This window comes from Aestuariibaculum suncheonense (assembly GCF_014596935.1).
Classification (GTDB): Bacteria; Bacteroidota; Bacteroidia; order Flavobacteriales; family Flavobacteriaceae; genus Aestuariibaculum; species Aestuariibaculum suncheonense.
This window is the reverse complement of sequence record NZ_JACVXC010000004.1, coordinates 1-57,671: the sequence shown is the minus strand read 5'-3', so window position 1 is coordinate 57,671 and position 57,671 is coordinate 1. Positions and strand designations below refer to the sequence as shown.

General features: G+C 34.9%; 46 protein-coding genes. 30 read left to right on the top strand and 16 right to left on the bottom strand.

Features of this window, described 5'->3' with window-relative positions; genetic code table 11:
- Positions 1 to 102 precede the first annotated feature (102 nt).
- The 17 genes from ICJ84_RS11320 (at position 103) to der (ending at position 25,830) form a co-directional block, all read left to right on the top strand.
- Positions 103 to 660, top strand: a complete 558-nt coding sequence (locus tag ICJ84_RS11320; protein WP_188216525.1) for an RNA polymerase sigma-70 factor — start codon at positions 103 to 105, stop codon at positions 658 to 660.
- A gap of 101 nt (positions 661 to 761) precedes the next feature.
- On the top strand, positions 762 to 1,892 hold the full coding sequence (locus ICJ84_RS11315) for a FecR family protein (protein WP_188216524.1): 1,131 nt from the start codon (positions 762 to 764) through the stop codon (positions 1,890 to 1,892).
- Between the two features lie 157 nt (positions 1,893 to 2,049).
- Complete coding sequence (locus tag ICJ84_RS11310) at positions 2,050 to 5,328, top strand: SusC/RagA family TonB-linked outer membrane protein (protein ID WP_188216523.1); 3,279 nt, start codon at positions 2,050 to 2,052, stop codon at positions 5,326 to 5,328.
- Between the two features lie 18 nt (positions 5,329 to 5,346).
- A complete protein-coding gene (locus tag ICJ84_RS11305) occupies positions 5,347 to 6,786 on the top strand; it encodes a RagB/SusD family nutrient uptake outer membrane protein (protein ID WP_188216522.1) in 1,440 nt (479 codons plus the stop codon).
- Positions 6,787 to 6,803: 17 nt separating this feature from the next.
- A complete protein-coding gene (locus ICJ84_RS11300; protein WP_188216521.1) occupies positions 6,804 to 7,592 on the top strand; it encodes a DUF4843 domain-containing protein in 789 nt (262 codons plus the stop codon).
- Between the two features lie 16 nt (positions 7,593 to 7,608).
- The gene (locus ICJ84_RS11295) at positions 7,609 to 9,111 is read left to right on the top strand and encodes a PKD-like family lipoprotein (protein WP_188216520.1); all 1,503 of its coding nucleotides are present in this window, start codon (positions 7,609 to 7,611) and stop codon (positions 9,109 to 9,111) included.
- A gap of 618 nt (positions 9,112 to 9,729) precedes the next feature.
- Entirely contained in the window at positions 9,730 to 12,528 is a 2,799-nt protein-coding gene (locus tag ICJ84_RS11290; RefSeq protein ID WP_188216519.1) for a M16 family metallopeptidase, read from the top strand.
- Between the two features lie 26 nt (positions 12,529 to 12,554).
- Positions 12,555 to 13,001, top strand: a complete 447-nt coding sequence (locus tag ICJ84_RS11285; RefSeq protein ID WP_188216518.1) for a protein-disulfide reductase DsbD domain-containing protein — start codon at positions 12,555 to 12,557, stop codon at positions 12,999 to 13,001.
- Between the two features lie 19 nt (positions 13,002 to 13,020).
- Positions 13,021 to 15,042, top strand: coding sequence for a protein-disulfide reductase DsbD family protein (locus ICJ84_RS11280; RefSeq protein ID WP_188216517.1), 2,022 nt, complete (start codon positions 13,021 to 13,023; stop codon positions 15,040 to 15,042).
- 19 nt (positions 15,043 to 15,061) lie between these two features.
- Complete coding sequence (locus tag ICJ84_RS11275) at positions 15,062 to 16,060, top strand: redoxin family protein (protein ID WP_188216516.1); 999 nt, start codon at positions 15,062 to 15,064, stop codon at positions 16,058 to 16,060.
- Between the two features lie 45 nt (positions 16,061 to 16,105).
- Positions 16,106 to 17,611, top strand: coding sequence for an aminotransferase class V-fold PLP-dependent enzyme (locus tag ICJ84_RS11270; RefSeq protein ID WP_188216515.1), 1,506 nt, complete (start codon positions 16,106 to 16,108; stop codon positions 17,609 to 17,611).
- Positions 17,612 to 17,637: 26 nt separating this feature from the next.
- Positions 17,638 to 18,588, top strand: a complete 951-nt coding sequence (trxB, locus tag ICJ84_RS11265; RefSeq protein WP_188216514.1) for a thioredoxin-disulfide reductase — start codon at positions 17,638 to 17,640, stop codon at positions 18,586 to 18,588.
- A 151-nt stretch (positions 18,589 to 18,739) separates the two neighbouring features.
- The gene (locus ICJ84_RS11260; protein ID WP_188216513.1) at positions 18,740 to 21,298 is read left to right on the top strand and encodes a M1 family metallopeptidase; all 2,559 of its coding nucleotides are present in this window, start codon (positions 18,740 to 18,742) and stop codon (positions 21,296 to 21,298) included.
- 19 nt (positions 21,299 to 21,317) lie between these two features.
- On the top strand, positions 21,318 to 22,544 hold the full coding sequence (locus ICJ84_RS11255; RefSeq protein WP_188216512.1) for an Nramp family divalent metal transporter: 1,227 nt from the start codon (positions 21,318 to 21,320) through the stop codon (positions 22,542 to 22,544).
- Between the two features lie 114 nt (positions 22,545 to 22,658).
- Positions 22,659 to 23,387 (top strand): FKBP-type peptidyl-prolyl cis-trans isomerase, encoded by a 729-nt coding sequence (locus tag ICJ84_RS11250; protein WP_188216511.1) that lies wholly within the window; start codon positions 22,659 to 22,661, stop codon positions 23,385 to 23,387.
- Positions 23,388 to 23,519: 132 nt separating this feature from the next.
- A complete protein-coding gene (gene era, locus ICJ84_RS11245) occupies positions 23,520 to 24,404 on the top strand; it encodes a GTPase Era (RefSeq protein ID WP_188216510.1) in 885 nt (294 codons plus the stop codon).
- Positions 24,405 to 24,525: 121 nt separating this feature from the next.
- Positions 24,526 to 25,830, top strand: a complete 1,305-nt coding sequence (gene der, locus ICJ84_RS11240) for a ribosome biogenesis GTPase Der (protein WP_188216509.1) — start codon at positions 24,526 to 24,528, stop codon at positions 25,828 to 25,830.
- A 62-nt stretch (positions 25,831 to 25,892) separates the two neighbouring features.
- Here the strand turns inward: der and ICJ84_RS11235 are convergent, their stop codons facing one another.
- From ICJ84_RS11235 to ICJ84_RS11215, 5 genes are all read right to left on the bottom strand, one after another.
- On the bottom strand, positions 25,893 to 26,705 hold the full coding sequence (locus ICJ84_RS11235; RefSeq protein ID WP_188216508.1) for a TPM domain-containing protein: 813 nt from the start codon (positions 26,703 to 26,705) through the stop codon (positions 25,893 to 25,895).
- 5 nt (positions 26,706 to 26,710) lie between these two features.
- Positions 26,711 to 27,148, bottom strand: a complete 438-nt coding sequence (locus ICJ84_RS11230; protein WP_188216507.1) for a TPM domain-containing protein — start codon at positions 27,146 to 27,148, stop codon at positions 26,711 to 26,713.
- Positions 27,149 to 27,153: 5 nt separating this feature from the next.
- The gene (locus tag ICJ84_RS11225; RefSeq protein WP_188216506.1) at positions 27,154 to 27,750 is read right to left on the bottom strand and encodes a LemA family protein; all 597 of its coding nucleotides are present in this window, start codon (positions 27,748 to 27,750) and stop codon (positions 27,154 to 27,156) included.
- Positions 27,751 to 27,880: 130 nt separating this feature from the next.
- A complete protein-coding gene (locus tag ICJ84_RS11220; protein ID WP_188216505.1) occupies positions 27,881 to 28,210 on the bottom strand; it encodes a MerR family transcriptional regulator in 330 nt (109 codons plus the stop codon).
- A complete protein-coding gene (locus tag ICJ84_RS11215) occupies positions 28,210 to 29,181 on the bottom strand; it encodes a M23 family metallopeptidase (RefSeq protein WP_188216504.1) in 972 nt (323 codons plus the stop codon). The genes ICJ84_RS11220 and ICJ84_RS11215 overlap by 1 nt, the downstream gene beginning before the upstream one ends.
- A gap of 219 nt (positions 29,182 to 29,400) precedes the next feature.
- On the opposite strand from ICJ84_RS11215, the gene alaS reads away from it, so the two are divergent.
- The 4 genes from alaS to ICJ84_RS11195 all read left to right on the top strand — a co-directional run bounded on the left by alaS (position 29,401) and on the right by ICJ84_RS11195 (position 35,001).
- Positions 29,401 to 32,013: an alanine--tRNA ligase gene (alaS, locus tag ICJ84_RS11210; protein ID WP_188216503.1), complete on the top strand. Its 2,613-nt coding sequence runs from the start codon at positions 29,401 to 29,403 to the stop codon at positions 32,011 to 32,013.
- A gap of 40 nt (positions 32,014 to 32,053) precedes the next feature.
- On the top strand, positions 32,054 to 33,001 hold the full coding sequence (locus ICJ84_RS11205; RefSeq protein ID WP_188216502.1) for a GSCFA domain-containing protein: 948 nt from the start codon (positions 32,054 to 32,056) through the stop codon (positions 32,999 to 33,001).
- Between the two features lie 597 nt (positions 33,002 to 33,598).
- Positions 33,599 to 34,213: a DUF4230 domain-containing protein gene (locus ICJ84_RS11200; protein ID WP_188216501.1), complete on the top strand. Its 615-nt coding sequence runs from the start codon at positions 33,599 to 33,601 to the stop codon at positions 34,211 to 34,213.
- A gap of 35 nt (positions 34,214 to 34,248) precedes the next feature.
- Positions 34,249 to 35,001: an enoyl-CoA hydratase/isomerase family protein gene (locus tag ICJ84_RS11195; protein ID WP_188216500.1), complete on the top strand. Its 753-nt coding sequence runs from the start codon at positions 34,249 to 34,251 to the stop codon at positions 34,999 to 35,001.
- Here the strand turns inward: ICJ84_RS11195 and ICJ84_RS11190 are convergent, their stop codons facing one another.
- The 3 genes from ICJ84_RS11190 to ICJ84_RS11180 all read right to left on the bottom strand — a co-directional run bounded on the left by ICJ84_RS11190 (position 35,002) and on the right by ICJ84_RS11180 (position 37,760).
- Positions 35,002 to 36,762, bottom strand: a complete 1,761-nt coding sequence (locus tag ICJ84_RS11190; protein ID WP_188216499.1) for an aromatic amino acid hydroxylase — start codon at positions 36,760 to 36,762, stop codon at positions 35,002 to 35,004.
- A 112-nt stretch (positions 36,763 to 36,874) separates the two neighbouring features.
- The gene (locus ICJ84_RS11185; protein ID WP_188216498.1) at positions 36,875 to 37,444 is read right to left on the bottom strand and encodes a DUF4136 domain-containing protein; all 570 of its coding nucleotides are present in this window, start codon (positions 37,442 to 37,444) and stop codon (positions 36,875 to 36,877) included.
- A gap of 151 nt (positions 37,445 to 37,595) precedes the next feature.
- Positions 37,596 to 37,760 carry a DUF5522 domain-containing protein gene (locus ICJ84_RS11180; RefSeq protein ID WP_188216497.1) on the bottom strand — a complete coding sequence of 55 codons (165 nt, stop codon included), beginning with the start codon at positions 37,758 to 37,760 and terminating at the stop codon, positions 37,596 to 37,598.
- A 67-nt stretch (positions 37,761 to 37,827) separates the two neighbouring features.
- Between ICJ84_RS11180 and ICJ84_RS11175 the strand changes: the two genes are divergently transcribed.
- Genes ICJ84_RS11175 through hemL form a run of 4 tightly spaced genes read left to right on the top strand, consistent with a single transcriptional unit; the run spans position 37,828 to position 41,186 of the window.
- Positions 37,828 to 38,184 carry a hypothetical protein gene (locus ICJ84_RS11175; protein ID WP_188216496.1) on the top strand — a complete coding sequence of 119 codons (357 nt, stop codon included), beginning with the start codon at positions 37,828 to 37,830 and terminating at the stop codon, positions 38,182 to 38,184.
- On the top strand, positions 38,156 to 39,070 hold the full coding sequence (locus ICJ84_RS11170) for a 1-aminocyclopropane-1-carboxylate deaminase/D-cysteine desulfhydrase (RefSeq protein WP_188216495.1): 915 nt from the start codon (positions 38,156 to 38,158) through the stop codon (positions 39,068 to 39,070). The genes ICJ84_RS11175 and ICJ84_RS11170 overlap by 29 nt, the downstream gene beginning before the upstream one ends.
- Positions 39,071 to 39,072: 2 nt before the next feature.
- Positions 39,073 to 39,885, top strand: coding sequence for a glucosaminidase domain-containing protein (locus ICJ84_RS11165; RefSeq protein WP_188216494.1), 813 nt, complete (start codon positions 39,073 to 39,075; stop codon positions 39,883 to 39,885).
- A 14-nt stretch (positions 39,886 to 39,899) separates the two neighbouring features.
- Entirely contained in the window at positions 39,900 to 41,186 is a 1,287-nt protein-coding gene (gene hemL, locus ICJ84_RS11160; protein ID WP_188216493.1) for a glutamate-1-semialdehyde 2,1-aminomutase, read from the top strand.
- Between the two features lie 73 nt (positions 41,187 to 41,259).
- Here the strand turns inward: hemL and ICJ84_RS11155 are convergent, their stop codons facing one another.
- From ICJ84_RS11155 to lysS, 3 genes are all read right to left on the bottom strand, one after another.
- Positions 41,260 to 41,739 (bottom strand): DUF4890 domain-containing protein, encoded by a 480-nt coding sequence (locus tag ICJ84_RS11155; RefSeq protein WP_188216492.1) that lies wholly within the window; start codon positions 41,737 to 41,739, stop codon positions 41,260 to 41,262.
- 744 nt (positions 41,740 to 42,483) lie between these two features.
- On the bottom strand, positions 42,484 to 44,544 hold the full coding sequence (locus ICJ84_RS11150; protein ID WP_188216491.1) for an ATP-binding protein: 2,061 nt from the start codon (positions 44,542 to 44,544) through the stop codon (positions 42,484 to 42,486).
- Positions 44,545 to 44,598: 54 nt separating this feature from the next.
- Positions 44,599 to 46,296 (bottom strand): lysine--tRNA ligase, encoded by a 1,698-nt coding sequence (gene lysS, locus ICJ84_RS11145; protein WP_188216490.1) that lies wholly within the window; start codon positions 46,294 to 46,296, stop codon positions 44,599 to 44,601.
- Positions 46,297 to 46,528: 232 nt separating this feature from the next.
- On the opposite strand from lysS, the gene ICJ84_RS11140 reads away from it, so the two are divergent.
- Both ICJ84_RS11140 and lipB read left to right on the top strand, forming a co-directional pair.
- The gene (locus ICJ84_RS11140) at positions 46,529 to 46,687 is read left to right on the top strand and encodes a YqaE/Pmp3 family membrane protein (RefSeq protein WP_188216489.1); all 159 of its coding nucleotides are present in this window, start codon (positions 46,529 to 46,531) and stop codon (positions 46,685 to 46,687) included.
- A 55-nt stretch (positions 46,688 to 46,742) separates the two neighbouring features.
- Positions 46,743 to 47,441 (top strand): lipoyl(octanoyl) transferase LipB, encoded by a 699-nt coding sequence (gene lipB / locus ICJ84_RS11135; protein ID WP_188216488.1) that lies wholly within the window; start codon positions 46,743 to 46,745, stop codon positions 47,439 to 47,441.
- Here lipB and ICJ84_RS11130 read toward each other — a convergent pair.
- Positions 47,438 to 48,406, bottom strand: a complete 969-nt coding sequence (locus ICJ84_RS11130) for a bile acid:sodium symporter family protein (protein ID WP_188216487.1) — start codon at positions 48,404 to 48,406, stop codon at positions 47,438 to 47,440. The two genes, lipB and ICJ84_RS11130, sit on opposite strands and share 4 nt — an antisense overlap.
- 188 nt (positions 48,407 to 48,594) lie before the next feature.
- Here ICJ84_RS11130 and ICJ84_RS11125 point away from each other — a divergent pair, with 188 nt between their 5' ends.
- Complete coding sequence (locus ICJ84_RS11125; RefSeq protein WP_188216486.1) at positions 48,595 to 49,362, top strand: OmpA family protein; 768 nt, start codon at positions 48,595 to 48,597, stop codon at positions 49,360 to 49,362.
- 28 nt (positions 49,363 to 49,390) lie between these two features.
- A complete protein-coding gene (locus tag ICJ84_RS11120) occupies positions 49,391 to 49,801 on the top strand; it encodes a hypothetical protein (RefSeq protein WP_188216485.1) in 411 nt (136 codons plus the stop codon).
- Positions 49,802 to 49,865: 64 nt separating this feature from the next.
- Here the strand turns inward: ICJ84_RS11120 and ppk2 are convergent, their stop codons facing one another.
- The 4 genes from ppk2 to ICJ84_RS11100 all read right to left on the bottom strand — a co-directional run bounded on the left by ppk2 (position 49,866) and on the right by ICJ84_RS11100 (position 54,969).
- The gene (gene ppk2, locus ICJ84_RS11115) at positions 49,866 to 50,666 is read right to left on the bottom strand and encodes a polyphosphate kinase 2 (protein ID WP_188216484.1); all 801 of its coding nucleotides are present in this window, start codon (positions 50,664 to 50,666) and stop codon (positions 49,866 to 49,868) included.
- Positions 50,667 to 50,727: 61 nt separating this feature from the next.
- Entirely contained in the window at positions 50,728 to 51,777 is a 1,050-nt protein-coding gene (locus ICJ84_RS11110) for a nucleoid-associated protein (RefSeq protein ID WP_188216483.1), read from the bottom strand.
- Between the two features lie 85 nt (positions 51,778 to 51,862).
- Positions 51,863 to 54,298 (bottom strand): ribonuclease HII, encoded by a 2,436-nt coding sequence (locus ICJ84_RS11105; protein WP_188216482.1) that lies wholly within the window; start codon positions 54,296 to 54,298, stop codon positions 51,863 to 51,865.
- A gap of 71 nt (positions 54,299 to 54,369) precedes the next feature.
- Positions 54,370 to 54,969 (bottom strand): ribonuclease HII, encoded by a 600-nt coding sequence (locus ICJ84_RS11100; protein WP_188216481.1) that lies wholly within the window; start codon positions 54,967 to 54,969, stop codon positions 54,370 to 54,372.
- A gap of 375 nt (positions 54,970 to 55,344) precedes the next feature.
- On the opposite strand from ICJ84_RS11100, the gene ICJ84_RS11095 reads away from it, so the two are divergent.
- Entirely contained in the window at positions 55,345 to 57,363 is a 2,019-nt protein-coding gene (locus ICJ84_RS11095) for a putative porin (RefSeq protein ID WP_241748746.1), read from the top strand.
- The last annotated feature ends 308 nt before the right edge of the window (positions 57,364 to 57,671 follow it).

The following is a 57,671-nucleotide window of genomic DNA, read 5'->3' as shown; positions in this document are numbered from 1 at the left end:
AACTCATTATTTGAGTTGCTTTTTTTTTATACTCTTGAAGATTAGAATTTTGTTAAGATTTCATTAGATTTGTTAAAAACAAGTAACACCCAAATTTTTTGAATGAACCTTGTATTAAAGGAAATTAGCAAAAAAAACGAAAAGGTTTTTAAAACGTTCTTTGATAGCCATTATAATGGGCTTGTTGCCTATGCTAATGGTTTTCTTTTTGATACAGAGTCTAGCGAAGATTTGGTGCAGGAGGTATTTATATATATCTGGGAAAATGCGTCGAAACTAAATATTGTAACATCTTTAAAAAGCTACTTATATGCTATGGTTAGAAATAGGTGTTATAATTATTTGAAATCTATAAAGGTTACCGATAAATACAAGGTTTTAGAATTCAATATTAATTTAATAACAGACCATGTTTTAGATGCTGCTCCAGAAGAAGAAAAAATGATAGTCTATCATCAAATTTTAAAGATTATAGACACGCTTCCTGAAAAAATGCAACAAGTAGTACGCTTAAAATTTATTGAAAATTATTCTTACCAAGAAATAGCCGATGAGTTAAATGTATCTCTAAACACAGTGAAAACTCAGCTAAAGCGGGCAAAATCAAAAATAACTGAAATGATTTCTTTAGTTCTTGTATTGCTTGAAATTAAACAATAAGTAAAGTTTTTAACGTTTAGTTAAAAAAAATGTAAAATTTTGTCACCCATTGTAAAGTTTGTGTTGTCATAGTGTTAAAAGACAGCCTTTAAACTGTACAAATGGAATTTAAACTCATAATTAAGAAAATTAATTCTACGCTAACGGAAGATGAGAGTCTTCTGTTTGATGCTTGGTATAACGAATCTAAAGAACATCAAGATTATTTTAAAAGGGTAAAAACTAATTATTATAAATCAATAGATGAAATAGATCTTAATACAGAACAAGCCTGGATGACGCTTGAAAACAAACTAAAAAGATCTCAAAAAACATCTTCTTTTTGGAAATACGCCATAGCAGCTGCGGTTGTCTTATTGCTAAGTATTCCTTTGGTTTTTAATTTTTTGAATCCTTCTAACACCTCTTCAGAAACTATAACAGCAGCGATTGTACCTGGAGTAGATAAGGCGACCTTAACTTTAGATGACGGCTCGCAAGTTGTTCTGGAAAATGGAACCAATTATAAGAAAGAAAATATAATAAGTAATGGCGAGAAGATTGTTTATAAATCTCAAAGTAAAAAAAGTAATGCTGTTGTTTATAATACCTTAACTATTCCTAGAGGAGGCGAGTTTTTTATGGAACTTGCAGATGGTACAAAAGTTAAGTTAAATTCCGATACGCAAATAAAATATCCTGTAAACTTTATAAAAGGTAAAACCCGTCAGGTCGAGCTGGTGTATGGGGAAGCTTATTTTGAAGTATCACCAAGTAGTATGCACAATGGTAGCTCTTTTGTGGTGTTAAATGCTAATCAAAAAATAGAGGTTTTAGGAACAAAGTTTAATGTGAAAGCTTATCGGGATGAATTCGAAGTTTATACCACTTTGGATGAAGGTAAGGTGAAAGTACAAAATACAGAAAACAATTTAATATTAAAACCAGGAGAACAAGTGGTTTTGAATACTTCTACTAAGGAAATGGAGCTAAGAACAGTTGATGTGGTTGCTGAAATAGCCTGGATACACGGTAATTTTATGTTTAATAAAAAACCGTTACAAGATATTGTAAAAGTATTATCCCGTTGGTATGATGTAGATTTTGTGTTGGAGGGAGAAGCAATAAAACATCAAAAGTTTAATGGTCAGTTAAGTCGTGATCAAAATTTAGAAGTCATTTTAGAACTAATAAAGACTACCGAACAATTGAAATCTTATAAAATAGAAGGAAATACAATCACTTTAGAATAAAAAAAGAGGGAAAGGAATATAAACATTGGACCGTGAATATTTTTCCCTCCTGAATCTGAATAATTAATTAAAAATTTAACTAACTAATTCATGCAAATTTATGAAAATTAATTTAATTAACCTCCGTGCCTTGTTAGGTAAGCGGTGTTTAAAAATTATGATGCGAACTCTAATTTTTACTTGGTGTTTTTCGGTATTTAGTCTGGTGCCTTCTAGTACTTTATCTCAAAACACAAAAATTGTTGTCGACGAAGATAAAACCGTTACTATTGACGAAGTTTTTAATATGATTAGTCACCAAACAGACTATAATTTTATTTACTCAGATGGTGTGTTCGATAACATGGGTAAAGTGAACCTTAAAAAGGGAAAGGTTAAGGTAGCCGATTTATTAGATGAGTGTGTCATTTCAAATCGTTTAAGCTTTTCTTTATCTGAGAAAAACATCATAATTATCAATAAACCAAAACCTTCTGTAGTTCAACAAACGATAAAAGGTGTCGTGAAAGACGAAAACGGTATGCCCTTGCCAGGAGTTACGGTTCTTATAAAAGGAACAAAAAAAGGAACGTCTACTGATTTTGATGGGAATTACACTATTTATGCCGATGAAGCGTCTACTTTAGTATACAGCTTTTTAGGTTATAAATCTGTAGAAATTCCTGTTGAAGGAAAAACAAAAATAGATGTAACACTTGAAACCGAAGTAAGTGCTTTAGAAGAAGTGGTCGTGACAGGTATTGTTGAGAGAAAGAAGGAGAGTTTTACAGGAGCAGTAACTACAGTTAGAGGAGAAGAATTAAAAGCTATTGGAAATTTAAACATTATAGAAAGTTTAAAAACCTTAGATCCTTCATTTATAATTGTTGAGAATAACAATTTGGGGTCAAATCCTAACCGAATTCCAGATATCGAGGTACGAGGTAAAACCAGTGTTTCTACAGATAACTTAAGAGATGAGTTTGGTAATAATCCCAATCAGCCCTTATTCATTCTTGATGGTTTTGAGACAACACTTAGAACCATTATCGATTTAGATATGAATCGTGTGGCCTCTATAACCATTTTAAAAGATGCATCTTCAACAGCACTTTATGGAGCAAAGGCGGCTAATGGTGTAATCGTTGTAGAGACTGTTAAGCCTAAATCTGGTAAGCTACGTATATCATACAATGCCGATTTACGCATTGAGATGCCTGATTTAGAGGATTATAATTTAATGAATGCCGAGCAAAAGTTAGAATACGAAAGACTGGCTGGATTTTATACAGAATCAACAGGCTTAGATTATGGAGATCAAAAACTGTTAGACAGAAGATATAATACCATATTAGCAGAAGTACAAAAAGGGGTTAATACTTATTGGTTAAATGAGCCTTTGCGAGTAGGAACCACTTTAGGGCATTCTCTTTATGCCGATGGTGGTGATGATGTTTTTACTTATGGCGTAGGGGTAAATTATAGAGACTTGAAAGGCGTTATGGAAGGGTCTAACCGCCAAACTTGGGGAGCCAATATCGATTTAACCTACAGAAAAAATAAATTAAATATAACCAATAGATTAAGAATAAATGGGTATGATGCCAATGAGTCACCATATGGTTCGTTCGCTAATTTCGCCAAAGCAAACCCATATTTTAGGAAAACCGATGAAAATGGAGAAATAACGAAGTTTTTAGATATAGAAGATCTTTTTGGATCAAGTAATAGTAATCCATTATACAATGGCACTTTAAATGTGATTAATAATAGCGACAATTTGCAGTTAACCAATAACCTGCAGGCTATTTATACTTTTAACAGCAAATTTAGATTACAATCAGGCGTACAGGTTAGCAAAGGTATTACCACAACAGAAGTGTTTTTGCCGCCAGAGCACACCAATTTTACAGGAGCTAGTTATAAGAGACGCGGAAGCTATACAAATACAAGAACAGATAACTTTAATTATAGATTAAACGCTATGGCCACTTATGCACAGGTTTTTAATGACAAGCATAGAGTGACCACCAACGTTCGTGGTGAAGTAGAAGAAACCAGTGATGAGCGTTTATCTATTAGAGCTGTAGGATTTCCATTAGGAACCAATGGCAATCCAGCCTATGCGTTTAGTTATCAGCCAGATTCTAAACCATCAACAGCACAGCGAAAATACAGAAGGGTTAATGTATTAGCCAGTATGAATTATGCTTTTGATAACACGTATTTTGTTGATGCAACTTATCGTCTGGATGGTTCTACGTCTTTCGGGTCCAATGAAAAATATTCACCATTTTGGTCTGTTGGAGCTGGTATGAATTTGCATAACACATTTCATATTAATCCAGAGGTAATTTCACTTTTAAAATTAAGAGGAAATATAGGTTCTGTTGGTAATCAGGGATTTGGTAATTTATCATCAGTAACTGTTTATGGTTTTGAGCAGTATGTTAATGTATTTGGGCAAGGAGTAACAGTTAATACTTTGGCGAATCCAGATATACAATGGCAAAATACGTTGACAACCAGTGTTGGTGTAGATATGACCATGTTTGGGAATAGAGTAAATGCCACATTCAACGCCTATTCTAAAAAAACAGACCCTTTAATTGTTGTAATAGATTTACCATCATCTACCGGAGTGTTTGCTTACCCTATTAACGCGGGCTACATGGACACTAAAGGGGTCGAGGCCATTTTTAGAGTGTCTCCAATTTATAAGCCTAAAGAGAATTTTATCTGGACACTTGGTTTAACTGGAAGTGCTCTGAAAAGTGAATTTGGTGGCTTTGATAATGTATTGGAATCGCTAAATGATAAAGCGCGCCAGAGTGCTAGTTTAGTGCGTTACAAAGATGGTTACAGTCCAGACGATATGTGGGCGGTTGAATCATTAGGTATAGATGCTGGTTCAGGAAAGGAAGTGTTTTTAACAGCAGATGGTGTACCTACTTACGTGTATAACAACGACGATGTAAAAGTAATGGGGAATTCCAGACCAACAGTCGAAGGTGTTGTAAGCAGTAATCTACGTTTTAAAAACTTGTCTATAGGAATGAACTTCCGCTACCGTGTTGGAGGAGATGCTTTAAATACAGCATTGTTTAATAAGGTTGAAAATCTGCGTAAGTATGATTACAGTAATCAAGATGTTAGGGCTTTAACCGATCGCTGGGTAAAACCAGGAGATGTTACTATGTTTAAGAGTATAACCAATTTTGATTCTACTCCTATTTCCTCTCGTTTTATACAAAGAGAAAATGTGCTCATTGGGGAATCTATTAACATGAGTTATGATTTTTCAAATACAGCTTTTGTAAAAAGTTTGGGTTTAACCCAGCTGAGAATAAATGCTTATATGAATGACACGTTCCGTTTATCTTCAGTAAAGGTAGAACGTGGTATAGACTATCCGTTTGCACAAAATGTATCATTTAGCTTAAACGCTAGGTTCTAACTTTAAATAAAGAATAAAATGAAAACTTATATAAAATATATTTTAAGCCTCTTAGTAAGTCTGTGGTGTTTGTCTTGCGATGACTTTTTAGATGTTCAGCCTGAAGATAAATTTCTGGAGGAGCAGTTGTTTAGTAAAGAAGAAGGGTTTTATACAGCTTTAAATGGAGTGTATGCCAAAATAGTTTCTGAAAATGGATACGGTGGCGATTTAACAATGAGTACCTTAGAGTTAATGGCTCAGCAATATAATACGCCTAATGATATACATAAATGGTATCCTTATACAAAATATAGTTATACAGACTCAGGTGTTCAGGCTAAATTTAATAATATCTGGACTAACATGTATACGAGTATTTTAAACATCAATAATTTGCTACAAAGTTTAGAGTTGTACCCAGAATTATTAAATTCAGAAAAACAAAATATAATAGCGGGTGAAGCTTACGCATTAAGGGCCATGTTGCATTTCGATTTACTGCGTTTGTTTGGACCTGTTTATATTACCAATGCTCAGGATGATGCCATTCCTTACTATACCGAATCTAAGGCACAGATAGCAGAAATGTTAACAGCCGAACAGGTTATGGTTAAAATTTTGGATGATTTGGATAATGCAGAAATCTTATTGCAGGACGATCCGGTACGCGTTAGTGGACCTATGACAACAGTAGGAGATGATTTTAATAAGAATTTTTTTAGATACAGAAATTTCCGTTTGAATTATTTTGCTGTAAAAGCCTTGCAAGCTCGAGTAAATTTATATGCAGGTTATAACGAGGAAGCACTGGCTGCAGCCAAAGCGGTTATAGATGAAGCGACACCGTTTTTTCCATGGATTGTAGACGATCAAATAACCTCGGGAGGAGCGAATCTGGATCGTATTTTTTCGACTGAAATTCTTTTCGCTTTAGAAAACACAGAATTGTACAATAGACAAAGCGATTATTTTGATGCGAGCCTTAAGTACGATAAAATACTAGCGCCTTTAAGTAATAGAATAAGAGATGTTTATGAAAACAATAGTAAAGATTATCGTTTTGAGTATTCATGGTTCGTTTCTACTGAAGCAGCAAAAGATTATGAGACCTTCTTCAAATTTGCAGATATAGAAGATAAGGAAAAAAAATCAAGATTTATGCAGCCGCTAATTCGCATTAGTGAAATGTACTATATCGCTGCCGAAACAGAAACAGATGAAGCAGTTGCATTAGAATATTTAAATACGGTAAGAAGAGAACGCGGTTTAGGGGACGATTTATCTTTAGGGGTCGATTTGCAAAATGAAATTTTTAAGGAGTATAGAAAAGAATTTTATGGAGAAGGACAGCTTTTCTATTATTACAAAAGAAAGAATGTTTCGTTCATTCTCAGTGGGGCGTCAGGATCTAACATAGAGATGACTTCAGCACAGTACGTCGTGCCATTACCTTTATCAGAAACCGATTATCGTTAACTAATAAACTTCAGATTATGAAAAAAATCATTAAAATAATAATGATGTCATTTACAGTGGCATTAACGTTTCTTTCATGTGGAAATGATGAAATCATGACCTATGAAGGGAATGATGTTATATACTATAAATGGGCTGTAGAAGGTGTTAATCCTCAGTTTTTCAGACCATATTATACCGATAGTACCAATATAACCTTTGCCTACGAATTACCCGAGGTAGAAGAATTGGTTTTTGATATTCCTATAAAAGTACAGGGGACAACTAGAGCTTTTGATAGAGAGGTTAATGTTGTTGTCATGGAAAGTTCTACAGCACAAAGAGATGTTCACTTTAGTATTCCAGCACAAATTGCAATTCTAGCTGATAGTATTAATGGGAATTTACCTGTTACGTTATATAGAACAGAGGATATGAAAATGCAATCTTTTTCTATAAAATTGGCACTACAGGAAAATGAAAATTTTAAAAACGATTTAATGGTAACAACTACTCACGACAATGGGGAGCGCTTGGTTAGTTATACAGAATTTGAAATAGTAGTGTCAGATATTTTACTACATCCTAAATTTTGGCCAACAAATTATTTAGGTGCATTTTCTACCAAAAAGCTGTATTTATGGGCTGAGGTTTTACAAGTTCCAGTGCCAGATTGGAATAGTGTAGACCCCTCTTACGATTCAACATTTTCAGCGTCATTATCGGTTTTTAAGCAGTATTTAACAATACAGGAGCTGCGAGGCACTCCTGTTCTAGAAGACGATGGATCGCTTATGGAATTAGGGCCTTATGCAGCTTATTATTAATTAAAACAAATTAAAAATGTCAAAATATATTAATTTAAAAAGTACTATTGTTTTAGTCTTCGTATTTGTGTTTTCTGCTTGTATGGACGATGAAGGAAACTATGATTATATAGATGTGAATAGCGTAACGATTGAAGGGTTGCCAAGTAATTACGAGGCGCTTCAATTAGGTTATTTTAATATTGTGCCTGAGTTAAGTTTTTCTGAAGATGAAAATGAACAAGGACAATATAGCTATAAATGGGAAGCTGTTAAAAGTAAAAACGTTCTTAATGGCGATCAGGTTTATGAGTTGTCTAATGAAAGAGATTTATTAGAACGAGTAACTCTTGCTCCGGGGGAGTATGACTTGTACTACACTGTAAAAGATTTAAAAACCGGTTTAGAGGTGTTTAAAAGTTTTAAGTTAAATGTGGTCACTGGTTTTTCTGAAGGTTGGTTGTTACTTAGTGATACCAGTACCGGTCCTAGGTTGGATATGGTTTCTAAAGTGGCCGGGGAGTTTAATCCTATTTACAATGTGTTAGATGGGTCTGGTTTAGAGTTAAGTGGTACCCCTAAGTTTGTTTATACATATCCTTATTTGCCTAATTTTTATGGAATTTATGTGTCAACATCAGGTAATGGTACCGTAAAGTTAGATCCAGATACTTTTGAATGGAAGTCGACTTATAATATTGCTCATGAATTTGTGATTTCTCAACCAGAAAATTTAGAAGCAGACGCAGTAATGGGGTCTACAGGGAACTGGGGATATGCTAATGTAAATGGAGATTTATACCATTTTTATAGACCACAACGAAAATATTTTGGAGTAAAGGTAAATCATATTAACAACGACTATTTTAAAGCATCACCAATCATGTGTATGGAGCTAGCTTATGGTTATGGAATGTTTTATGACGATACGAATAAACGTTTTGTGAGAAATGAACAAAGTTCAGGTAAAACTACAGTAATGCCTAATCCGGCATCAGCAAATATGAAATTCGATTATACTACGGGTAAGGATTTGGTGTTTATGGTGAATAATAATTTCGGAAACACATGGTATGGTAGTGTATTCGCAATTTTAAATGATCCTTCAGATAACAAATACTATATGGCACACTTTGTAAGCTGGAGTGGACAGCAAAAGTATTATGAGGAAATTGTTGCTCCCGATTTTGACCAAGCAACAAGTTATGCCGTAAGTCCTAATTACGGGTATTTGTTTTATGCTGTAGGAGGCAAGGTTTATCAGTATGATTTGTATTCAAAACAAACCAAACCAATGGTAGACCTTGGTTCAGAACAAATAAGTTTATTAAAGTTTGAGCCGTTTTTCAATTGGTTTTCTGCTGATAATACCGCATTGTCAAAGAAATTAGTGGTTTGCAGTTACGATCCAGCAGGAGAAGAGGGCTCTAATGGGGCTATGCGATTATATTATGTTCCGGAAATTAATGGGCAAATTGAATTGGAACAAACTTATACTGGTTTTGGTAAAATTAAAAGTATAGCTTATCGAGAAAGATAAGTTTTGTTAGTCACTCTTTTAAGAAAGGGTAACTCATTTTAGAGTTGCCCTTTTTTATTGTAATTCTCAAAAATTAGAATATCATTAAATCCGCACTACATTTGAAAAGTCTTCAACAAATTCCATTAAAAATTCAAAAAAAATAAAATTTAACATATTCTTAATAAGGGTAACGTTAGAATAATGCGTCATACAAGTGTTAGTCGTTAAGATTAAAAAGTTGATTAGAGGATGACACTGGACGAATCTGGAAAGTAGATTTTTAAAATTAACAAAACATTAACAACACCCTTGTGAATTTCTGCGTCTTTATTAATGTAGATGTTAACTAAGATGGCATTTATTTTTCATATTTAATTTTGTTTGAGTTAGTCGTTTAAACAAATTGTAGGAAGATAGAGGGGGCTGTTTAATACGGCCCTCTTTTATTAAAACTTTCTTAAAGCTAATCTTAGATTCTATTCAAAGCTTTAGTTTTGGCTGGTTTAAAATTGTAAGGGAAATGTTGGTAGTGAGTTTCTGAATTTATAATAAATATTTAAAAATCAGGAAAACTATAATGGATATTTAACTTTTATTAAACAAATAATAATTAACCAATTGTAAACGCAAAATTAAATGAAAGCAGTTTTATCGTATGTTCTAATAGTTGCATCTGTTTTTTGTGTTGGCGCACAAGACTTAAGTCAGCCAATACCTGTAGATCAAAGTATAAAAAAAGGAGTTCTACCGAATGGTATGACTTATTACATAAAAAGTACCGATGTTGTTAAAGACGCAGCAAGTTACTATATCATTCAAAATGTAGGGTCGGTTTTAGAGAATGAAGATCAACGTGGCTTAGCTCACTTTTTAGAGCATATGGCTTTTAACGGAACCGAACACTTTCCAGGAAAAGGAATTTTAAATACATTACAAAAACACGGAGCAGTTTTCGGAAAAGATATTAATGCCTATACATCTTTTGATGAAACGGTTTATAACTTAAGCGACATTCCTACCAAAGATGGTTTAGTTGATACCTGTTTAACGGTATTACAGGATTGGTCTAATTATCTTGCGCTTACCGAGGACGAAATCGATGCTGAGCGTGGGGTTATTAAGGAAGAATGGCGTACACGTCAAAATGGGCAAATGCGTTTATACGAAGTATCTATGCCAATTACCTACAACCATTCTAAATATGCAGATAGAATGCCTATAGGTTTAATGTCTGTAGTTGAAGGGTTCAAATATAAAGCTTTACGAGATTTCTATCACGATTGGTACAGAACCGACTTACAAGCTATTGCTGTAATTGGAGATGTTAATGTTGATGAAATAGAGCAAAAAATTATCGATAAGTTTTCAAAGATTCCAGCGGTAGATCATCCAAAGGAGCGTTATGTGGTTAACATTCCTGATAATGAGGATATGTTATTCAGCTTTGGTACAGATCCTGAAGTGTCTTCAGCGTCTATTTCATTTGGAATTCGTCATAAAAAATCTTTAGCAGATGAAACTGTTGGCGATTTAAAAAAGGCGCTTTTAGAAAGTATGGCTATATCTTCAATATCAGCGAGAATCAGAGAGAAGTCGCAACAACCAGATGCTGCGTTTTTATCAGCAAGTGTTGGTTATGGTGGGCTTTCACGAACTTCTAAAGCTTTAAGTGTTGGGATTTATCCAAAACCAAATCAGCAACAAGACGCTTTTACAGAGGTTTTAACTGAAGTAATACGAGCAGTGAAATTTGGTTATACGCAATCTGAAATTGACCGAGCGATTACGATTTTCGATAACTCGTATCAAAATCAAATAGCAAAGCAAGACGATAGAAGCCACAAAAGTATCGAGAACATCATTCAAAGCAATTACCTGTCTAATTCAACTATGGCAGATGTAGAGAAAGAGTATGAAATTGCTAAACAATTGTTCAGTAAAATTACACCTGAAGATGTTCATAACACTATAAAAAGATTATATACTAAAAACAACCGTTTTTTAAATGTAATTGGTGTTGAAGGACAGGATAATTTAACAGAAGCCCAGGCTAGAGAAATTATTGCTAATGTTGAAAACAGTAATACAATTGAACCATATACTGAAGCTTTAGACGGAAAAACTTTAGTGTCAGGTTTAAATATTGTACCTGGTACTATTACAAGCATTTCGAAAGAAGATAAAGTTGGAAGTACGACGTATGTGTTGAGTAATGGTGTAAAAGTGCATTACAAGTTTGTTGATAAGCAAAAAGACCGCGTTGCTTTAAATGCGATAAGTTATGGAGGGAAATCACTTTTAAACGACGAGGATTTGGCGTCAGCTGGATTTGTGACTAGTTTATTGGGAATGTCTGGTTTAGGAGATTTCAAGGCAACCGATTTAAGAAAAGTGCTTGCAGGAAAAACAGCAAATGTATCTGTATCACTTGGAGATATTAGCGAAAATGTCTCAGGGAACTCCAATACTAAAGATGTGGAAACCATGTTGCAGTTGGTACATGTATATTTCGTGAAACCTCGTTTCGATGAAGATGCTTATAAAGTGCTTCAAAACAACTTGGATAACTATTTATTAAGAAGAGGTAAAGACATTGGGGAGAAAATGAAGGACAGTCTTACCTATGCTATTTATGGGAAGAATAATCCCAAAAAGCCTATTTTTGACCAGGAGTTTATTAACCAAGTATCTTTTGATAAAATCAAAGCTGTTTATGCTGATAGATTTTCAGATGCTTCCGATTTTGAGTTCTTTATTGTAGGAGATGTAAAAGAAGAGCAGTTAAAGCCGCTTTTAGAAAAATACATTGCTAGTTTACCAACGCACCATTTAAATGAGAGCTATAAAGATAATTCAGTAGAGTGGGTTGCTAATACAATAGACAAAGACATTTATATTGCTATGGAAGATCCTAAAGCCAGTGTAAATGTAGTGTATAAAAGAGAGATGCCTTATGTGAAGAAAAACGTAGTTTATACGAGTGTTTTAGGTGATATGTTACAATTACGTGTAACAGAAACTGTAAGAGAATCTGAAGGTGGTGCGTATAGCCCTAGAGCAGGTGCTAGTTTTTCAAGAGAACCTAAACCTGCTGCATATGTGAACTTTAGCTTCGATTGTAATCCTGACATGGCAGATCGTTTAGTAGAAATTGTAAAAAATGAGTTGCAAAAAATTGCAAATGGCACAATTAATGAAGAGGACTTAAACAAAACAAGAACAAACTACCTGAAAGAAAATGAGCAGTCAAAAGATAACAACGGTTACGATATGGCTATGCTTACTAGATATTTCAGATACAATGAAAATATCAACGATCCTAAGAATTTTGTAGACATTGTTAAAAACATGAAAGCAAAAGACATTCAAAAAATAGCTAAGGAAATTCTTAAAGGTGGTCACTCATATGAAATCATATTTAAACCAGAACAATAAAAACTAAATCTAAACAATTAATACACATGAAAAAAGTATTTTTATTTTTTGCGCTTATAGCAGTATTTGTTGGGCAAGCACAAATATTAGAACCAGTAAAATGGAGCACTTCAGTAAATAAGATATCAGCTACAGAATACGAATTGGTAGCCACTGCAACTATCGATGCAGGATGGCACTTGTATTCACAAAATGTTCCCGAAGACGGACCTATTCCAACAAGTTTCGCTTTTGAAGGAAACGCAAACTATCTTAAAAAAGGAAATACAGTAGAAGGCGAAGGACACACGATTCAAGATCCTATTTTCGAAATGAAAATCACTTATTTTGAGAAGAAAGCCGATTTTAAACAACGTATTAAACTAAAAGGTAAAACCCCGTTTCAAGTAAAAGGAACTGTTGAATTCATGGTGTGTGATGATAGCAGATGTTTACCTCCTACGGAAGTAGACCTAGTATTCAACGTAAAATAATTTTTTTTGAAAATCTAAGATGAAGAAATTTCTTTTTGCATTCGCAGCTTTAGTGTTATCTACAGCTGCGTTTGCGCAAATATTAGAGCCAGTAAAATGGTCAACAAGTGTTGAAAAAGTTTCAGATACAGAATTCGATTTAGTATCAAAAGCAACTATTGAAAAAGGATGGCATTTATATTCGCAAGATGTTCCTGCCAATGGGCCAATTCCAACATCTTTCATTTATGATGATAGTGAAGGAACCTTTACCATTGTTGGTAACACAACAGAAGAAGAAGGACATACGATACAGGATCCAGTTTTCGAAATGGAAATTAAATATTTCGAAAAATCAGCAACCTTTAAACAACGTATTCAAGTAAAAGAGGGAGCAAGTACTGTAAACGGTTTTGTTGAGTTTATGGTTTGTGATGATAGCAGATGTTTACCTCCAACAGAAGTAGAGTTAACGTTTGACCTTTCTAAAGTTTCGGCTAATGGAACAACTACTGTGACCTCAGAAGACACAAATGTTTCAGAAGCAGCTGAAGCATCGCATCAAGTGGCAGCAGCTAGTACTAATAAGGCAGCAGGTGGTTCGGATAAATCAGAATCTAAAAAAGGATTACTTTCTATTTTTATACTTGCCTTTTTATCAGGTTTTGCAGCATTATTAACACCTTGCGTGTTCCCTATGATTCCTATGACGGTAAGTTTCTTTACTAAGCAAAGTAAAAATAAAGCGGTAGGAATTAAAAACGCTATTATTTACGGAGTTTGTATCATTGTTATTTACGTGTTACTTGGTACTGCTGTAACAGGTATTTTTGGAGCCGATGCGTTAAATGCATTAGCTGCTAACCCTTGGTTTAACATAATCTTCTTCGTGCTTTTAGTTGTCTTTGCAGTGTCGTTCTTAGGAGCTTTCGAAATTATGTTACCAAACTCTTGGGCAAACAAAGTAGATTCTCAGGCAGACCGTGGTGGTTTGGTAGGAATATTCTTTATGGCTTTAGCATTAGCGATTGTATCATTCTCTTGTACCGGGCCTATTGTAGGAACCTTATTAGTAGAGGCAGCGTCTAAAGGAGGTATTGCACCAATCGTAGGAATGTTAGGATTCTCTTTAGCAATTGCTTTACCATTTGCGTTATTTGCAGCTTTCCCGGGATGGTTAAATTCATTACCAAAATCTGGTGGTTGGTTAAATACAGTAAAAGTAGTTTTAGGATTCTTAGAATTAGCTTTAGCATTTAAATTCTTATCGAACGCCGATTACATTATGCAATGGCACATTTTAGAGCGTGAAGTGTTTATTGCCATCTGGATTGCCGTATTTGGAGCTTTGGCATTTTACCTTTTCGGAAAAATTCAATTACCTCACGATTCACCATTAACACATATTTCAGTTGGTCGTTTAAGTTTAGGACTTATCACATTAACCTTCACGATTTACATGATTCCTGGACTTTGGGGAGCACCATTAAACTTAATCAGCGCATTTCCACCACCACCAAATTACAGTGAATCGCCTTACGGCGTTGGATATACGAATACTGGAGGAGGAGTTGCCACAGCAGATAGTCACGAGGCTTTACCAGAAGGAGCACACTTAATGGCTCCGCATAACATTATGGCATTCCACGATTACGAAACAGGTTTGGCCTATGCTAAAAAAGTAGGTAAGCCAGTTATGATTGATTTTACCGGATACACTTGTGTGAACTGTAGAAAAATGGAAAATAACGTTTGGGTAAAACCTGAAATTTTAGATATTTTGAAGAATGATGTCGTTTTAATATCACTTTATGTAGACGATAAAAAGGAACTTCCAGAGGAAATGAAAATAGAATATGCTTCTAGACCAGGTAAGTTTATGAAAGACTACGGTGATAAATGGAGCGATTTACAGGCAAACAGATATAAAGCCAATTCCCAGCCGTTCTATGTAATTATGGATCACGAAGAGAATTCGCTTATCGATCCTGTGGGATATACACCAGACGTTGCCGAGTACAAAGCTTGGTTAAACGAAGGAATTTCAAAATTTGGTAAATAGTTAAGTGAATACGCCAAACATGAAAAAAGTAATTTACACATTAACTTTTGCGCTGGCACTTGTGGCTTGTAAAAAGGAACCAAAAGATTATGTAACGCTTTCAGGAACCATAACGAATCCGAATTCGGATTCGTTATGTGTTGCCCAACGTAGCATCATTAAAACCATCAAGGTAAATACAGATGGAACGTTTTCCGATACTTTAAAAGTTGAAGATGGTAATTATTTACTTTACGATGGTAAAGAACGTGCTTTAGTGTATTTACAAAACGGTTACGATTTAAATATTAAAGCGGATGCCAAATTGTTTGACGAAACTATAGCTTATGAAGGCGAAGGCTCTGAAGCGAATAATTTTCTGGCTAAAAAAGGATTACTAAAAGAAAGGTTGATTGATTTTAATGAACTGTTTGCTTTAGATGAAGTAGCCTTTAATGCCAAGTTGGAGGCTAACGATAAAGCTTTTAAAGACCTTTTAAATAGTGTAGCGCATTTAGATTCTAATTTTGTAGCAGGTCAGGAGACTGAAATTGAAAAAATTAAGCAGGATCTTAACCGTATGTATCAGGAAAAATTAGCGGTATCTTCATTAAAAGGAAAAGTGTCTCCAAAGTTTGTAGATTACGAGAATTTTTCAGGGGGGACTATGTCGCTGGATGACTTAAAAGGAAAGTATGTTTACATCGACCTTTGGGCAACCTGGTGCGGACCATGTAAACAGGAAATTCCTTATTTAAAAGCGGTTGAAAAACAATACCATGGTGAAAATATAGCCTTTGTAAGTATCTCTTTAGACAGAAACAGTGCTTATGAGACCTGGAGAAGAATGGTAAAAGACAAGGAGCTTTCCGGAATTCAGCTGTTTGCTAAAGAGGATAATGAATTCGCTAAAGCTTATATGGTGTCAGGTATTCCTCGTTTTATTCTTATTGATCCTTCAGGTAATGTTGTCGATGCCGATGCACCAAGACCTTCAAGCAGCAAATTAATAGACTTATTTAAAACTTTAGATATATAATTGAAAGCCTTCGTTATGGAGGCTTCTCTTATAAAATTTTCAAGCATGAATGCACTTAAAAGATTTTTTAAATCTCAACCTAAAACCGAAACAGAATTAGAGAAATATTTCGAGCAATTTCGAAATAATATTGTTGGGGTTGACCAGTACTTTGTTTCTCCTTACGGTAAGAAAAAGATCATTTACGCCGACTGGACAGCCAGTGGTCGTTTATACAGACCTATTGAAGAAAAGTTATTAAATGAAATAGGACCTTACGTTGCCAATACACATACTGAAACTTCTATAACTGGAAGTGTTATGACACATGCGTACCACGATGCCAGAGAGATTATCAAAAAGCACGTGAACGCATCTAAAGACGATGTGTTAATTACTGAAGGTTCGGGTATGACGGGAGCTATTAATAAGTTTCAACGTATTTTAGGAATTAAAGTCAACGAAAACCTAAAAGATCATACAACCATTCCAGATGAAAAGCGTCCAATTATTTTTGTGTCACATATGGAGCATCACTCTAATCAAACCTCTTGGTTAGAAACCATAGCTAAAGTTAAAGTTATTCCATCTAATGACGAAGGTTTACCTTGTTTAGAGGCTTTAGAAAAGTTGCTTGAAGAGTATAGCGAAACACCAATCAAAATTGCTGCAATTACAGGTTGTTCAAACGTAACAGGTATTAGAACGCCTTATCACAAGGTGGCTAAAATCATGCACCAAAATAACGGTTTGTGTTTCGTTGATTTTGCGTGTTCTGCACCTTATGTGGAAATTAATATGCATCCGGAGGATGAAGAGGAATATTTAGATGCGATTACCTTTTCTCCGCATAAGTTTTTAGGAGGACCTGGTACATCAGGAGTATTAATCTTCAATAAAAAATTATATAAAAACTTAGTGCCTGATAATCCGGGAGGTGGAACAGTAAGTTATACAAATCCTTGGGGAGATCACGATTACGTTGATGATATTGAAACCCGTGAAGATGGTGGTACACCAGGGTTTTTACAAGCTATTAAAATAGCCTTGTCTATTCAGCTTAAAGAGAAAATGGGAGTGAAGAACATCTTAGATCGTGAGCATGAATTAAATAAGATCATCTTCAAAAGATTATCAACTATTAAAAACTTAACCATTTTAGCACCAGATCATACCGATCGTTTAGGGGTTATATCTTTCTATATCGATCAGGCGCATTATAATTTAGTGGTTAAATTATTGAATGATCGCTTTGGTGTACAAACTAGAGGAGGTTGTTCTTGTGCGGGTACTTACGGTCACTATTTATTAAATGTAGATCAACCGACTTCTAAATCTATCGAGAAGAAAATTTTAGAAGGCTGTATGATTGAACGTCCGGGATGGGTTCGTATGTCGGTTCACCCAACCATGACGAATGCCGAAGTTGAATTTGTTTGTGATGCGATTGAGCAGGTAGCAAAAAATTTCGCGACTTGGGAAAATGATTATACTTATAACGCTGCTAAAAATGAATTTGTTCATAATGGAAACAAAGAAGTGGAAGCAGAAATCACACAAGGTTGGTTTTAATTAATTTATCAAATTAGAAAAATATTATGTCAGATACAATAGAAAGAGTAAAGTGCTTAATTATCGGGTCTGGCCCAGCAGGGTACACCGCAGCAATCTATGCAGCACGAGCTAATATGAGTCCAGTATTATACCAGGGAACACAACCAGGTGGACAGTTAACAACAACGAATGAAGTTGAGAATTTTCCAGGTTATCCACAAGGTATTACGGGACCAGAAATGATGATGGAATTACAGGCTCAGGCGCAACGTTTTGAAGCTGATATTCGTGACGGATGGATTACTAAAGTCGACTTTTCAGGTGATGTTCATAAAGTATGGGTGAATGATGAAAAGGAAATTCACTGTGATACGGTAATCATATCAACCGGAGCTTCAGCAAAATATTTAGGTTTGGAATCTGAACAGAAATATTTAAAGTTAGGAGGCGGTGTGTCGGCATGTGCGGTATGTGATGGCTTTTTCTACAGAAATCAGGAAGTGGTGATTGTAGGAGCAGGAGATTCAGCTTGTGAAGAAGCACATTACTTATCAAAATTGTGTAAAAAGGTAACCATGTTAGTAAGACGTGACGAGTTTAGAGCCTCTAAAATTATGGCAGAGCGTGTGGCTAACACACCAAACATCGATATTCTTTTTAACACAGAAACCGATGAAGTTATAGGTGACGGACAAGTGGTAACAGCAGTGCGTGTGGTAAATAATAAAACCAACGAAAAGCAAGAGATTCCAGCCACCGGATTTTTCGTAGCTATCGGGCATAAACCAAATACCGATATCTTTAAAGATTATATTAAGTTAGACGAAACAGGTTACATTATTAATACGCCGGGAACAACAAAAACGAATGTACCGGGTGTATTTGTAAGTGGTGATGCGGCCGACCATGTATACCGTCAGGCGATTACAGCAGCTGGAACAGGTTGTATGGCAGCCTTAGATGCAGAACGTTATTTAGCAGCTAAAGAGGCCTAATTACGTAGAAAAAAGTTTATTTTTACTTGATAATCAAGATTTGAGGTTTTGAAACCAATTTTGATATTGAGGTCATTATTAATAAATAAAGAACAACCTCGTGATAAAACCACGAGGTTGTTTCATAAATACATCATCCTAAATTAAATCCATGAGGAATTTATTTTTTGTTTTTTTGTTTACTTGTATTGTATCATGTAATCAAAAGTCGAATCAAGAAAATCATTTATTAGTTGAAGGTATTTCGTCTGAACTCGCAACTTATAGAAAAAATCAGGTTTCAGATATTGTTTACAATCTGTCTTTCAATATTCCTTTAGAAAGGGAAAAAGCGATTACTTCCAAACTCAATTTAAACCTTCAAATTTCCGATTTAGATTATCCGTTGTATTTAGATTTCAATGAAGATAAATCCCATCTAAAATCCGTATCGGTTAATGGAAAAGACATTAAAATAAATCATGAAAGAGAGCATTTAATCATTTCTCAAAAGTATTTGAATTTAGGAAATAATGACGTTTCTGTAGTATTTGATGCAGGTGAAGTATCGTTAAATAGAAGTGAAGATTATTTGTATACTCTTCTGGTTCCGGATCGTGCCAGTACCTTGTTCCCGTGTTTTGATCAACCGGATTTAAAAGCAAGTTACAAGTTAGAAATTACAGCGCCTTCAAACTGGAAGGTGTTATGTGGAGGAGCTTTAGAATCTGAAGAGACTGTAGATAATTACACAAAACACGTTTATGGTGTGACAGATAAAATGAGTACCTACTTGTTTTCGTTTGTAGCTGGTGTTTTTAATGAAACTTCTCAAAAGCCAGCTGATATGGAAATGACTTTATTGTATCGTGAGAATGATTCAGCTAAAATTGCAGCCAGTATTGATGCTATTTTTGAACATCACCAAAATGCAGTAGATTTTTTAGAGGAATATACGCAGTATCCGTTTCCATTTCAAAAAATGGATTACGCCACTATTCCCGGGTTTCAGTATGGTGGGATGGAGCATGTCGGGGCTATTCAGTATAAAGAATCTTCATTGTTTTTAGATGGAACGACCACGCAGGAGCGTTTGTTAAACCGTGCGAGATTAATTGCGCACGAAACAGCACATATGTGGTTTGGAGATTTGGTAACTATGAAATGGTTTGACGATGTTTGGCTGAAAGAAGTGTTTGCCAATTTTATGGCCGACAAAGTGGTAAACGGTTCTTTTCCAAATATCAATCACGATTTAAAGTTCTTAACATCGCATTACCCAACGGCGTATAGCGAAGACAGAACATTAGGGGCAACACCAATCCGTCAGCATCTTGGGAATTTAAAAAATGCAGGAACCTTGTACGGCAATATCATTTATCATAAAGCGCCAATTATGATGCGCCAGTTGGAGGTGATTATGGGTGAAGAACCTTTTCAAAAAGGGATGCGAAATTACATAAAATCTTATGCTAACGATAATGCGACCTGGAACGATTTGGTAGAACTGCTGGATAACGAAACACCAATCGATTTAAAACAATGGAGTGAAGTGTGGGTGAACCAACCAGGGCGTCCGGTTATTTCAGATAGTATTGTTTACAGTCGCGATGATATAATTACGCATTTCGAAATCATGCAACATGCAGAAAATGGAAGTGAAAACCTATGGACTCAGGCCTTCAGTATTGGATTGGTATACAAAGATTCTGTGCATTTGGCTTCAGTTAATTTAGAAGGAAAGCAAACGACTTTAAATTCGGTTGTAGGTTTGCCTAAGCCAAAGGCTGTTATTTATAATTATAATGGTTTGGGATATGGAGTTTTCCCTGTCGATTTGAATCAGAATATTTATCATATTGAAGACGATGTGGCTAGGGGCTTTTCATATATTAATTTGTATGAAAATATGCTTAGCGGAAATCTTTCGGCGATGTCGGCTTTTAATGAGTTATTACAAGGCTTTAAAGTCGAAAAGGAGGATTTAATCATCAATTTAATTTCAGGAGAGTTAAAGAGTGTTTTTTGGAAGTATTTTACAAAGGAAGAGCGCGACTTGATGCTACAACCTTTAGAAAGCTTTTTACAGGGGCGTTTGAAAGAAGATTTGGATCCGAGCATAAAGAAAACAGTGTTTAATTTATATAAGAGTGTAGTCTATTCTGAAACCGGAAAAGACTTTTTGTATAAGGTTTGGAACAAATCTATCACCTTAGACAATGTGTATCTTAATGAAAACGATTACACCAGTATTGCTTCTGCTTTAGCTATTTATAAACATGAAAAAGCTGATGAGATCCTAAAAATTGCTCATGAGCAAATTACCAATGCCGATAGAAAAAGGAATTTCGAATATATACTTCCGGCATTATCGCAAGACGAGGAGGTAAGAGATGCCTTTATGAAATCGCTGGCTAAACCTGAAAATCGTGAAAAAGAATCCTGGGTGTTAGACGGTCTGGCATATGTGCACCATCCGTTACGTCAAGCATCCGGACAAAAACATTTAAAATTGTGTTTAGATTTACTTGAAGAAATACAGTTAACAGGCGATATTTTCTTCCCCAAAGCCTGGTTAGTTGCTACGGTTGGTGGGTATACTTCGCCGGAAGCGTATCAGGTGTTACAGCAGTTTTTAAACGATAATCCTAATTACAGTCCTGTGCTTAAAAATAAATTATTACAAGCAACAGACCCCCTATATCGCGTACAGAAATTATGGAAGCAATAATCGTTATTAAATGGCTTTCATGATAAAAAACTGGTTTAAAAATATTGGTCCTGGACCATTAGTGGCAGCGGCATTTATAGGTCCTGGGACGGTCACCATGTGTACACTAGCAGGTGTTAAGTTTGGGTATGCCTTACTCTGGGCGATGGCACTATCTATAATTGCAACCATAGTGCTTCAGGAAATGGCTTCAAGATTGGGTGTTATTACACAAAAAGGATTGGCTCAAACCATTCGGGCAGAAATAAAATCGCCAGTAATAAAAGGTTTGGCGGTTTTTTTAATTCTATCGGCAATTGTGATAGGTAATACAGCTTATGAGGCTGGAAATATTAGCGGAGGTGTCTTAGGTTTGGAAGCTATTTTTGGAGAGAACACCATGCAAACGGGATGGTTTTCATTCAAATTATTTAGTGTCCTTATTGGTGTTTTAGCTTTTATATTACTATACATTGGAAATTATAAAGTTATTGAACGCGTGTTGGTGGCCTTGGTTATTTTAATGAGTCTGGCATTCTTCATTACAGCGATTTTAACCAAGCCTAATCTTTTTGATGTATTACAAGGTGTTTTTATGCCCACCTATCCTCCAAATAGCATTTTTACAATTATAGGTTTAATAGGAACCACTGTAGTGCCTTATAACCTGTTTTTACATGCATCGTTAGTTAAGGAGAAATGGCATGATAAAAGCGATTTAAAATATGCCAGAAAAGATACGATAGTCGCCGTGATTCTTGGAGGCTTGGTGTCTATGAGTGTGATCGTGTCTTCGGCGGCTATTCAAACGCAGGATATTAGCAGTGCGGTCGATTTAGCCAAAGGCTTAGAACCCTTATTCGGAACTTATTCTAAATACTTTCTTGCTATCGGACTTTTTGCTGCTGGAATAACAAGTGCCATAACAGCGCCTTTAGCAGCTGCATTTGTAGCTTGTGGTTGCTTAGGATGGACGAGTAATATGAAGTCTATGCGATTCAGAAGTATCTGGATGTTCATTTTAATTTTCGGAATAGTGTCGTCTTCATTAGGTATTAAATCTATTGAAATCATCAAATTCGCTCAGGTGGCAAACGGCATCTTATTACCTGTTATCGCCGCTTTTTTAATTTGGGTCATGAACAGAACTTCGGTGTTGGGTGAATATAAAAACAGTTTAATACAAAATGTTGTGGCTATTCTCATTTTGGCTATTACGGTTTTCCTTGGCTTAAAGAGTATTTTAAAAGTGTTTGAGGTCTTTTAAAAAAGGTGCATTTTACATTTATTTCGTTAAAAAATCATAAAAATCTATCTTGTATCTGATATTTAATTTGTTACTTTAGCCTTCGAATTTTTAAACTAATAAAAAAGTAACATAATGAAATTAATTAAATGTTTAGGCGTTGCGGCAGCTGGTTTAGCAATGGTTTCTTGTAATCAAAATGGAGGGGTTCCTAATAAAGCATTACAAACAGAAGTAGATTCTGTAAGTTATGCAATAGGTATGGATGTAGCCCGTAACATTAATTCAAATGCTTCAGAAATTGATAGAGAAATCTTTATGCAAGGGTTTATGAATGTGTCTGATTCTTCAGATGTATTAATTGCTGAAGAGCAGGTGCAAATGGTTTTAAGCAACTATTTCCAAAAGAAACAAGCCGATGCTAGAAAGAAGCAAGAAGAAGATATGATGAAGCAAGCTGAGGAGAAATTCGCCGAGAATAAAGCTGAAGGTGAAAAATTCTTAGAAGAAAATAAATCTAAAGATGGCGTGAAAGTAACTGATAGCGGTTTACAATACGAAGTGATTAAAGAAGGAACAGGGGAGAAACCAACTGCAACTTCAAGAGTAAAAGTACACTACCACGGAACATTAACTGATGGAACGGTTTTCGATAGTTCGGTAGATAGAGGAGAACCAACTCAGTTTGGTGTTGGTCAAGTAATTCCGGGTTGGACAGAAGGTTTACAGTTAATGACTGTAGGTTCAAAATATAAATTCTACATCCCACAGGATTTAGCTTATGGTTTCAGACAACAAGGTCCAAAAATCAAGCCTTTTTCAACTTTAGTTTTCGAGGTAGAATTACTAGAGATTGTTCAGTAATTAAAAGATATTTAACCAATATATTGAAAAGCAGAAAATTTATTTTTCTGCTTTTTTCGTTTATAAGGGAGTATCATAGTACAATTCACAAATCAAGGTTGTAAATTTGCAGCAAGAAAATGAAGAGTAGTTATGAGTCATAAAGCCGGTTTTGTAAATATTATAGGAAATCCTAATGTGGGGAAGTCTACATTAATGAATGCTTTTGTAGGTGAAAAATTATCGATTATTACCTCGAAAGCTCAAACCACACGCCATAGAATTTTAGGAATTGTAAATGGTGATGATTTTCAGGTGGTCTTATCAGATACGCCGGGTATTATCAAACCTGCCTATGAGTTACAGGAATCGATGATGGATTTCGTAAAATCTGCTTTCGAAGATGCCGATGTGTTGTTATATATGGTTGAAATCGGGGAGAAGGAATTAAAAGATGAAGCCTTCTTTAATAAAATTACCAATTCTAAAACACCGGTATTATTACTGTTGAATAAAATAGATACCTCTAATCAGGAACAATTGGAAGAGCAGGTTCAGCTTTGGGCAGAGAAAGTGCCAAATGCCGAAATTTTTCCAATTTCAGCCTTAGAAGGATTCAATGTTCAAGAAGTTTTCAACCGTATTATTGAATTATTGCCGGAATCGCCAGCATTCTATCCTAAAGACCAGTTAACCGATAAACCAGAGCGTTTCTTTATTAACGAAACCATTCGCGAAAAGATTCTTTTACATTATAAAAAAGAAATTCCTTATGCCGTAGAAATTGAAACCGAAGAGTTTTTAGAAGAAGACGATATTATTCGCGTTCGTGCCGTAATTATGGTAGAGCGTGAAACCCAAAAGGGAATTATTATCGGACATAAAGGAAGTGCCTTGAAGCGGGTTGGTGTAGAAGCCAGAAAGGATTTGGAAGCCTTTTTCGGGAAGCAGATTCACTTGGAAACTTATGTAAAAGTGAATAAAAACTGGCGTAGTAACCAAAATCAGTTAAGACGTTTCGGTTATAATCAGAAATAAAAAATCTTATTTTTTTAATCTTTTGTGAAAAAGCACTTTAGCTAGTGGATATTTCCTATTTTTGCAAAAAATTTCAGAATTAATAAATCAGCAGTCTAATCGACTGTTTTACAATATACACATGAGCAATATCGTAGCTATAGTAGGTCGTCCAAATGTTGGTAAGTCCACTTTTTTTAATCGTTTAATTCAACGTAGGGAAGCTATTGTCGATGCCGTAAGCGGGGTGACCAGAGATAGACATTATGGTAAAACCGACTGGAATGGAAAGGAGTTTTCTCTTATTGATACCGGGGGATATGTTGTTGGTAGTGATGATGTTTTTGAAGCTGAAATAGATAAACAGGTAGAATTAGCTATCGATGAAGCCGATGCGATTATCTTTATGGTAGACGTTGAATCTGGTGTAACCGGAATGGATGAAGACGTTGCTAAGCTGTTAAGACGTGTTGAAAAGCCAGTGTTTTTAGTGGTTAATAAAGTCGATAACGCGAAACGTGCCGAAGATGCTGTAGAGTTTTATTCCTTAGGTTTAGGAGAATATTTTACAGTAGCATCTATTAACGGTAGTGGAACAGGAGATTTATTAGATGCTGTTGTTGCTGCTTTACCTGAAAAGGAAGAAGTGGAAGAAAGTGAATTACCAAGATTTGCAGTTGTTGGTCGTCCTAATGCAGGGAAATCCTCGTTTATCAATGCCTTAATTGGAGAAGATCGTTATATCGTTACCGATATTGCAGGAACAACGCGTGATGCTATTGATACAAAATATAATCGTTTCGGATTTGAATTTAACTTAGTGGATACGGCTGGAATTCGCCGTAAATCTAAAGTGAAAGAAGATTTAGAATTCTATTCGGTAATGCGAAGTGTGCGTGCTATCGAACATGCCGATGTATGTTTGTTAGTGCTTGATGCTAATCGTGGTTTCGACGGACAAGTACAAAATATTTTTTGGTTAGCCGAGCGTAACCGTAAAGGCATAGTAATTTTAGTGAATAAGTGGGATTTGGTAGAGAAAGACCACAAGTCGACTAAAGAATACGAAAAAGCGATTAGAAAACAAATTGCACCATTTACTGATGTGCCAATTGTATTCATTTCAGCAATGACCAAACAACGTATTTACAAGGCCATTGAAACGGCTGTAGAGGTATATCAAAACCGTACGAAGAAAATTAAAACGAGTACCCTTAACGAAATCTTTTTACCACTTATTGAAAACTATCCGCCACCGGCCTATAAAGGTAAATTTGTTAAGATCAAATATGTCATGCAGTTACCAACGCCGCAACCACAGTTTGCTTTTTTCTGTAACCTGCCGCAATACGTTAAAGATCCTTATAAGCGTTTCTTAGAAAATAAACTTCGTGAGCACTTCGATTTTACAGGGGTTCCTGTAAGTGTTTATATGCGTAAGAAGTAATAATTAATAGATATAATAAAAAAAAAGCGCTGAATACCATTCAGCGCTTTTTTTATGTTTTGTTACCAGCTGCCTCCAGCTCCTCCTCCTGAGAATCCGCCACCGCCGAAGCCGCCTCCAAATCCACCGCCACCGGAAAAACCTCCGCCGGAGCTTCCGCCAAATCCGCCACGTCCCATATTACTCAGAATGATGGCATCCCAGATATCGAAACCGCCATGTCTGTTTCCGCCTCTATGATTATTACCACCACCACGCTTGTTTTTGGAAAGTGCAATAACGATAAAGATGATAATGATTAATATGAAAAAGAACTTTGAGGAATTATCTTTTTTAGCATCTGCTTTTCGTGTGCCTTTATAAGCTCCGGTAAGAACATCAAATATGGCATCAGTACCCTTGTTTAAACCTTGATAATGATCCCCCAATTTAAACTCAGGAATGATAACGTTTCTTGTGATTTCACCAACAATTCCGGCTGTAAGACGGTCTTCAACGCCATATCCTGGAGAAATCCATATTTGTCGATCGTCTCTAGCTAATAAAATAAAAACACCGTTATCTTCCTTCGCTTGACCAATCCCCCATTTATGTGCCCATCTCGGCGTTAATAATCCAATATTTTCACCTTTGGTTGAACCAATAATAGCAACTACAATTTGTGTAGAGGTGGTATCTGAATATTTAATGAGCTTACGCTCTAAGTTCGATTTTTCGTTAATAGAAAGTAAACCCACATAATCGTAAACACTGGTTTGCTCTTTAGGAATCTGCGGAATATCGAATTGCGCAAATCCAATGCAACAAACAAATAATGTTAGTAGAAGTGTTATTACTGACGCTTTCAAATGGTTTAATGATATGAGAAATTGCATGTGTTTTAGCCTTTTGAAATGTCGTTTGAAAGTTCGTTTACATCGCCATGTTGCCACGGAAAATGTGTTTCCAGTTCTTTACCGGCTTTTAAAACACCATCAACCAGACCCTGCTTAAAATTACCGGCCTTAAAATGCGACTGAATAATGTCTTTGGTGCTATTCCAGAAATCTGTAGGCACCACATCGTTAATGCCTTTATCGCCACAAATCACAAACGCTTTGTCTTCAACAGCGACATAAATTAATACACCGTTCTGTTCTTTGGTATTATCCATCTTTAATAAATGAAAAACTTCCAAAGCACGTTTGTAGGCGTCACCTTTTGACGTTTTTTCGAGGTGTACTCTAATTTCACCTGAAGTTTTTAATTCGGCTTTGCGTATAGCATCTACGACTTCCTGTTCTTCGCTTTCGGTAAGGAAATCTTCTACTTTAGACATGGCTTTTATTTAAAATCGAATTCTACATCTACAGGTTTTTCCGCACCTACTTCAGCATCAAAATATGGTTTACTATCAAAATTTAAGATGCCTGCCAATAGTGAGTTTGGGAACGTTTTGATATGCACATTATAAGGCTTAATTGCTTCGTTATAACGCGTTCTGGCAGTTTGAATCGTGTTCTCTGTGCTTGTTAATTCATCCTGAAGCTTTAAGAAATTCTGATTGGCTTTTAATTCAGGGTAACGTTCAACCGTTACTAATAAACTTTTTAAGGCACCACTTAAGCCTCCTTGTACCTGGTTATACTGCGCCAATTGCTCAGGTGTAATATTATTTGGGTCGATACTGATAGATGTCGCTTTTGCTCGTGCTTCAATAACATCGGTAAGGGTTTTACGTTCAAAATCGGCTGCACCTTTAACAGTGTTTACTAAATTTCCAATTAAGTCGTTTCTGCGTTGGTAAGAGGTTTGTACATTACCCCAGGCTTCACCAACATTTTCATTTAGAGTAACAGCTGTATTGTTAAAGCCTTTACCCCAAGAGTATAATCCGAAAACAATTATTGCAACAATAATCCACGGCAACCACTTTCTCATAATTATATAATTTTAATGTGTTTTTAATTAATGAATGTTAGACGCACTTTTTTAATGAATGTTACTTCATTAAAAAAAGATTTTCTCGATAATCGATATTTATATACTGAAGTTTACTTGAAGCAAAAAATTAAAGATGTTCTTTTATTTTTATAAGTTGGTTTTTAACATCCTCGAGTTTACTTATAATTTCAAAATTAGATAGCGTATCTTTTTTGCCTTCTTTTAAGTGTATTTTCGCGCCTTCTAATGTAAAGCCACGTTCTTTTACTAAATGATAAATAAGCTTCAGGTTTTTTATGTCCTCAGGTGTGAATTTTCGATTGCCTTTGGCGTTTTTCTTAGGCTTAAGCGCATCAAACTCCTTTTCCCAAAAGCGAATTAACGAGGTATTCACATTAAATGCCTTAGCAACTTCGCCAATACTGTAATAGCGTTTTTCAGGTAGTTCTATATGCATTAGTCTAATGATTGGTTTTCCATTGAGGCGTGTTCTAATAATTCGTTAAACTCTTCAGCGGTTAAACTTCCATAGTAGAAATTAATAGGGTTTATACGTTGTTCGTCTTTAAATATTTCGTAGTGTAAATGCGGTGCTTCAGAGCGTCCGGTGCTTCCCACAAAACCAATAAGGTCACCGCGTTTTACTTTCTGATTTTTTTTAACATTGTATTTATACAAATGGGCATACAAACTCACATAGCCATAGCCGTGGTTAATACGAATATGGTTTCCGTAGCCACTAGAGCCATTGTCAGCACGTTCAACAACGCCGTCGCCACTTGCATAAATAGGTGTGCCTCGAGGAGCTGTAAAGTCCATGCCCCAATGCATTTTTCGAACTTTGGTAAAGGGGTCTGAGCGCATACCATAACCCGAAGCCATACGTGTTAGTTCTTTGTTACTTACCGGTTGAATAGCGGGAATTGCAGCCAGTAATTTTTCTTTTTCTTCGGCCAGTTTAGTGATTTCATCAAGTGATTTCGACTGAACAACAATCTGCTTTTGTAAGATATCTAAACGCTTATTACTTTCAATAATTAACTTCGAATTATCGAAACCTTCCAAGTTTTTATACCGGTTAATCCCTCCAAACCCAGCTTTACGTTGTTCTTCTGGAATGGGGTTAGCTTCAAAATACACGCGATAAATATTATTGTCGCGTTCGGCAATATCGGTTAAAACGGCCTCGGCTTCAGCCATTTTTTTATTTAGTAATTCAAATTGTAATTGCGCATTCTGAAGTTCACGCTTTAAGGCGCGTTCTTTAGGTGATTCGATGTATTGACTGGCAATAAAAACAAACAGAAAACCAAAAAGAGCAGACCCTAATATAAACACAAAAGCATAGGTGAACGTGGTTCTTTTTTTGCGTTCTATTTTCTTATAAGATAACGATTCTGAATCGTAATAATATTTTACCTTACTCATTTCTTAATTTATTCTATTTTTGCACTTTATATTAAAAGCAATTCGAATTTGTTTTTTATTAAAACAAACGACTAAACATTTGAATTATTATCATAAGTGAAACCTAATGATAGCAAATGTAAAGTACTTTTTATAAGTTTGATTTTGTCAAGGAAGTAAAGATAAAAATTTGTTTTGTAATTAATGTAATTTAATAAACATAGTAACCATTTTATATAAATGAAGTCACAAGATATTCGATCTAAGTTTTTAAGTTTTTTTGAAGAAAAAAAGCACACTATTGTACCATCGGCACCTATGGTGTTAAAAGACGATCCAACCCTAATGTTTATCAACGCGGGTATGGCGCCTTTTAAGGAGTATTTCCTAGGAAATGCTGTGCCTAAAAGCAACCGAATAGCCGATACGCAAAAGTGTTTACGTGTTTCAGGAAAGCATAACGATTTAGAAGAAGTTGGGTACGATACGTATCACCATACCTTATTTGAGATGCTAGGAAACTGGAGTTTTGGTGATTACTTTAAAAAGGAGGCTATTGCTTGGGCTTGGGAGTTGTTGACAGAAGAGTTTGGGGTTGATAAAGATATTTTATATGTAACCGTTTTTGAAGGTGATAAGGAAGATGGTTTAGGTATGGATACCGAAGCTTACGAGCTTTGGAAACAGTTTGTTCCTGAAGATCGTATTTTAATGGGGAACAAGAAGGATAACTTCTGGGAAATGGGAGATCAAGGACCATGCGGACCATGTAGTGAAATTCACGTTGATATTCGTTCGGCTGAAGAAAAAGCTAAAATACCCGGTAAAGATTTAGTAAATATGGATCATCCGCAGGTGGTTGAAATCTGGAATCTGGTATTCATGCAATACAATCGTAAAGCTAACGGAAGTTTAGAAAGCCTTCCGGACAAACATATCGATACAGGTATGGGCTTCGAGCGTTTATGTATGGTATTACAAGGAAAACAATCGAATTACGATACCGATGTATTTACACCAATCATTAGAGAGATTGAAGCGATTACGCATAAAGAATATGGTAAAGATGAGAAAATCGATATTTCCATTCGCGTTATTTCAGATCACGTACGTGCTGTTGCTTTTGCAATTGCCGATGGTCAGTTGCCAAGTAATACCGGAGCAGGTTACGTAATTCGTAGAATTTTACGTCGTGCCGTGCGTTACGGATTTACCTTTTTAGGTAAAAAAGAACCATTCATTTACCGATTAGTTGAGGTTTTGGCTCAAAAAATGGGACACGCTTTCCCTGAGATTAAATCGCAAAAGCAAATTGTTGAAAACGTTATAAAAGAAGAAGAAAACTCATTCTTAAGGACGTTGGAACAAGGGTTAGTCTTATTAAACCGTATTGTTGAAGAAACAACTGACGATACTGTTTCGGGTGAAAAAGCATTCGAATTATATGATACTTACGGATTCCCCATCGATTTAACCGCACTAATTCTAAACGAAAAAGGCTTGAAGTTAGATCAGGAAGGGTTTAAAATTCAGCTTGAAAAACAAAAAACACGTTCTCGTGCAGCAAGTGAAATGAGTACAGACGACTGGACCATTTTATATGATGATGCCGACGAAGAGTTTATTGGTTACGATACGTTAACGGCAAACGTAAAAATCACCAGATATAGAAAAGTCGTCTCGAAAAAAGATGGAGAAATGTATCAGCTGGTATTTAATATCACACCGTTTTATCCAGAGGGCGGTGGACAAGTTGGTGATAAAGGGTATATTGAAGCAGCTAATGGCGATGTGACTTATATTTTAGATACAAAGAAAGAGAATAACGTCATCATCCATTTTGCAAAAGAGCTGCCAGAAGATGTAAATGATGTTTTTAAAGCGATTGTAGATGATGAAGAGCGTGCGCGTACAGAGGCAAATCACTCTGCAACACATTTATTGCACCAGGCCTTACGTGAAATTTTAGGAACTCATGTTGAGCAAAAAGGTAGTGCTGTACAAAGCAAATCGTTACGTTTCGACTTTTCACACTTTGCGAAATTAACTGATGAAGAATTACGTGATGTTGAAAACTTTGTTAATGCACGTATCGAAGGTAAATTGCCTTTAGAAGAAAAGCGTAACATTCCAAAAGAAGAAGCGATTGCTGAAGGTGCCATGAGTTTATTTGGTGAGAAGTACGGTGATACTGTTCGTGCGATTCGTTTCGGACAATCAATCGAACTTTGTGGTGGAACTCACGTGAAGAACACAGCTGATATCTGGCATTTTAAAATTGTTTCTGAAGGTGCTGTAGCTGCCGGTATTCGTCGTATTGAGGCTATTACACACGATGCCGCTAAAGAATTTTATTTCGATAATAACCAGGCGTATTTAGAGATGAAAGCCTTACTAAACAATGCTCAAGAGCCGGTTAAAGCTTTACAGAATTTACAGGATGAAAATAACAACTTGAAAAAGCAAATCGAAGCCTTATTAAAGGATAAGGCTAAGAATGTTAAAGGTGAACTTAAAAGTGAACTTACCGAGGTTAATGGTGTTCAGTTTTTAGCGAAGCAGTTAGATTTAGATGCTTCAGGAATTAAAGATGTAGCGTTTGAACTTGGAGGCGAAGTAGATAATTTATTCTTGCTATTAGCAGCCGAAAATGATGGTAAAGCCTTATTGTCTTGTTATATTTCTAAAAACTTAGTAGCCGACAAAGGTTTAAATGCCGGTCAGGTAGTTAGAGATTTAGGTAAGTATATTCAAGGCGGTGGCGGTGGCCAACCGTTCTTTGCAACTGCCGGAGGTAAAAATCCAGCAGGTATTCAGGAAGCCTTGGAAAAAGCTAAAGATTTTATTGCTTAATAATATTGGTATTCCCGCGTAAGCGGGAATCTTTTTTTATATGAAGTTTCAAACGGAAATACCATTAAAACCACAAACAGATAGTCTTATTGATTATCATTCAAATGTTTTGTTATTAGGTTCTTGTTTTGTTGAAAACATAGGAGAAAAGTTCAGTTATTTTAAATTCAGAAGTCTTCAAAATCCGTTAGGTATTTTGTTTAATCCCAAAGCTATTGAAAATTTAGTACGCAGATCGATTCAGAATGAAAATTACACAGAATCAGACCTCTTATTTCACAATGAACAATGGCATTGTTTTGATGCGCATTCAAAGTTGAGTCACCCATCAAAAGAGGATTTGTTAAAAAATTTGAATGAGACGATTAAACAAACTAGAGAACAGATTTGCAGCTCAACACATGTTATCATTACTTTAGGAACAGCCTGGGCGTATCGTTATAAAAAAACTGGAGCTTTTGTAGCGAATTGTCATAAAGTACCGCAAAAGCAATTTGATAAAGTGTTATTGACTTGCGATGAGGTTCGGGAATCGTTAGAACATATAAAAAGCAGCATTCAATCTGTGAATCCAAAAACAAATATCATATTTACCGTATCGCCAGTACGTCATATAAAAGATGGTTTTGTAGAGAATACCCAAAGTAAGGCGCATTTAATATCAGCGATTCATCAATTAGTTAATCAAAAAGAAGTTTTTTATTTTCCGTCGTATGAAATTATGATGGACGAACTTCGTGATTATCGTTTTTATGCCGATGATATGTTGCATCCAAGTTCTGTAGCGATTGATTATATTTGGAAAAAGTTTGTTTCCGTGTGGGTTTCAAATGACGCAAAAGAGACTATGGATGCCGTTAATGATGTTCAAAAAGGATTACAACATAAACCGTTCAACCCGAATTCTGAAGCTCATAAAACCTTTTTAGAACGTCTTAAAGCTAAAAAGGAAACTCTAGAGTCTAATTTTTCTTATATTAAATTTTAAAATTTAATAGTATAAACCCTATTGATTGTGTAGGATAAAACTCTAGTGTTAATCCTTTGTAAAACAAGTAGTTAAAATTTTTGCGGATGGTCTTTTTTTATAACACTTCATCGAAAAGTTCTTAGGGATGTTACAAAATAAACTAATTTTATTAGGCTATTAATCAATTCATATTAGAAACATCAATTGTAATAATCGGTAAGACGATTACACAATTGATGTTTTTTCTGTTTAAATACGAATAACTATTTTATAACTTAGGCGTAATAGTCGTTGGTCATAAACTATGTAATTTTACAACTGTTTAGAATTAGTTGATTTTTTACATTAGTTAGGCTTTTTATGTCGAAGGAAAACTAATGTTTTTCATCTTAATTTTATTAGTTAGAGATGTATAAAGCAAAGTTAATTTTAAATTAAAATAAGCATGATGTTTACTTAATCTAATTTCTAAATTACACTTCTATCTTTGTACTGCTATTAATCAAAATTACATTAGTTAGGCTTTATATGTCGAAGAAAACTAATGTATTTTTTTTGCCCAAATATTTCGTAACCAGCTATGATGTATTTCTAAAATAATATTTAATTTTAGACATGCGAAAAATATTATTGGGAGTCTTTATTACTCTATTCGTTTTATTGGTTATTAAGTATTGTGAAGATAAGCGTCAGGAAGAAATAACGCTTAAGGAGCATAGTGCCCTAATTGAAAAGGAAATTAAAAATGTAGGTAAATTGGTGGTTACCGAAGGACGTTTTAGTGAAATTTACAACTACAAAAATTCTAAAGAAATATTAGGCGATTATTTTACTTCTGAAAAAACGGCGTTGGTTGTCGTTAATGCCGATGTTACCGTGGCATACGATTTAAGTAAGCTGGAGTTTGAAATTGATGAAGAACATAAAATTTTAACCATTTTAAGAATTCCGGAAGAAGAAGTTAAAATTTATCCTGATATAGAATATTACGATGTTCAGTTTGGATTTTTCAATCCTTTTGAAGCGAAAGATTATAATTCCATAAAAAACATTGTTAATAAATCTTTGAAGGAGAAGATTGAAGCTTCAGAAATTAAGGAAAATGCTAAGAACAGATTGGTAAGTGAATTATCTAAACTCTATATTTTAACCAATTCTTTAGGGTGGACACTACAATATGATAACTCGCCAATTCTTAAAAGCGACGGACTTAAAAATTTGAAACTTTAGTTTTTTGTGTATCTTCATCCTGAAAAGGTAAACCCATGAATCAAGCTTACGTAACTTTAGAAGTCAAAAATAAGGTAGGATATATCGAATTTTATCATCCGCAGCACAACGCTATGCCAAGTGAGGTGTTGTTACAATTAGAAGACACGATTGTAAAAGCTGGAACAGATGAAAGAATTGCTGTTCTGGTTTTAAAAAGTGGTGGTGACAGAACTTTTTGTGCCGGTGCCAGTTTTAATGAATTAATTGCAATTGAAGATGCTGAAACCGGAGAACAATTTTTTTCTGGTTTTGCGAAAGTGATTAATACGATGCGTAAATGTCCTAAGCTTATAGTAGGCCGGGTGCAAGGTAAAACCGTTGGAGGAGGCGTTGGTTTAGCTGCGGCAACCGATTATTGCTTTGCAACTCAATTTGCATCTGTTAAGCTGAGTGAATTAAGTATTGGTATTGGTCCGTTTGTTATAGAACCTGCGGTTAGCAGACGAATAGGTTTAAATGCAATGTCACATATGACCTTGAATGCGGAAACTTTTTTTACTTCAGAATGGGCAAAAACTAACGGACTTTTTGCAGAAGTGTTTGATGATATTTCTGCTTTAGATAAAGCGGTTGAAAACTTTGCAGAAAAATTAGCAAGCTATAATCCGGAAGCTCTGCAACAAATGAAGAAAGTACTTTGGGAACATACTGAAAACTGGGATACCTTACTTGCCGAACGCGCTAAAATTAGCGGAAGACTTGTTTTGAGCAAGTTCACCAAAGACACTTTACAACGATTTAAATAATTATACGTTTACTGTATTTTTAATAATTTCAAGACCGTCATCAATTAGTTTGCCTACTTGTGGTCTGTTCTGTTTGATGTGCTCTAAATGATTCAAGATGCGTTCGCATAACACCGATTCATTACCTTTGAAAGCTAATTCATAAAGTTCAATAGGTAGTAGCCAATCGTTAGGGAAGTTTTCAATGAGTTCATCCAAAACTTTAGTACGTGAAATAGTTTTATTGTTGCCTTCCCGGTAATCACGAACCTGTTGATAAAGCCCTTCTAGTTTTAATTGGTCTGCCGATTTTTTAATATGAATGGTTTCAGATGTTGGTTTGTGCGTAATCAAATCGAAACTGTTTAAGTCGGCTGGCCCTGAAAAAGCTGAAACTACCGATTTTCCAACAGCCATATCATAAACGCCCCATTCCGGTTTAAATAATACTTTACAGTGATGTGTTACTGTACAGTTTTTAAAACTAATTAGAATGATTTTTCCTTGCAGGTTACGTTTCCCTGTTATGATTTCACCAGAAACGATAATATCGCCTTCAAATTCTAGTGTTACGACTTCTTCTTCAAAAATATTATAAGCTTTTAAATCTCTGGGGCTCATGTCTTCAATAGCGAGATTGATACCTTTCAGTTTCCCAATAGGCGAACCAAATCCTTTGCTATGCGTAAGTGTACCATGACCCACGAGTTCTTTTTCTCGATAGGCTAGAGCCGAAGGACCTGTAGTTTGAATGTAAATCGGTAAGCCGTTGTCTTCTATAACTTCACTAAGCACCCCGGAAATTTGAATACCGGTACTCAATTCTATAGTTCCTAAAGCGTTTGAAGCAATTAATTTATTAACACCCATAAGCCCGCCTTTACGTAATGCCATGGTATTGGCGAAGGTCTCTAAAACCAGACTTAAATGTGCGAAATTTGGCGTAACATAAAGTTGAGGTTGCGGTTTGGTAATATCGAAATCCTGATAAGTGGCTTCAATGGTATACGGCAGTTTTTTTACGGCATGAGTCATACACCAGGAACTTTCTCCAATGGACGATAACAGCCCGGCTCCATAAATTTTTGGGTTTTCAACAGTGCCTATTAAGCCGTATTCCACAGTCCACCAATGCAAATTTCTAATCAGCGCCATTTCACTCGGTTCACCCATGTTTTGTTGTAATTCTTCAACATGCTTTTCGGCTTGTGCAATGGCTTCTTCTGATGAATTAGGGGCCTCTTTTATAATAGATAAATGTCTGACGGCTTCATAAAGTTCATAATCTTTAGCCGACGAAATGGCTTTACAACCTATCTCTCCAAACCGACGCAAATATTCTGCGTATTCCGGATTCGCAATAATAGGGGCATGGCCGGCACCCTCGTGAATAATGTCAGGCGCAGGTGTGTATTCAATATGTTCCAATTGTCTGATGTCGCTCGCAATAACTAAAACATTGTAAGCCTGAAATTCCATAAAGGCATTGGGAGGAATAAATCCGTCTACTGCAACGGCAGCCCAACCTATATTTTTTAAAATACGATTCATGCCGTACATGTTTGGGATACTATCAATGGAAATACCGGTTTGTTTTAAGCCTTCCAGGTATGAATTATGTGCTACAGAACTTAAAAAGTCTACATTTTTACGCATCACATAACGCCAAACCGCCTGATCGATGGCTGAGTAGTGATTGTAATTTTGAGGTTTGATATATTGTAAGAGATGCTTGGGTAAGCGATCTAGAATAGGATTAGACTCAATAGTATTTAATGTCATGTTTTTCGTTTTAGTTGTGAAATAAAGATACAAATAATAGAAAACAAGCAAGAAAGACCGATGTTAAATAAAACAAAAAAGCAACTTTATGAAGTTGCTTTTTTAATAATAATTATTTTTTTGATCCTGGAGGGTATTCAGCTAATATTTCGGCTACAAACTCTTTTATGAGAGCTTCTTTCTTTTCCATATTCTGTGTTAAGTATCCGGTGCCCATACCTTGCCAAACCAGTTCTTTTTTAGCAGCATCAATCAAATCAATATATAAAACACCTTCTGTACTGGTTGTTGCTGTAGGTTGATTCCATCCCCAGCCCCAACCCGGACCGAAACCAGCACCATAAGGACCCCAACCGCCCCAACCCCAGGCACCGTAGCCCCAAGCGTTGTTATACACATCGACACGCTGATTAGATTTCGTAAAAAGACTAACCAGTAAATCCGGGTTATCAGATTTAGTGAATCCTTTAGCTAGTAGTTCGGCTTCAATAGCACGTAAAATTCGGCGTTTATCTAAATCGTTAATTTCAGCTTTATCAATTCCTGTTTTATAAAACGCAAAGGTTTTGTAGCTTGTAAAATTGGCATTTTTATCGTAATCTGTCGCCACCTTAATAGAACTACAGGAAGTCACAATAAAGAGGAGAGCCAATAGCGGAACAATTTTTAGTACATGTTTCATGATGCAATTTTTTTATGGTTATAGTAAATTTAATAAACTAAAAGCTAATAATTTAAATAAAGTATGGGTTTTAACACAACCTTATATGTCAGTTTAATTATATAAAAGCATCAAGAATCGTACCAAGTAATTGGTTTTTAGAAGGTAGAGGTTAGCGTTGTTGTTTATTGGTTTTAGTGTTGTAACCATATGGGCAATGTCTGCAACCACTTTCACAACAATACCCACGTTTTAAGTGGTATTGTTCGGTAAAACAGCGATAGCCTTCAGGGGTTAGATAATAATCGCCTTCTTCAATGGGAATAATTTTCTTCATATCGCTGCAAAAGTACTAGATTTTATGAGATTTGTAATATTTTTGATAATGTTCACAGACGGTTGATATGATATTAGTTTCAAAATACATGGTTCCAAAAGGCTATTCAGGAATCACCTTGTTCCCTTTTGTGTTTATAAAAGATGGATATTTAAAGTTAGACAGGGTGTTTATGAATCATGAAAAAATTCATTTAAAACAGCAATTAGAGTTGTTGATTTTGTTTTTTTATGTCCTTTATGGTGTTGAATTTTTAATCCGTTTTTATCAGTACAAAACCAGGTATTTAGCTTATAAAAATATTTCATTTGAAAGGGAAGCTTTTGTTTGTGAAGCCGATTTAGATTATTTAAACCGTCGCCCATTTTGGAGTTTTTTAAAGTATCTTCGCCGTCATGATATTTCAACTAAATCAAAGCGTTAATCAGAAAATTGAAATTCCTAATAGCAGGGGAATAGAGGTGTTTATAAAGCGAGAAGACCGGATTCATGAATTTGTTTCGGGGAACAAATATAGAAAACTGAAGTACAATATTCTTGAAGCGAATCGGTTAGGATTAAAAACCTTGTTAACTTTTGGCGGGGCTTTTTCTAATCATATTGCAGCGGTCGCTTCGGCCGGAAAATTGTTCGGTTTTGAAACGATAGGAGTGATTCGAGGAGAGGAGCTGGAAGATAAAATTGAAAGTAATGCTACGTTGTGCTATGCGAAAGCTTGCGGTATGCAGTTTGAATTTGTAAGCAGAGACGTGTATAGAGAAAAGACCTCGGAAGAATTTATTAACAAGTTAAAAAATAAATTTGGAAACTTTTATTTAGTGCCTGAAGGAGGAACAAATGACTTAGCCATAAAAGGTTGCGAAGAAATTTTAACCGAGGAGGATGAAGAGTTCGATTATATTTGTTGTGCCGTTGGAACCGGAGGTACCATTTCCGGATTGATAAATTGTTCAAAACCCGGTCAACAAGTTTTAGGATTTCCTGCTTTAAAAGGTGATTTTTTACAGGAAGATATTAGTAAATTTGTGTCTAAAAGTAATTGGGAATTGATAATCGATTATCATTTTGGAGGTTATGCCAAAATAAATGAGGAATTAGTGAATTTTATAAACGAATTTAAAGACCAATATCAGGTGTCTTTAGATCCTGTTTATACCGGAAAAATGATGTTCGGAATTCACGATTTAATTGGCAAAAGCTATTTTCCTGAAGGCTCTAAAATTCTGGCAATTCACACAGGAGGTTTACAGGGTATTACAGGAATGAATCAGGTGTTAAAAAAGAAACGTTTACCATTAATAGAAATATAATAATGAATAAATTTTGGGTTGTATTAGGTCTGTTGGCTATACTAACAAGTTGTAAAAGTAAAAAGGTTGCTACGACAACAAAACGAACAAGGCCTACCACCGAACGTGTTATAGCTAAAGAACGTGAAACACCTAAGCCGGTTGAGACAAAACCAGTTGAAACCAAAGTTTATGCCAGTGATACCGAAAAATATATCGACACCTATAAAGACATTGCAAAAACCGAAATGCAATTGTATAACATTCCGGCGAGTATCACTTTAGCACAAGGTATTTTAGAGTCTGGATCGGGAAATGGTCGTTTATCGGTAGAGGCTAATAACCACTTTGGGATTAAATGTCATGAGTGGACAGGTGCCAGAATTTATCATGATGATGATAAAGATCAGGAATGTTTCAGAAAATATATAGATGCAAAATATTCATTCAGAGATCACTCCTTGTTTCTAACAGAGAGAAAACGATACGCCGATTTATTCAAACAAAAACCTGGCGATTATAAAGCCTGGGCTCGCGGACTTAAAGCTGCGGGTTACGCTACCGATAGAAAATATCCGGATAAATTAATCAGTTTAATTGAACGTTACGATTTACATAAATACGACGAAGAAGTTTTAGGAACAGCTTACGAACGTATTGATTATTCAAAAGAAGATATACAAAATAATAATACCGTGCATACCGTAAGTAAGGGAGATACCTTGTATTCTATTTCTAAACGTTATAATACCTCGGTGCAAAATATTCAGCGATTAAACGGATTAAACGGCACTAACATCAGTATTGGTCAGGAATTGCTGATTTCAACAAATTAAAATAATAAAGAGATATGATTTATAAACGCAGTAGCGCATTATTTGCCGAGGCGGAACAGGTAATTCCCGGAGGGGTGAATTCACCGGTAAGAGCTTTTAAAGGTGTTGGGGGAACACCACTTTTCGCTAAAGAAGCTAAAGGCGCGTATTTGTATGATGAAGATGGTAATAAACTTATAGACTATATAAATTCTTGGGGACCTATGATTTTAGGTCACGCGTATCAACCGGTTGTTGATGCCGTAGTTGAAAAAGCTAAAAAAGGAACCTCTTTTGGAATGCCAACTGAAATTGAAACGCAAATTGCCGAATTAGCCGTTTCTATGGTGCCAAATATTGATAAAATACGATTTGTTAATTCAGGAACTGAAGCTTGTATGAGTGCTGTTAGACTGGCTCGTGGATTCACCGGAAAAGATAAGATTATAAAATTTGCCGGTTGTTATCATGGGCATAGCGATTCATTTTTAATCCAGGCGGGTAGTGGAGCCAGTACTTTTGGGACACCAAACAGTCCTGGAGTAACACAAGGAACCGCAAAGGATACATTATTGGCAACTTATAATGATATTGATAATGTAAAGGAATTGATTGCAGCGAACCCAAACGAAATTGCTTGTATTATTATAGAGCCTGTAGCTGGAAATATGGGCTGTGTACCGCCGCAAAACGATTTTTTAAATAAGCTTAGAGTGCTTTGTGATGAAAACAATATTTTGTTGATTTTCGATGAGGTTATGACGGGTTTCCGTTTGGCTAAAGGAGGTGCTCAGGAGTTATTTGGAATTAAAGCAGATATCGTTTGTTTTGGAAAAGTGATTGGAGGAGGTCTTCCGGTAGGAGCTTTTGCAGCCAGAAATGAAATCATGAATTATTTAGCACCTATTGGACCTGTGTATCAAGCCGGAACATTAAGCGGAAACCCTTTAGCAATGGCTGCTGGTCTGGCGATGTTAAGAGCATTGAATGCCGATCCTGAGATTTTTACACGTCTGGAAGAGAAGACAGCATATTTACATAAAGGTATTGATAAAGTTTTAACAGATAACAACATTACATACACTATTAACCGTGTTGGTTCTATGATTTCTGTGCATTTTGATGAAACACCTGTGGTTGATTTTACAACGGCAGCCAAAGGAAATAACGAAACGTTTAAGAAGTTCTTCCACGGATTGTTAAATGAAGGTGTTTATATTGCACCAAGTGCTTTTGAAACCTGGTTTATAACCGACGCTTTAACTTATGAAGATTTAGATTTCACCATCAATGCGGTAAATAAAGTAGCAAAGACACTTTAGATAAAAAAAGCGCGTTTCATTCGAAACGCGCTTCTAACCAACCAAACTATAGTCAAAAACTAACTAAACTATATTATCTTCTATCTTTTTTGCTCTCAAATTTTCTTTGAGCCATTTCTTTTTTCATTTTTTGACCTCTTTGTTTCATTTTAGCCTGAGAGTCTTCCCATTTAGCATATTGCTCTTTGGTTAAAATACTTTTCATCTTTGTTTTTACAGCTATTTGATGATCTAAGCGGTCATTCATCATTTTGTAACGCTCTTCACTAGTAGGCTTTGTGAATTCACCAGATTCTTTTTTAGCTTTAACAGCTATCATCATGTCTTTTCTGGTGTTGGCGTTTTCTAAATTGAGTTTATATATTTCATCTTGCTGCGATTTTGTTAAATCGTAATGCAAGGTCATTTGCTTAGTTCTAAGTGTTGCGGCTTGTTCAGGTGTAAGATTGCTCATTTTATGAGGTCTATCCATACGATCTGCAAATTGTCTTCTCTCTTGTGCAATACCTTGAAGGGATATCAAAGTAATTGCGATAGCTATAATTTTTTTCATCGTTTATAGATTTATTTGCTTTTACGACTCATGAAACATAAAAAGGTTTAATGCAGATTTAAAATTTAACGATTCTTAACAGTTGATTCTGTTTTTGTTATAGAGATAAAGCAGGGGGAAGTGATGTGAAATTGCCGATAGATTTTGGAAGAGATGCGCTGTTTAAGGAAGAGAATGTATGTCTTTACTTTAATGAATGAAGCCTTTCTATCAATAAATATACATTTCATTTGAAGCTTTTTTGATGAATGTAAATTGAGAAATAGGATGTTTTTTACATGTGAGAGTATTAAAATAAGTAATTAAGATATTCGTATTTTGACTTTGTGTTGTATTGTTAAGTTTGAAAAATATAAAGTAAAGTGTAGTTTTGATTGTAGTATTATTAAAAATTATGAACACTTGAAACTTCTGAGGTTAAGTTTATGTTGCTTTAATATTAATTTTAGGGTATTTAAAAATACTTTTTTCTTAAAAATTTTAACACTTCAATAGGTTACTCTTAAAGAAGATATAAAATTGATCTTTTTGGTGTTAAACATTTCTAAATATCTTTAGTACATCGGAAAAAAGCTGAATCTTTGCAGCGTAGTTTATTTGAAACAAGTAATGCTCATAAGTTAAAAATTCATACTTTTTAATATTGAAGTTATTAGTTAGTTAATAAATTAAGTTTAGTTGGTTAGTTTGTGAAAGCCCAGTAATTTAAAATTGCTGGGCTTTTTTATTGGAATGGTTTTAAGATTAAACCAGTTGGTTTTCGTTGTTAAAATGAAATTGCAGCAATTTATACAAACGTTCTTTTTTAAACGGTTTGGTTAGGTAGTTATTCATGCCGCTTTCAATAGCTTTGTTAATAGCTTCGGTAGTAACGTTAGCCGACAGGCCGAATATAATAACCTCTTTATCAATTTCTCTAATATATCTTGTAGCTTCCCAACCGTCCATTTCCGGCATATGGATATCCATGAAGATAAGCTGATATTTTTTTTCGTTAAAGCGCTCTAAAGCTATTTTACCATTATTAGCAGTATCGGCGTTAATTCCCAAATCCTGAAGGAATTTTTTAAGTACAATAATGTTGAGGTTGTTGTCGTCAACAATAAGGACATTTAAATCGGCAGAATTAATGCTTTTCTTTAAATCGATAGTCTGTTTAGGAACAGTATTTTTTGTAATGTTAAACAGAAAAGAAACCGTGAATTTTGTGCCTTGGTTATGTTCACTTTCCACAATAATATCTCCTCCCATCATTTTAACCAGATTTTTACAGATGGCTAATCCAAGTCCGCTTCCTTCATGCTCTTTCTTAATGCTGTTTTCAATTTGGGTGAATCTATTAAAAATGGTGTCAAGTTTATCTTTCGGAATACCAATTCCGGTATCTTCAATAGTTATTGCCAATTTGAGTTGTTCTTTAATAATTGTTTCAGAATAGGTAAACGTGACTCCGCCGTTTTTAGTGAATTTTAAAGCGTTTTTAAGCAGATTGTTAATAACCTGAAGTAATTTATTTAAATCTCCAATAACGGTGCTTCCTGAGACGTTATTGAAGTTTGTTTTAAGGTATAGATTTTTCTTAACGAATAGAAACTGATTAACTTCAAGTAGTTTCTGAATTTTATTTAAAGGTGTAAAAGTGACTTCTTCAAGTTCGGTGTTTCCCGATTCAATTTTATCGAAATCTAAAATATCATTTACTAAGCCTAGTAGATTACTGGAGGATTTATCCATTAAATCTATATATTCTTTATGGGTAGGTTCTAAGTTGTCGCTTTTTAGGAGTTCTATAAAACCAATTATGGCATGTAATGGCGTTCGAATTTCATGACTCATGTTAGATAAAAATTCGGTTTTTGCCTGAGATGCTTTTTTAGCCCGATCTTTTTCCTGTTTTAGCGTTTTGTTGAGTTTAATAAGTGTTTCGTTAGATTCAATGGCTTCTCGGCTACTCTTCTTCGCCTGCAGATAAAAGAATATTAATAGAGAGAGCACAAAAGCAAGGAAGATACCCACAACAAAGGCCACATCAATAATGGTATTGCCTTCAGCAAGTAATAAATTTTTTGAAGGGTATATGTTTAATTGCCAGTTTTGCTGATCTTGAGGATCGATAGTAAGTTTGTTACTGTAAATCAGGTCTGTTTTACTGTTTAGTTTTATAGAATGATTTAACTGGTAAAAAGGCACGCCTTTGTCATCAAAAAACTCAATCACATACTGGTTTTCTAAATGGTTAGCCAAACGCTCAAAATTATATTTGAAATCCATTCCGGCAGTAATGGTACCCTGAAAGGTGTTATTGAAATAGACAGGAACATCAACCAAAAAAGCTTTACTCGATTGTTTTAAATCTAACCAGGAGGTTATATTGGTTGCTCCTGTTTTGGAGTGTGAGAGCCATTCCTCTCGTCTGTAGTCAATCGTCGAAATATCAAGAAGAAGTGCCTTCTTGTTTTCCTTTTCTGGATAAATTTTCCTGATGACCATTGAACTATCAATCCACTCAATAAATTTGAAAGAGGAATTCTGTTCAAGTAATAAATTGGCGTCATGTTCCCAATTTTTAAAATAGTCACCATTGGTGAATTCCAATCTACTTTTTAAATTTTCAAGACGAGAAATATCAGACCGGATGATGTTTTCAAATTCTTTAGAGATGAGTTCTCCTGTATGTTGAAGGTCTTCATCAATAACAGATTCATATTCGTCTTTAGAGATTTTGTAGATGTAAAGTTTGGCTAATGAAAGCCCAAAAAAAATGGTGACGGCTATAATTAAATGAACTTTTATCTTTTTAATCATAAGTCGTCACCATTTATATGTTTTTAATTTCTTAGGTCTAAATATAAAAAAGTTTTAAGAAATTATAAGTTCAACTATTAAATCGCTATCGGTTTTTATAACATTAGCTAATTTGTGTTTTGTTAAGGCTTTAATACCTTTATCCCAGGCCTTATTGCTTAAACCACTTTCTTCTTTTAGAACATTTAACGGAAGGCTTTTCTTTGCTTTTAAAACTTCGAAAATAGCTTTTTCGTTATCGCTTAAGGTTACTGTCTTTTTCTCAGGTCTCATTTGCGGGAAGAATAATACTTCCTGAATAGATTGATTGTTGGTTAAGAACATTATTAAACGGTCCATACCAATACCCATACCAGATGTAGGAGGCATACCATATTCTAAAGCACGTAAAAAGTCGTAATCAATAACACCGTTAGCTTCATCGTCACCTTTTTTTGCTAATTCCATTTGGTGTTCAAAACGCTCACGCTGATCGATTGGATCGTTAAGTTCGGAATACGCGTTCGCAATTTCTTTACCACAAACCATCAACTCGAAACGTTCGGTTAAATCCGGATTATCACGGTGTTCTTTACACAATGGGCTCATTTCTTTAGGGTAATCGGTAATGAAGGTTGGCTGGATGTAGTTCCCTTCACATTTTTCACCGAAAATTTCATCAATTAGTTTTCCTTTACCCATAGTGTCATCTACCTCAATGCCCATACCTTTAGCTGCGGCACGAATTTCATCTTCGGTTTTTCCAATAATATCAAAGCCAGTGAAATGCTTTATAGAATCGGCCATGGTTACTCTGGTGTATGGTGCTTTAAAGTCGATTTCGTGTTCTCCAAATTTTGCTTTTGTAGAACCGTTTACTGCCATTGCACAGTGCTCTAATAAACGTTCACAGAAATCCATCATCCAATTGTAATCTTTGTAAGACACATAGATTTCCATAGCTGTAAACTCCGGGTTGTGTGTTCTGTCCATCCCTTCGTTTCGGAAGTTTTTCGAGAACTCGTAAACCCCGTCAAAACCACCAACAATTAGTCTTTTTAAATAAAGCTCGTTGGCAATACGCATGTATAATGGAATGTCTAAAGCGTTGTGGTGCGTAACAAAAGGTCTTGCAGCAGCTCCACCAGGAATAGATTGTAGTACCGGTGTTTCTACTTCAAAGTAACCAGCGTCGTTAAAGAACGAACGCATAGCATTAAATAATTTGGTACGCTTAATAAATATTTCTTTTACCTGCGGATTAACCACTAGATCGGCGTAACGTTGTCTGTAACGTTGTTCAGGGTCTGTAAACGCATCGTAAATTTTACCGTCTTTTTCTTTTGGTAATGGTAGCGGTTTTAAGGCTTTACTTAATAAAGTGAAGTCTTTTACCTTAACGGTTTTTTCTCCAACCTGAGTAGTAAATAATTCCCCTTCAATACCTACAAAGTCACCAAAATCGATAAGTTTTTTAAATAGCTCGTTGTATTTTTCTTTGTCTTCGCCCGGGCAAATTTCATCACGGTTAAAATACACTTGTATCTTACCTTCGGCATCTTGTAACTCTGCAAAACTGGCTTTTCCCTGTACCTTAATCATCATTAAACGCCCTGCAATAACCACCTTCTTATCAGCTTCAAAATCTTCTTTAATCTGTTTCGATGTATGCGTTACAGGATATAAATCTGCTGGGTACGGATTAACGCCTAATTCGCGTAATTTTACTAATTTTTCTCTACGTACAAGTTCTTGCTCTGATAATTGCGACATATTCTAAAATGCTGAGTATAATTTTTTAAAGGCACAAAGATAAACATAATCATTAAGGTAGCATACGTAATAATATGTGAATTTTTGACGTTACTCAAAGTGGATTTTATTCGTTATTTACGATTTTCCTCCTAAATTAAAATATGATTGTAAGAGTAATTGCAATGCTGGTTTGTAACAAAAACTATAGTTTTGCGTCACATAAAGGCATCAATAAAAAAATAAAATCAATATGAGTTTCTGGAGAGTTTTACTGTCTATCATTTGTCCGCCCCTCGCTGTTTTAGATAAAGGTTGCGGTTCTATTTTAATTGTCTTTATTTTAACTTGTCTTGGCTGGGTCCCTGGAGTGATAGCGGCGCTGATTATTTTGAATAATCCTAAAAACTAGTTAAACAGGTTAATAAACCCGTTTTGTTTCTCGAATTGTCTTAATTTTGCAGTCTATGAATAAGCGCGTACAACTTCAGGATTTAGGACTAAAAGATTATAAGGAAACCTGGGATTATCAGGAGGAATTATTTAAAGCTATTGTAGATTCTAAAATCAGGAACAGGCGAGAAGAAACTACCGACGAAACCAATAACTACTTCTTGTTTGTAGAGCATCCTCATGTTTATACCTTGGGGAAAAGTGGCGATTTTTCAAATCTGTTGCTGGGCGAAGATGAATTATTTAAAAAAGGCGCGACATTTTACAAAATTAACCGAGGAGGAGATATTACCTATCATGGTCCAGGACAAATTGTAGGTTACCCAATTTTAGATTTAGACAACTTCTTTACCGATATCCACAAGTACCTCCGATTTCTTGAAGAAATGATTATTCTAACGCTGAAAGAATATGGTTTAAAGGCAGAACGAAGTGAAGGTGAAACAGGGGTGTGGTTAGATGTGGGTACACCGTTTGCGCGTAAAATATGTGCAATGGGTGTTCGTGCCAGTAGATGGGTAACGATGCATGGATTTGCCTTAAATGTGAATGCCGATTTAGGTTACTTCGATAATATTATTCCTTGTGGTATTCGAGGAAAAGCGGTGACTTCGTTAAACGTTGAACTGGGCGTTGCTCATGTTGATGAGACCGAGGTGAAAAATAATCTTTTAAAACATTTTAAATCCCTTTTTGAAGCCGAATTTATTTAAGTTGTCACAATTTCTCGTTTAGCTAATTTTGTAGCTATAATGCTAATGATGAATATCTGTAGAGCGTGAAATAACATAAGCGGCAATAATATTAATCCTAAAGGCATGGTGCTTGGGAATAATATTTTAGAAAATACGGTGCCATGCACTAGCGATTTTTTAGTTCCGCAGAACTGAGCTGTAATTTTATCTTCTTTATTAAAGCCTAGTTTTTTCGATAGAAATCCGGTTAAAAAATAAACCGAGTAAAATAGTATAACTACAGCGGTAAATACCATCGATAAATCTAAAAGGTTAAGAGAGTTAAAAACACCATCTTCGAAAGAGTGCGCATAACTTTTGTAGATGATTAATAAAATAACCGATTTGTCAAATAACGGAAGTTGGTGTTGGTATTTTTTAACAAAGGTTTGTCCGTACTTCTGAAGCAGAATACCTAAAATAACAGGAGCCAGAATTTCAAGAAGTAATTTCATGTAAATCTCACCCAAATTAAAGTCGGTAGCTGTAAATTTTGAAAATAATCCCATCCATAACGGTGTAATGACAATACCAATTAATCCGGAAATACTTGCATTAAAAATAGCTGCTGGTATATTCCCTTTTGCCATCGATACCATAACCACTGAAGATGACACGGTAGAAGGTAATGCAGCCAGAAATAAAAACGATAACCAGAGCATTTGACCTTCTTCAACTTTAATAAAACCTTTAAAAAGAATTATAATAATAGGGAAAAGTAAAAAGGTTGTTAATTGAATAAGTACATGTAATTTCCAGTTTTTAAGACCGTGTTTTATTTTTTCCGGACTTAACTTCAGTCCGTAGAAAAAGAAAATAAATGAAATTCCTATACTGCCAATCAAATCAAGCGGAACGCTACTGTTTTTACTTCCCAATTGTGGAAAAAAATAGGCAAGGGCTATAGTTACAATAATAGCAACAACAAAACGGTCAATTTTCATTAGAGAACACGTTCAAATTAATTATTCAATTTAAATCGCTAAAAGTAAGAATAATACAGAAAGAGTTGAGGATTAAACAAAAAGTAATTTGAATGTTAATTCTTAGTTTAAGATGATTTTTATTTGTTTGCAAATCAGATTTTTACGATTATTTTTCATACATTAACTTACTTTAAAACCTTAACAATATGAGAAAAATATTAGTACTCTTACTCTTTATTCTTTTCCTTATTCTGGCTTGGTTTAGCTGGTGTTGGTATAAAGAAACAGTAGTATGTTGTCCAGAACCCCTACCGGAAATTAGTTACGGGCCTTTAATTTTTGATTGTAATTCAGCTGAAGTCATTACCAACGATTTATGGCCTGAGAAGAAACAGGAGATTTTACATAATGGAACCAAAGGCAAAAAGTTACTACTCGTTGGTCCTTATTTTACTGCGGAAAGCGAACAGGATGGTATTAATCGAGCAGAAAAGGTTAAGCTATTGTTTTCTGAATTGCCTTCTGAAGAGGTTATTATCGATGCTCGATTTGCAGGAGATTGTGAAGATACCAAACTTAATATGCTACATGAGTTAAAGTATAAGTGGGTAACACGTAATGATGATATTATTGAGCATTTAGATCGAACTTTTGTGTTTTATAAATACGATTCAGATAAAGAGGTTACTAACGAAGCTGTCGTAGCATATTTTAACGAGTTGTCTTCTTTCTTAATAGAATCAGGAGATAAAATATTAATAGTTGGTCATACAGATAGTGACGGGCCATCGTTGTATAACGAAGATTTGGGACTAAAAAGAGCTATTGAATATAAAACTCATTTAACTAGTTTAGGTGTAGAAGAAAGTAAAGTTACGGTTGAAAGTAAAGGAGAAACAGAACCGCTTCGTCCAAACGATACGCCCGAAAATAAGCAAATGAATAGACGAGTAGCAATACACATAATGGAATAAAAAATTAACTTAACATTTAAAGAATATTATGAAATTATTACAAATAAATACAACAGCTTGCGATGGATCAGATGTTTTTTGGTCTTGGTTTTTATGGCTTTTGGCAGCCTTTATCTTAGGTTTAATAATTGGCTGGATTTTAAAACAAATTTCAGGAGGGGTATCTTCGTCTGAAGCTTACGTGAAGCAGGATTTGACTAAAGTAGAAGGGGTTGGTCCTAAAATTGAAGGCTTATTAAACAAAAAGGGTATTATTAGTTACAGACAGTTATCAAACACTTCAAAAAAATTTCTTGAAGATATGTTAGTTGAAGCAGGCCCGGCATTTATTACCCATAGAGGAATGACTAATACCTGGCCAGCACAGGCAAAACTGGCTGAGCTAGGAGAGTGGGATGAACTTAAAAAATGGCAGGATGTTTTAAAAGGTGGTGTTTAATGCCTTCCAGCTCAAAAATAAAAAAGCGCTCAATATGTATTGGGTGCTTTTTTTATTATAAAACTTAATACTTCTCAGGAATGAATGTCTGGTAATACATGGGTGGTCGTACATAGCTTTTATAATCAGGTAATTCAGGCAACTCAATAGGTTCTATTTTCATATGTTTATAAGGAATCTGATTCAATACATGACTAATGCAATTTAATCGGGCTTTCTTTTTGTTGTCTGAGTTAACCACAAACCAGGGCACTTGTTTGGTATCGGTATGTGCAAACATAGTGTCTTTAGCTTTAGAATATTCTAACCATCGCGATCTGGATTCTAGATCCATGGGGCTGAATTTCCAGTGTTTTAACGGATTTGAAATTCGGTTTTTAAAGCGTCGTTCCTGTTCGGCATCGCTCACCGAAAACCAGTATTTTAACAGAATAATACCGCTGCGCACTAACATGCGTTCAAATTCAGGACAGGATCGTAAAAATTCGTTATATTCTTCTTCGGTGCAGAAGCCCATCACTTTTTCAACGCCTGCACGGTTGTACCAACTTCTATCGAAAAGTATAATCTCACCGGCAGCCGGCAAATACTGGGTGTACCTTTGAAAATACCACTGTGTTTTTTCTTTTTCGGTTGGAACACCTAATGCCACAACTTTACATACGCGCGGATTCAAGGGCTCTGTAAACCGCTTTATTGTGCCTCCTTTTCCTGAAGCATCACGGCCTTCAAAAACAATAACAACTTTTAGTCCTTGGGTTTTTACCCATTCTTGAAGATGAACTAGCTCGGTGTGTAATTTGGCGAGTTCTAATTCGTAATTAAATTTTTTCACTTTCGATGTCGGTTTGTTGGAAGTTTTCATTCTTACAAGTTAATAAAAAAATGAAAGTTATTCTTGTAAACCGCTAAAGAAGCATATAGTGTTAACTTTCTTGGTTAAAAAATACTTTGTAATAGTGCATTTTTTTCTCTTCGTCGTAACCGCGTTCCAAATAATCAATCGAAGCATCAGGAGCATCAATATCTACTTTTATTGAGAAATGCGTGTCGAGTTTTATATCGGTTTTAATCTTTTTCTTTTCTTTGGTTACCACGCGTTCTGAAACATCAAACTGATTTCTCAAGACTAAGTTTTGTTCGCTTTCAAAAGTCTTTTTATAATCATCAAATTCAGTTTTGTATTTGTCTTCTTCAAAAAGTTCGTCTTTAAAACGCTCGACATTGACTACTTCATTTTCTTTAAAGAAGTCTATGGTTTTTGCTAAAAAAGCATTTTTTTCTTGAGCGCCGTAAGTTGGTTTTAAAACTTCTTCAGAAAAATCTTTGCATAAATCGATGTATTGCTGCGTGTGGTTGTTGGCATCATCAGCATATTTAATATTTAAAAACTGATTAATCCAGTACTGCGCATCGTAATTGTTATTATCGACCGTTAAAATTATATTGCCTTCGGTGTCGCTTTGGTTTAAGATTAAACAGCCTTTATCTACTTTTTTACTGCTAATTCCTTTTTGTACCAATACATCGTAGTTGTTGTTTTCCAGATAGGTCTGAAAGAAATTAACTTTATTTTCAATTTTGAAAATACCAAGGGCATTCGTGGTGATTTCGTTGTATTCAATGCCTTCAAACATGACGACTAATACGTCGCCGGTTTTAATATTGGCTGAGGTTGATTGTTCAAACAAATGGGTTACAATATGTTTTGAAACTTCCACAAAAGCGTCTTCATCACTAAATATTTGTGCCGAATACGAGTTAATCTCGTTCAGGCTAATATTGGCGTGATGATTAAAACGATAGCTTTGAACCACACTTCCAAAAGGACGTAATAAAAACGGCATCATTAATTCATAGCTCGCTTCGTCAAATTCCACTAATTTTTCTGATAAGGCATTTTTAGTATTGTTGAATTTATTGCCAACTTTATGTATTATGAATTTTGATATTGACGCGTTTTTTCTTGTAATCATGATGCTGTAAATTAATAGTGCAATACTATTGAAACTTCTTTGACTTCAAAGCGTGTTTCGATGAAATTTTGATAAAATAAAACTCTTAGTTTAATTGATATAATAATAAGGAGTTGCTTTCACCTTTGGTTACAAATTCTAAATTTCTGTCCTTATTAATATTATCTAACTGAATAGGGGAGTTGCCATATACCGGAAAGTTTGGCAATAATTTCGCCTGGCTATCGAATAGATACGCTTTATGCGTTTGTGTATCAGTAATGGAGATATAAATTTTGTCATTTAAATAGAAGAATCCCGGCTCAGTGTAATTACCGTAATCTAATTCTATGGTTTTATTCTTTATGGTTAACTTGTTTTCACTTTGTGCCACCAATGTCTTGGTTGAGGTGGTAATGGCATGTTTTTCCGAAAGGTTTAGGTTCCTTGAAGCCACATTACCTTTAATGTCAATCGAAATCAAATGACCATTAACTCCTGTAGTGGTAAACGTATTGTTGTATTCAAAAACCGGTTCGTTAGAATACGCGTAGCCGGTTTTAGGGGTTACTCGCGTTTTTCCTGTACGGTCTAAAATATAAAGTTTATCGGATGTTTTGATAATGATATAATCTTTAGAACCTATTCGGAAATGTTTTGGTGTGGTAATAATCGTGTTATCGGCTGCTTTAAAGGTGAAGCCCTTTACAACTTTGGCTTCGTCGTTATACATTAATACATGTTTACCCTGGGTAACCAGTAATCGGTAATTTTTATTTTTGTCATAGTCGAAAACTGCCAGTGGCTGGGTAATTTTATCGTTGAATTTCATAGGAAACGGACTCACATCTTTTCCGTTTCGATCGATAACATACACATGGTTTGGTGTAGCGAATGCTAACTGAAGTCTTCCGTTTTTGTAAATGTCAATTTGTTCAATATTTCCTAAAACAGCTCCTTGAAGTTGTTTTTTCCAAAGGATTTTTCCTTTATTAGAAATTAAATACAGATTGTTTTTGATGTCCTGAACGACGATTTCCTTTTCACCGGTAATGTGGTTTTTAACAAACTGTGGATTGTTTAAAATGTCGTTATCCAATTTGATGTTCAATTCTTCTGAAACCGCATTTTCTTCCGCTCTAGCTTTTCCTTTTCTTATAATGCCATTCACATGAGCAAAATTGTTGTCGTAGATAAACTGAAGCGCCGAGATGTTATAACTATCCAGATTAATGTTAAGGGCTTCGTTGAAATTTTTAGAAATAACCTGCTTTAAAGTTGAGGGATTTGCCACAAACATTAAAGAAGACGCATCAACAAGTTGTTCTTTGGCCTGAATAAAAAAGTCTTTTTCGTTTAATGTTGTTTTGTTTTGGTAATTGGTGATGATGCTTTGCAGAAGTTCTAAGTTGTCTGCAAACACGAAGTAGTTGTCCAGAATACAATATTTAGTAGCCTTGTTAAAGGTAACTAAAGGTGAAAAGGTATTGCTGAATAATTCAGGCGTACTAAAACTGTAAATATCAAGTTCTCTAAAGGTGTCTATAGTATTTTGTTCACTAATAAGCGCATCTTCAGTTGCGATAACGTCAATGGAATTTAAAATAATCGCTCGGTCGTCATCCTGATAAATGACGCCAATTTCAACAATATTGTTGAAAAGTTCAGTAGTATTACCAATGGAGTCTTGCTTTTTATAAGTCTGCAAATTAGTTTTCAGGTTTTCGAAATTTCTAAAAGTAAAGCTTAAAAAACCATCAGCATTTGAAGGCGTGATGTTTTGAGTTTGGTTTTCCTGAGCAATCGTATTCTTGAAAATATTAATTAAACTTTCCGTTGAATCGTTAGCTTTGGTGATACCATTAATATAAGTTTCGTTTTGGCTTACATCTATATCTAGTGCCAGATAATTGGTAAATGCTTTCAATGTTAGTGTGTCTTCTAAGAAAAAAGATTGTAAAACCGGATTATCGGCTTTTATTAAAGCAGATAAAGTACGGTCGTTACTGGTGGTATTGTAAATTTTTTCTAATTCGGTGTTGGGAATTCTATCATTATCGAAAACAGCATCAATAATAGTTTTAGAAGACGATGCAATAAACATGCTGTCTATAACTGTGCTGTATAAGATGCATTTGTTAAATGTCGACTTGGTAATTTTACGGTTTTTGTATGTTAGTGTTTCTTCAGTATAATTAGTTAACGAATCGGTTTTTACTAATTGCTTATGGTATTTTGTAATAACTGTGAATTCTAAACTGTCTTTTATGGTGTTGCAAAAACAAACTAACAAGTCGCCTTTTGGTTTAAGAAGACTGATGCTCTCCAAACGATTTTCAAAAGCTGTGTAAGTTTTTGTCTTTGAGAATTTTTGCAGTAAATCACTATTGTTAATGCTGCTTTTTAAACTTTCAAAATTGGATGTTTTTAAAACAACCGACGTGTTTTTCGGAATAAAATCAATGAGTTGTACGCGATTTGTTTTGGTGTTTGAGCAACTAAAAGTAAGTAATAGTAAAAGGGAAAAACAAAAAAATCTCATATATGAATTAATTTATACAAACCTACATATTTTTCATTTTATAGGGTGTAAAAAGCGTGTATTATAATGTGTTAAAGATCTAATTTTAATTGGTCGGGTAATAACTTAAACGATTTGCGGTGGTACTTTGTTACTCCATATTTTTTGATCGCTTCACGATGTTCTTTGGTGGGGTAGCCTTTGTTCTTTTCCCAGTTGTACATAGGGAATTCTTCATGAATTCGGTTCATGTATTCATCGCGGTAAGTTTTTGCAAGAATTGATGCCGCTGCAATACTCAAATATTTACCATCACCTTTAACTATGGTTTCGTAGGGAATATCCAGAAATGGTTTAAACTTGTTGCCATCAACAATTATGAATTCCGGAGCGGGTGATAATTGTTCTATAGATTTATGCATTGCCAGAATGGATGCATTAAGAATATTAATCTCGTCGATTTCTTCTTGATATATATGCGAAACCCCAAAACTTAACGCTTCCGCTTCAATAATAGGTTTTAATAAATCTCTTTTATTTTCGCTTAACTGTTTCGAATCGGTAAGAATGGTGTTTTTAAAATTTTTCGGCAAAATGACCGCTGCCGCAGTAACCGGACCAGCCAAACAACCACGACCGGCTTCATCGGTACCGCATTCTAAAATAAAATCGGAATGGTTTAATAATAACATGTTCAATATAAAATCTGGTCAAATCTATAACATAATCAGAATTTATACAGAATCCTGCCGGTTTTTCTTTTTGAGTTTTATATGTGAATATCTCAATGTAAAGCCTTTTTGTTTGGAAATAAATAAAAGAATAGGTGGTTTTTTGTGATTTTGTATGAAAATTTTTAGTATGATTATTTGTTTATTTAAGATAATATTATGATGTTTGTTAAAGACTAACTCAAATAAATTTTTTGATTTCATCTTAATTAGTTAAGATGATTAATATTTTAAAACAAAGCCAGCATTACGCATGTTGGCTTTGTTTATTTAAAATATTTACCAACTCTTAACGTTCAAATAATTACTTTTGTTCCGAAAAATTGAATGATACAAATGGGTATAACAAAAACAGCGTTAAGTAAATCGGCGTTGCGTATGCGAATGACATCTAATACTAAAGAAACACGTAAAAATATATTTTCAGTTAAAGTAACTATTTTATGCCTTGTATTGTTTCAGTGTCATTTGGTTTTGGCTCAGAAAAAGCCAAGTAGAATTAGTCGGGAATTAGGTGTTGCAGAGGTCAAAGATTCTACGAAACAATCGCCTAAAGATTTAGCTAAAATTACCGACTATCTTATTATCTCACATGATAACGATACGACATATGTCGATACCACTTTAAGCATAAAAAAAGAATACAAGTTTAATTATTTGCGTAAGGATGATTTTGGTGTGATGCCATTTTCAAACATGGGACAAACGTATAATAGTTTAACTTACAATTTTCAAAATACGAAGCTAATGCCAAGTTTTGGTGCGTTGGGTAAGCATTTCAATTATATGGAAGTTGAAGATATTTACTACTACCGCGTGCCAACGCCACTTACCGAGTTGTTTTTTAAAACAGCTTTCGAGCAGGGGCAGTTAGCCGATTCGTTTTTCTCGATAAATACCTCGCCACAACTTAACTTTTCAATTGCTTACAAGGGGTTGCGTTCGTTAGGGAAATATCAGCATATTTTAGCAAGTACAGGTAATTTTAGATTTACAACAAATTATCAAACCAAAAACAGACGTTATATAGCTAAAGCACATATCGTTACTCAGGATATTTACAATCAGGAAAATGCAGGAATTCGTGATGATAATGTGGAGTATTTTGAAACCGGTGAAGAAGATCATTTAGATCGTTCTATTTTCGAAGTGAATTTTGAAAATGCCGAAACGATGTTAAAAGGAAAGCGTTTTTATTTAGATCATGCCTATAGTATTGTTCAGAAAAACGATTCTTTAGATAAAAATCATTTAAGCTTAGGTCATATATTATCGTTTGAAGATAAATATAATGAGTACAGTCAAACCGCGAGCAGTGATTATTTTGGAGATGCTTTTGTTAGTTCTGGTTTAAAAGACCGAAATACACTAGAGAGTTTGTATAATCAATTGCATTTAAATTACAGTAACAATATAATAGGAGATTTGCAATTTAACATAAGTAACTCCAATTATAATTATGGTTACAATAAGTTGGTGGTATTAAATGGAGAAACAATTACCAATAGGTTGAAGGGGGATGTGTTTTCTGCGGGAGGTAAATATCATAAACAATATAAAGGATTCGATTTGTCTGGAGAACTTGGTGTGAACATTGCAGGAGAGTTCGATGGTAACTATATAAAAGGAACAACTGCATTTAAATTAAATGATGATGTGTTTGCAAGCGCAACTATTAATCACAGTTCAAAAGCACCAAACTTCAATACCTTATTAAACCAAAGCGATTACATCAATTACAACTGGCAGAATAATTTTAGTAATATACAAACGCAACAATTAGCGTTTCAAATAAAGTATAAGCAACTGGCAAATGTTAGTGTCGACTATGCTACCATAACAGACTTTGTGTATTTTGCACAAGATGATGCCACATTGCAGGTGCGTCCTTTTCAATATGGAGGAACTATTAATTATTTGCGTGTAAAGTTTGAAAATGAATTACGACTTGGCAAGTTTGCGTTAAACAATACTATATTATATCAAAATGAAAATGCCGAAGGTGTAATGAATGTGCCAGATTTCACAACGCGCAATACCTTGTATTTTTCGTCACATATGTTCAATAAGGCATTGTATATGCAAACAGGTGTAACGCTGAAATATTTTACGAGTTATTATATGAATGCTTACAATCCGTTAATTTCTGAGTTTTACGTCCAGAACACCAGGGAGTATGGCGATTTCCCGATGTTAGATTTCTTTATTAACTTAAAAATTCGTCAAACGAGAATCTACGCTAAAGCGGAACATTTCAATTCGGCGTTTACCGGTTACAATTATTATTCGGCGCCAAACAATCCGTATCGAGATTTTACGGTGCGTTTTGGAGTGGTGTGGAATTTCTTTTTATAAGGGTATTTGGTTTATACTTATAAACCACCGCGCTTTCGCGACTCACTTTTTTTGCAAAACTATTTTGCTAAAAAGAGTTCAAACATATCGCTCAATCCCTAATACAAACAAAAAGCTCTGATTAAAATTATTTTAATCAGAGCTTTTTGTTTAAATAAGATTATAATGAATAAAGAGTTGGACCTATACCTATATAATATTAGGAGTAGTATAATTAGCATCCTTATATATTATAGTAAAGTTCTGTTTTGGCATTAAAAACTCCCACAGGAGTACTCAATACCCATTCGTCATTTAACAAATTCAAA

Coding starts and splice junctions, on each gene's coding strand:
- ICJ84_RS11300 (WP_188216521.1), top strand. CDS start 6,804: ATGAAAAAAATCATTAAAATAATAATGATGTCATTTACAGTGGCATTA.
- ICJ84_RS11125 (WP_188216486.1), top strand. CDS start 48,595: ATGAGAAAAATATTAGTACTCTTACTCTTTATTCTTTTCCTTATTCTG.
- lipB (WP_188216488.1), top strand. CDS start 46,743: ATGAATAAGCGCGTACAACTTCAGGATTTAGGACTAAAAGATTATAAG.
- ICJ84_RS11270 (WP_188216515.1), top strand. CDS start 16,106: ATGAATGCACTTAAAAGATTTTTTAAATCTCAACCTAAAACCGAAACA.
- ICJ84_RS11100 (WP_188216481.1), bottom strand. CDS start 54,969: ATGTTATTATTAAACCATTCCGATTTTATTTTAGAATGCGGTACCGAT.
- ICJ84_RS11195 (WP_188216500.1), top strand. CDS start 34,249: ATGAATCAAGCTTACGTAACTTTAGAAGTCAAAAATAAGGTAGGATAT.
- hemL (WP_188216493.1), top strand. CDS start 39,900: ATGATTTATAAACGCAGTAGCGCATTATTTGCCGAGGCGGAACAGGTA.
- der (WP_188216509.1), top strand. CDS start 24,526: ATGAGCAATATCGTAGCTATAGTAGGTCGTCCAAATGTTGGTAAGTCC.
- ICJ84_RS11260 (WP_188216513.1), top strand. CDS start 18,740: ATGAGGAATTTATTTTTTGTTTTTTTGTTTACTTGTATTGTATCATGT.
- ICJ84_RS11215 (WP_188216504.1), bottom strand. CDS start 29,181: ATGAGTAAGGTAAAATATTATTACGATTCAGAATCGTTATCTTATAAG.
- ICJ84_RS11095 (WP_241748746.1), top strand. CDS start 55,345: ATGGGTATAACAAAAACAGCGTTAAGTAAATCGGCGTTGCGTATGCGA.
- ICJ84_RS11140 (WP_188216489.1), top strand. CDS start 46,529: ATGAGTTTCTGGAGAGTTTTACTGTCTATCATTTGTCCGCCCCTCGCT.
- ICJ84_RS11320 (WP_188216525.1), top strand. CDS start 103: ATGAACCTTGTATTAAAGGAAATTAGCAAAAAAAACGAAAAGGTTTTT.
- trxB (WP_188216514.1), top strand. CDS start 17,638: ATGTCAGATACAATAGAAAGAGTAAAGTGCTTAATTATCGGGTCTGGC.
- ICJ84_RS11305 (WP_188216522.1), top strand. CDS start 5,347: ATGAAAACTTATATAAAATATATTTTAAGCCTCTTAGTAAGTCTGTGG.
- ICJ84_RS11225 (WP_188216506.1), bottom strand. CDS start 27,750: ATGAGAAAGTGGTTGCCGTGGATTATTGTTGCAATAATTGTTTTCGGA.
- ICJ84_RS11165 (WP_188216494.1), top strand. CDS start 39,073: ATGAATAAATTTTGGGTTGTATTAGGTCTGTTGGCTATACTAACAAGT.
- ICJ84_RS11295 (WP_188216520.1), top strand. CDS start 7,609: ATGTCAAAATATATTAATTTAAAAAGTACTATTGTTTTAGTCTTCGTA.
- ICJ84_RS11200 (WP_188216501.1), top strand. CDS start 33,599: ATGCGAAAAATATTATTGGGAGTCTTTATTACTCTATTCGTTTTATTG.
- ICJ84_RS11130 (WP_188216487.1), bottom strand. CDS start 48,406: ATGAAAATTGACCGTTTTGTTGTTGCTATTATTGTAACTATAGCCCTT.
- ICJ84_RS11170 (WP_188216495.1), top strand. CDS start 38,156: ATGATATTTCAACTAAATCAAAGCGTTAATCAGAAAATTGAAATTCCT.
- ICJ84_RS11290 (WP_188216519.1), top strand. CDS start 9,730: ATGAAAGCAGTTTTATCGTATGTTCTAATAGTTGCATCTGTTTTTTGT.
- ICJ84_RS11205 (WP_188216502.1), top strand. CDS start 32,054: ATGAAGTTTCAAACGGAAATACCATTAAAACCACAAACAGATAGTCTT.
- ICJ84_RS11180 (WP_188216497.1), bottom strand. CDS start 37,760: ATGAAGAAAATTATTCCCATTGAAGAAGGCGATTATTATCTAACCCCT.
- ICJ84_RS11175 (WP_188216496.1), top strand. CDS start 37,828: ATGATATTAGTTTCAAAATACATGGTTCCAAAAGGCTATTCAGGAATC.
- ICJ84_RS11185 (WP_188216498.1), bottom strand. CDS start 37,444: ATGAAACATGTACTAAAAATTGTTCCGCTATTGGCTCTCCTCTTTATT.
- era (WP_188216510.1), top strand. CDS start 23,520: ATGAGTCATAAAGCCGGTTTTGTAAATATTATAGGAAATCCTAATGTG.
- ICJ84_RS11310 (WP_188216523.1), top strand. CDS start 2,050: ATGATGCGAACTCTAATTTTTACTTGGTGTTTTTCGGTATTTAGTCTG.
- lysS (WP_188216490.1), bottom strand. CDS start 46,296: ATGTCGCAATTATCAGAGCAAGAACTTGTACGTAGAGAAAAATTAGTA.
- ICJ84_RS11105 (WP_188216482.1), bottom strand. CDS start 54,298: ATGAGATTTTTTTGTTTTTCCCTTTTACTATTACTTACTTTTAGTTGC.
- ICJ84_RS11230 (WP_188216507.1), bottom strand. CDS start 27,148: ATGTCTAAAGTAGAAGATTTCCTTACCGAAAGCGAAGAACAGGAAGTC.
- ICJ84_RS11255 (WP_188216512.1), top strand. CDS start 21,318: ATGATAAAAAACTGGTTTAAAAATATTGGTCCTGGACCATTAGTGGCA.
- ICJ84_RS11150 (WP_188216491.1), bottom strand. CDS start 44,544: ATGATTAAAAAGATAAAAGTTCATTTAATTATAGCCGTCACCATTTTT.
- alaS (WP_188216503.1), top strand. CDS start 29,401: ATGAAGTCACAAGATATTCGATCTAAGTTTTTAAGTTTTTTTGAAGAA.
- ICJ84_RS11280 (WP_188216517.1), top strand. CDS start 13,021: ATGAAGAAATTTCTTTTTGCATTCGCAGCTTTAGTGTTATCTACAGCT.
- ICJ84_RS11190 (WP_188216499.1), bottom strand. CDS start 36,762: ATGACATTAAATACTATTGAGTCTAATCCTATTCTAGATCGCTTACCC.
- ICJ84_RS11285 (WP_188216518.1), top strand. CDS start 12,555: ATGAAAAAAGTATTTTTATTTTTTGCGCTTATAGCAGTATTTGTTGGG.
- ICJ84_RS11220 (WP_188216505.1), bottom strand. CDS start 28,210: ATGCATATAGAACTACCTGAAAAACGCTATTACAGTATTGGCGAAGTT.
- ICJ84_RS11120 (WP_188216485.1), top strand. CDS start 49,391: ATGAAATTATTACAAATAAATACAACAGCTTGCGATGGATCAGATGTT.
- ppk2 (WP_188216484.1), bottom strand. CDS start 50,666: ATGAAAACTTCCAACAAACCGACATCGAAAGTGAAAAAATTTAATTAC.
- ICJ84_RS11110 (WP_188216483.1), bottom strand. CDS start 51,777: ATGATTACAAGAAAAAACGCGTCAATATCAAAATTCATAATACATAAA.
- ICJ84_RS11155 (WP_188216492.1), bottom strand. CDS start 41,739: ATGAAAAAAATTATAGCTATCGCAATTACTTTGATATCCCTTCAAGGT.
- ICJ84_RS11275 (WP_188216516.1), top strand. CDS start 15,062: ATGAAAAAAGTAATTTACACATTAACTTTTGCGCTGGCACTTGTGGCT.
- ICJ84_RS11250 (WP_188216511.1), top strand. CDS start 22,659: ATGAAATTAATTAAATGTTTAGGCGTTGCGGCAGCTGGTTTAGCAATG.
- ICJ84_RS11235 (WP_188216508.1), bottom strand. CDS start 26,705: ATGCAATTTCTCATATCATTAAACCATTTGAAAGCGTCAGTAATAACA.
- ICJ84_RS11315 (WP_188216524.1), top strand. CDS start 762: ATGGAATTTAAACTCATAATTAAGAAAATTAATTCTACGCTAACGGAA.